Consider the following 44,154-nt stretch of genomic DNA (forward strand, 5'->3'; position numbering starts at 1 on the left):
CGGGCGTGGCTGGAGGCGGCCGTCCAGGCCGGGGAGTTCCTGTGCCTGCGGATGCGCTCGGCCGACGGGCGCTGGCTGCGGAGCTGGCAGGGCGACCCGACCGATCCCGAGGCCACCGGGCGGGCCCACCAGCCCGCCTTCGCCGCCGACCACGCCGCCCTGGTCGACGGGTTCACCCGCCTGGCCGAGGCGACCGGCCAGGCCCGGTGGATGGCGGTGGCCCGGGCCACCGCCGACGTCCTCCTCGCCCTGTTCCGCGACACCGAGGGGTCGGGGTTCTTCACCACCGGCGCCGACGCCGAGGCCCTGGTCGCCCGGCCCAAGGACCTCCAGGACGGGGCCACCCCCAGCGCCAACAGCAACGCGGCGTGGGCGCTTCTCCGGCTGGCCGCCCTCACCGGCGAGCGGGCGTACCGGGACGCCGCCGAGGAGGTCCTCGCCCTGCTCGGGCCGCTGGCCGGCGAGCACCCGCTGGCCTTCGCCCACCTCGCCGCCGGCGTCGACCTCCACGCCCGGGGCAGCACCGAGGTCGTGATCCCCGGCTCGTCGCTCGACCTGGTCGGGACGGTGCAGCAGCGCTGGCTGCCCGACGCCGTGCTGGCCTGGGGCGAGCCCTACCCCTCGCCCCTGTGGGAGGGCCGGACCGAGGGCCACGCCTACGTCTGCCAGGGCTACTCGTGCCGGCTGCCCACGACTGACCCGGCGGTGCTCACCGACCAGCTCACCGGCTCGACCCACTGAGACGATGGGCGTGACCGTCGCCGTGGTGCTGGCCGGCGGCGCCGGGACCCGGTACGCCGGGCCGACGCCGAAGCTCCTGGCCCGGTTGGCCGACGGGGCCACCGTCCTGGAGCGGGCCGTCGGGGCGGCGGTCGCGGCCGGCGTCGGCCCGGTCGTCGTGGTGACGGGGGCGGTGGTCGACCCCGACCTGCCGGCGGACGTGGAGCTGGTCGCCAACCCGGCATGGCGCGACGGCCAGGCCACGTCGCTCCGGACGGCGATCGCCTGGGCGCGCGACGCCGGGGCCGATGCCGTCGTGGTGGGGCTCGGGGACCAGCCCGGGCTGGCGCCCGAGGCGTGGCGGGCGGTCGCCGCCGCCGAGGCGACGCCGTTGGCGGTGGCGACCTACGACGGCCGCCGTGGGCACCCCGTCCGCCTGGGGTCCGAGGTGTGGGACGAGCTGCCCACCAGCGGCGACGTCGGCGCCCGGCACGTGCTGGCGGCCCACCCCGGGCGGGTGGTCGAGGTCCCGTGCCCGGGCGATCCCACCGACATCGACACCGTCGCCGACCTCACCGGGTGGGACGCCCCCTGACCTGGGCGGAGGTCGCCACCACGACGGCCCCGGCGCCGAGGGTGGCGCCCCGGGGCGCAGGCCCGACCCCAGCCCCCGGCGTCGTAGGCGGCGGCGCCGACGGCCGAGCCGAGGGCCCCGCCCCCGAAGTACAGGGTCATGTAGGCGGAGGTGATGCGGCTGCGGGCCTCGGGCGCCAGCTCGTAGATGATCGTCTGGTTCAGCACCTGCACGCCCTGGACCCCGACGTCGAGCACGACCACGCCGACGACGACGGCGGCGATCGAGTGGCGGCCGGCCCACAGCACCCCGAACGACGTCACCACGGCGACGGCGGCGGCGATCCGTCCCGGCCCGGCCAGGCCCCGGTCGGCCAGGCGGCCGGCGGCGGTCGCGCACAGGGCCCCGGCCGCGCCGACCAGCCCCAGCAGGCCGATGGCGCCGTCGCCCCACCCGAACGGGGCGGCGGCCAGGTGGAACGAGATCGTCGTCCAGAACACCGAGAAGGTGGCGAAGGCCAGGGCGCCCACGAGGGCGGACCGCCGGAGCCCGGGGAGGTCGCGCAGCAGGGTGACCGTCGAGGCCAGCACGGCGCCGTACCCGATGCGGGGCCGCCCCTCGTCCGGCGGCAGCAGCCGGGACAGGGCGACGGCCAGGGCCACCGCCGCCCCGGCGGCGACGACGAACACGGCGCGCCACCCGAGCAGCCCGGCGATGCCCCCGGCCACGGTCCGGGCCAGCAGGATCCCGAGGAGCAGCCCGGTCATGACGGTGCCGACGGCCCGGCCCCGCTGGCCGTCGGTGGCCAGGCCGGCGGTGAGGGCCACCATCAGCTGGGCCGCGGTGGCCCCGACCCCGACGACCAGGAGGGCGACGGCCAGCACGGGCAGCGACGGGGCGACGGACGCGCCCACCAGGGCGACCACCATGGCGACCAGCACGGCCGGGATCAGCCGGCGGCGGGCCACCAGGTCGCCGAGCGGGACGAGCAGGGCCAGGCCGGCGGCGTAGCCGACCTGGGCGGCGGTCACGACGAGGCCCGTCCGGCCCTCGCTGGTGCCCAGGTCCTCGCCGATCGTGTGCAGCAGGGGCTGGGCGTAGTACAGGTTGGCGACGGCCAGCCCCGTCGCCGCGGCGAGCACGAGCCCGAACCCCCGCGACAGCCCCCGCCCCTCGACCATGCGGCTCAGTCTGGCTTCGGCTCCTCGGTGATCATGCGGTAGCGGTCGGGGAGGCGGTACTGGGCGAAGTTGAAGACGGTGCGCTTGTAGTCCCAGCAGCGGTCCAGGTCGACCAGGGCGATGACGACCTCGTCGCCCTCGGTGATGGCGCGGGCCACGACCTCGCCCCCGGGGGAGATGATCTGGCTCTCGGCCAGCGACCACACCCCCTCCTCCACCCCGCCCTTGGCCACGCCGACGACCCACGTGCCGTTCTGGTACGCCCCCGCCGCCATGACCAGGGTGTTGTGGTGGCCGGCGAGGCGGTCCTGGCCGGGGTCGGGCAGGTAGTGGATCGGCGTGTTGTAGCCGATGAGCACCAGCTCGACGCCCTGCAGGCCCAGCACCCGGTAGGTCTCGGGCCAGCGCCGGTCGTTGCAGGTGGCCTGGCCGACCAGCCCGCCGAAGGCCTCGTGCACCTGGAACCCGGGTCCGGGCTCGAAGTACCGCCGCTCGAGGTGCTGGAAGGCCCGCCAGGGCTCCTCCTGGTCGTGCCCGGGCACGTGGACCTTGCGATAGCGGCTCACGACGGTGCCGTCCCGCTCGACGAGGATGGCGGTGTTGTAGCGGTGGCCGTCGGGGGTGATCTCGGCGTAGCCCAGCTGGAACCCGACGCCGAGCCGCTTGGCCTCGTCGAACAGGGGCTGGGTCGCGGGCCCGGGCAGGTGGGTCTCGAAGTAGCCGTCGAGCTCCACCACGTCGTCGATGGCCCACCGGGGGAAGAAGGTGGTCAGGGCCAGCTCGGGGAACACCACCAGCTCGGCGCCCCGGTCGTGGGCCGTCCGCAGCAGGGTGATGAGGCGCTCGACGACCTCGGCCCGGGTGTCGCCCCGGGCCACCGGCCCCATCTGGGCCGCGGCGACGACCACCTCGCGCGGGAACGTGCCGCTCAGCCAGCGACCGCTGGCGCTCATGGGACTCATGCTGTCGTTCCCTCGCTCATGGCACGGAGTCTGCCGTGACCAGCTCGAGCAGCACGTCGAGGAGGACGTTGGCCCCGGCCTCGAGGTCGCGGTCGTGGGTGAGCTCGGCCGGGTTGTGGCTGATGCCGTCCACGCTGGGGGTGAAGACCATGGCCGTCGGGCACACCCGGGCCAGCATCTGGGCGTCGTGGCCGGCCCCCGAGGGCATGCGCCGGACCGAGCGCCCGTGGCCGGTGGCGACCCGCTCGACCCGGTCGACCATGGCCGGGTCGAAGGCGACCGGCGCGAACCGGGCGAGGCTCCGGCGCTCGACGGTGACCCCCTCGGCCTCGGCCAGGGCGTCGAGGTGGGCCGCCAGCTCGGCCTCGGCCTCCTGCAGGGCCGCCTCGGACGTGTTGCGGAGGTCGACGGTGAACGTCGCCCGCGCCGGCACGACGTTGACCAGGTTCGGGTGCAGCTCGATGCGCCCGACGGTGGCGACCTGCGGAGGGCCCATCCGGCCGGCCAGGTCACGGACGAACACGGCGACCGAGCCGGCCACGAAGGCGGGGTCGTGGCGGTGGGCCATCGGGGTGGTGCCGGCGTGGTTGGACTGGCCGGTGACGGTGACCTCCTGCCACGAGATGCCCTGGACCCCGGTGACGGCGCCGATGTCGACGCCCTCGGCCTCGAGGACCGGGCCCTGCTCGATGTGCAGCTCGACGAAGGCGGCCGGCGGCCGGCCCGGCACGGGCAGGGACCCGACGTAGCCGATGCGCTCGAGCTCGTCGCCGACCACGGCGCCGTCGACGCCCACGGTGTCGAGCGCCTCCTCGAGCGCCAGCCCGCCCACGAACACCAGGCTCCCGAACATGTCGGGCGCGAACCGGGAGCCCTCCTCGTTGGTGAAGAAGGCCACGGCGACGGGCCGCCGCAGCGGGACGCCGCTGGCGATGATCGTCTCGACCGCCTCGAGCCCGGCCAGGACGCCGAGGTTGCCGTCGTAGATGCCGCCGGTGCGGACGGTGTCGATGTGCGACCCGGTGAGCACCGGGGGCTCGGTGCTGTCGGCCGGCCAGGTGCCGGTGACGTTGCCGATGCGGTCGACGTCGACCCGCAGGCCCAGGTCCCGCATCCACGACACCACCAGGTCGCGACCCTCCCGGTCGGCGTCGGTGAGGGCCAGCCGGGCGCACCCGCCGTCGCCGGTCGCCCCGACGGCGCCGAGGGTGTCGAGCCGATCCCGCAGGCGGGGCCACGAGATGCGCAGGGGCTCGGCCATCAGGGGTCGAGCCCGGCGATGTCGGCCGGCAGCATCGGCACGCGGGTGAGCGGGCGCCCGGTGGCCGACCGCACCGCCGCCACCACCGCCGGGGTGGAGCTGATCACGGGCGGCTCCCCCACCCCCTTGGCCCCGAAGGGGGCGTCGGGCTCGGGCTCCTCGACCCAGGCCACGCTGACCGCCGGCATGTCGAGGGCGGTCGGGATCAGGTAGTCGGTGAACGACGGGTTGCGGGGCTTGCCGTCGACCAGCACGACCTCCTCCATGGTGGCCAGGCCCACCCCCTGGGCGATGCCCCCCTCGATCTGCCCCAGGGCGGCGGTGGGGTTGAGGACCCGCCCCACGTCCTGGGCCGTGGCCACCTCGACCACCCGCACCAGGCCCAGCTCGGGGTCGACGTCGACGGTGGCGCGGTGGGCCGCGCAGGCGAACGAGACGTGGGCGTCGCCCTGCCCGTCGGCGTCGAGCGGGAAGGTCTGCCGGTGCTGGAAGCGCACCGACGCCTCGAAGGCCGGCGCCAGGCCGGCCACGGCGACGTCGACCTCGACGGGTCCGGCGGCGGCCACGACGCGACCGTCCCGCAGCCGGAGGTCGGCCTCGGCCGCGCCGGTGAGCCCGGCCACGTGGGCCACGACCTGCTCCCGCACGGCCCGGGCCGCCTTCTCGACCGCCCCGCCGGACATCCAGGTCTGACGGCTGGCCGAGGTCGATCCGGCGGTGGCGATGGTGGCCGTGTCGGCCGGGGCGAGGAGCACGTCGGTCACGCCCAGGACCTCTCGGGTGATCTGCTGGGCCAGGGTGACGAAGCCCTGCCCGACCTCGGCGGCGGCGCAGGTGACGGTGGCGATGCCGGCCTCGAGCCGGCAGGCGGCGTGGGAGTCGTCGTCGTAGCCCTCGGCGTACATCAGGTTCTTGAACCCGACGGCGAACCCGGTGGCCCGCACGACGTCGCCGGCCTCGGCCGTCCGCCCGGCGCCGCCGGGGCGGACCATGGGGTCGGCGTCGCCCGCCGGCGGGTGGAGGGGCGGAAGGGGCAGGGCGGCCGTGGCCCGGATGACCTCGGCCGTGGGCAGGGCGCCCTCGACGACCTGCCCGGTCAGGAGGGTGTCGCCGGTGCCCATGGCGTTGCGCAGCCGCAGCTCGACCCGGTCGACCCCGCAGGCGTCGGCCAGCTTGTCCATCTGGGCCTCGTGGGCGAAGCAGACCTGCACGGCACCGAAGCCCCGCATGGCGCCGCACGGCGGGTTGTTGGTGCGCACGCCGATGCCCTCGACCACGGCGTTGGGGGTCGTGTACGGGCCGGCGGCGAAGCAGGAGGCGTTGGCCACCACGTGGTAGCTCGACGACCGGTAGGCGCCACCGTCGAGGAGGATGCGCGCCTCGAAGCTGACGATGGTGCCGTCGGGCTCGGCGCTGTGGCGCATCCAGATCGTCGCCGGGTGGCGGTGCACGTGGCCGAGGAACGACTCCTCGCGGGAGTAGACGACCTTGACCGGCCGCTGCGTGACCTGGGCGAGGAGGGCGGCGTGGACCTGGAAGCTCACGTCCTCGCGCCCGCCGAAGGCGCCACCGACGCCGCCGAGGGTCATGCGCACCCGCTCCGGCGGCAGGCCCAGGCACTCGGCGATCTGGTCGCGGTCGTTGTGGAGCCACTGGGTCGACACGACCAGGTCGACGCCGCCGTCGTCGCCGGGGATGGCCAGCCCGGCCTCGGGGCCCATGAAGGCCTGGTCCTGCATCCCGACCTCGTAGGTGCCCTCGACCACGATCGGGCCCCGGACGTCGGCGTCGCCCTTGCGGACCCACATGTGGCGGAAGACGTTGCCGTCGGGGTGGAGGGGGTCCGCGGTGAGGGCGGCCTCGGCGTCGACCAGCGGGGGCAGGACCTCGTAGTCGACCGCGATGGCCTGGAGGGCCCGGCGGGCGGTCTCGGGGTGGTCGGCGGCGACGGCGGCGACCGGCTCCCCGGCGTAGCGCACCACCTCCCAGGCGAACACGGGCTGGTCGCGGTGCTCGAGGCCGTAGTACCGCGAGCCGGGGAGGTCCTCGGCGGTGACGACGGCGATCACCCCGGGCACCTCGAGGGCGGGGCTGGTGTCGATGCTGCGGATCCGGGCCGAGGCGTGGGGCGACCGCAGGGTCGCGCCCCAGACCATCCCGTCGGCCCACAGGTCGCCGCTGAAGGCGAACTCGCCCCGGACCTTGGGGCCGCCGTCGGGCCGGGGGGCGTCGGCGCCGACCCCACCGGGGGTCCGGGTGCCGACGCCGGTGGCGGCGGTGGTGTCGGTCATCGGACCGCCCCCGAGCGGCGGACCTCGACGGCGGCGTCGACCGCGGCCAGCACCCGGCCGTAGCCCGTGCAGCGGCACAGGTTCCCGCTGATGGCCTCCCGGACCTCGAGCTCGGTCGGGTCCGGCACCTCGTCGAGCAGGGCGTGGACGGACATGATCAGGCCCGGTGTGCAGAAGCCGCACTGCACGGCCCCCTCGTCGACGAACGCCTGCTGGACGTCGGTGAAGTCGCCCCGCTCGGGCTGGAGGCCCTCGACGGTGGTGATCTCGGTGTCGACGGCGGCGGCGGCGAGCACGAGGCAGGCGCACACCAGGTCGCCGTCGACGAGGACGGAGCACGAGCCGCACTCGCCCTGCTCGCAGCCCCCCTTGGCCCCCGGCAGCTCCAGCCGCTCGCGGAGGACGTGCAGCAGGCTCTCGCCCAGCCAGGCGTCCTCGACGGCGCGCTCGACGCCGTTGACCGTGAGCCGGTACGGCGCGCTCATGCGGCGTGGCTCCCAGCGGTCGGGAAGGCGTCGCGCAGGGCGCGGGCGGCCATGACCCCGACGGCGTGGCGGCGGTAGGCGGCCGTGCTGCGGTGGTCGTCGATCGGGGCCGAGGCCGCCGCCGCCATCTCGCCGAACCGGCGGGCGGCGCCGGGGTCGATCAGCCCCGGCCCGGCCGCGGCGTCCCAGTCGATCGCCCCCGCGGCGAAGGCGCTGGCGTCGGGCACGAACAGCGGCACCGGCCCCACCGACCCCAGCCCGAGCCCCACCCGGCGGCGGCCGGTGTCGACCACCAGCGCCACCGAGGCCACGGCGATCACCATGGCGTTCCGGACGCCGACCTTCTTGTACGCCTGGGGGCCGGCGGCGGCCGGGAGCCGGACGGCGGTGACCACCTCGTCGGGTCGCAGGGCGGTCCGCTTCACCCCGACGAACACCTCGGTGGCGGGCAGGCTGCGGGCGCCGTCGGCGCCGGCCACCTCGATCGTCGCCCCCGCCGCGACGAGCACCGGCAGGGTGTCCCCCGCCGGTGAGGCGGTCCCGATGTTGCCGCCGACCGTCCCCGCCGCCCGGATCTGCGGGGAGCCGACGGTGCGGGCCGCCTGGGCCAGGGCGGGGACCAGCGCGGCCACGTCGGGGGCGAGCAGGTCGCGGTAGGTCGTGGCCGCCCCCACGACGACCTCGTCGCCGTCGACCCGCACGCCCCGCAGGGCGTCGACCCGCCGCAGGGCCACGACCGATCGGGGTGCGGTCCACCCGGCGTTGACGGCCACCATGAGGTCGGTGCCCCCGGCGAGGAGCAGGGCGTCGGGCGCGGCGGCGCGGGCGGCGACGAGCTCGTCGACGGTGGTGGGGAGGACGACGTCGGCCATGGGTCGCCCAGGCTCCCCGCCCTTCAACAGATCGTCAACCCCCGGCCGTGACGGCTCTGTGAACTGCGCGTGCCCGGCCGGGCGCCCGGCCCGGCCCGTGACCGCGCCGCCGACAGGAACGCGTCACCTCGCGATCGTGTAGGAAGGTCACGCTCGAACGGGACGGGGGCCTCGATCGCCACCGAGTCGCCCGCCCGCGTCGTCGACCACACCACCTCCAGGAGCACGCTCGTGACCCGATCCACCGCTGGCTGGCGCCGGCTGCTGTCCCTCCTGCTCGTCACCGTCCTGGCCCTCGCCGCCGCGGCGTGCGGCGGCGACGACGACGACGACTCCACCGGGGGAGGTGGCGGATCGGGCGACGGCGGCGACGACGTCACCAAGGCGGCCTGGATCTACGTCGGCCCCATCAACGACGGCGGTTGGACCCAGGCCCACAACGAGGGCCGCGAGCAGGTCGAGGAGGAGCTCGGCGACGCCGTCGAGACCACCTACAAGGAGAGCATCCCCGAGGGCCCCGAGGCCGAGCAGGTCGTCCGGGACCTGGTCGCCGAGGGCAACGAGATCATCTTCGCCACCTCGTTCGGGTACGGCGACGTCCTCGCCGAGATGGCCGAAGAGTTCCCCGACGTGCGCTTCGAGCACGCCACCGGCATCACCACCGGTGAGAACCTGGCCACCTACTTCGGGGCCTCCGAGGACACGATCTACCTCACCGGGCTGGCCGCCGGCGCCGCCATCCCCGACGGCGGCACCGTCGGCTTCGTCGCCCCGTTCCCCATCCCCGAGGTGATCCGCCACATCAACGCCTTCCAGGTCGGCGTGGCCGAGGTCAACCCCGGGGCCACCACCAAGGTCGTGTGGACCAACACCTGGTTCGACCCCGAGGTCGAGCGCCAGGCCGCCGACAGCCTCATCGCCGACGGCGTCGACGCCATCGCCTCGGGCCAGGACTCCCCCGCCTCCGGCGAGGCGGCCAGCGAGGCCGACCTGCCGTTCGTGGGCTACGACTCCGACCAGAGCGAGAACCTGGGCGACATCTGGCTCACCGCCTCGCTCTACAACTGGGGCGGCTACTACACCGACCGGGTCCAGGCCGTCGCCGACGGCACCTGGGAGACCGGCGCCTACTACGGCGGCATCGAGGACGGCCTCGTCAGCCTGGCCCCGTTCGGGCCCCAGGTCAGCGACGAGACCAAGCAGCTGATCGAGCAGCGCCAGCAGGAGATCGTCGACGGCGAGTTCTACGAGTTCGACGGCCCCCTGGTCGACCAGGACGGCGAGGAGCGGGTGCCCGAGGGCGAGTCGATGTCGCTCGAGGAGATCCTGGCCATGGACTGGTTCATCGAGGGCGTCGAGGGCAACCCGGCGGGCTGACCGGCGGCGGCGGGACGGCCGGATCGTGGACGGGACCGAGATCGCCGGGGGCGCCGCGCCCCCGGCGGTCGCCGCGCCCGCGCTCAGCGCCCACGGGGTGACCAAGCGGTTCCCGGGCGGCGTCGTGGCCAACGAGCTGGTCGACCTGGAGGTGCGCCGGGGCGAGGTCCACGCCCTCCTGGGCGAGAACGGCGCCGGCAAGTCGACCCTCTCGAACATCTTCACCGGGCTCTACCGGGCCGACGCCGGCCACCTCGAGGTCGACGGCGTGGCCGTGGCCTTCTCCTCGCCGAGGGACGCCATCGCCGCCGGCATCGGCATGGTGCACCAGCACTTCCGGCTGGTCGACACCTTCACCGTGGCCGAGAACGTGGCCCTGGGCGAGCACGGCCGGTTCCAGCGGCGGGCGGCCTCCGCCCGCGTCGAGGAGCTGGGGGCCCGCTACGGGCTCGACGTCGACCCCTCGGCCCGCATCTGGCAGCTGTCGGTGGGCCAGCAGCAGCGGGTCGAGATCCTCAAGGCCCTCTCGCGGGAGGCCCGGACGCTGATCCTCGACGAGCCCACCGCGGTCCTGACCCCGCAGGAGGCCGAGGGGCTCTTCGCCGTGCTGCGGCGCATGACCGACGAGGGCCGCTCGGTCGTGTTCATCTCCCACAAGCTCGACGAGGTCCGGGCCGTGGCTGATCGGGTGACGGTGATGCGCGACGGCCGCAGCGAGGGCACCCGCGACGTGGCCGGGACCACCACCCGCGAGCTGGCCCGCCTGATGGTGGGCCGCGACGTGCTGCTCGGGGCCGACCACGTCCCCCGCGCCCCGGTGACCTCGGCCGAGGTCCGGCTGTCCCTGCGCGGCGTGTCGGCCACGGGTGACCGGGGCGAGGCGGCGCTGGTCGGCGTCGACGTCGACGTGCGCGCCGGCGAGATCGTCGGCGTGTGCGGGGTGGCCGGCAACGGCCAGCGGGAGCTGGCCGAGGTCATCGGCGGCACCCGGGCGACGACGGCGGGCACCATCACCATCGCCGGGACCCCGCTGCGCAAGGCCGACCCCCGCCGGGCGCACCGGGCCGGCCTGGCCCTCGTCCCCGAGGACCGCCTCCACACCGGGCTGGCGCCCTCGCTGCCCGTGGAGGACAACCTGGCCCTCCTCGCCTACCGCCGGCCCCCGTTGTCGACCGGGCCGTTCGTGCGCCGCTCCCGGATCCGGGCCCGGGCCCGGGACCTCATCCGCGACTACGACGTGCGCTGCCCCGGTCCCACCACGCCGACGCGGGTGCTCTCGGGGGGCAACGTCCAGAAGGTCCTGCTGGCCCGGGAGCTGTCCTCGGACCCGCAGGTGCTGGTGGCGGCGTCACCCACCCGGGGCCTCGACGTGGGCGCCATCGAGTCGGTGCGCGCCCTCCTGGTGCAGGCCGCCGAGCGGGGGGTGGGCGTCCTGCTCCTGAGCGAGGACCTCGACGAGATCCTGAGCCTGGCCGACCGGATCGCGGTGATCTACGAGGGACGCATCGTGGCCACCGTCGACCGGGCCGACGCCGACGTCGAGGAGCTGGGCCTGCTCATGGGCGGCGATCGCAGCCACCTCGAGGGGGCCGGGGCGTGAGGGGGCCGCTGGCCGGGGTTCACCTGGAGCGCCGCATCGACCGGCCCCGGTGGCTCACCGTGGCGGTGCCGCTGGCGTCGCTCGTCGTCGCCCTCGTGATCGGGGCGGTGGTCCTGGCCGCCGCCGGGAAGGACCCGTCCGCCACCTACGACCGCATCCTCCAGCGGGGCTTCCTCGCCGACGGCGCCCTCTCGGCCACCCTGGTGGCCGCCTCGCCCCTGCTCTTCACCGGGCTGGCGGCCGCGGTGGCGTTCCGCATGGGCATCTTCAACATCGGCGGCGAGGGCCAGCTGGTCGTCGGGGCCATCGGCGCCACCTGGGCGGGCCTGACCGTCGGGGACGGCCCGGTCGGCGTCACCGTCGTGGCCATGCTCGCGGCCGGCGCCCTGGCCGGGGCGGCGTGGGCCGGCATCGCCGCCGCCCTGAGAGCCTGGCTCCGCACCAACGAGATCATCACCACCCTGATGCTCAACTACGTCGCCCTCAACCTGGCGACCTACCTGATCTTCGGCTCCCGGTCGGCGTGGCGCGAGCTCGAGGGCAGCGGGCTGATGTTCCCGCAGGGCAAGTCGATCCCGGACCGGGCCGAGTGGCCGACCTTCGCCCTCGGCGACGTCGTGCTCCCCCTGGGCTTCCTCGTCGGCGCCGCCGTGGCCGTCACCTTGTTCGTGCTCCTCCGCTCGACCCGCTTCGGCTTCGAGGTCCGGGTCATCGGCGACGAACCCCGCGCCGCCCGCCTCGCCGGCATCCGGACCCGGCGGGTCACCTTCGCCCTCCTGGCCCTGTCGGGGGCGGTGGCCGGCCTGGGTGGGGCGAGCGACGTGGGCGACACCCGCCACGTCCTCGACCCCAAGGCGCTCGGGCAGGCCGGCTACGGCTACGCCGGGATCGTGGTCGCCGCCCTGGCCCGCCTCAACCCCCTCGCCGTGGTCCTGGTCGCCATCCTCATGGGGGGCCTGGCCAACGCCGGGCGGGCCCTCCAGGGCCCCGACTTCCCCGCCGGCCTGGTCGGGACCCTCCAGGGCCTGCTCCTGGTGTGCACGCTGGCCGGGGAGCTGTTCAGCCGCTACCGGCTCCGGCGCACCCCCGGCCTCCAGGTCGACGACGAGCCGCCGGCCGCGACCGAGGCCGCCACCCCGGCCGGGGCACCGTCGTGATCGCCGCCGTGCTCGGCCTCGTCGACCTCGTGGCCACCACCGACACCCCCGTCGGGGTGCCCGAGCTGACCTCGGGCCGAGGCGTCAACGACAACATCTTCGTGGTGATCGCCGTGTCGGCGGTGTTCTACGGGACCCCCCTGCTGCTGGCGGCCCTGGGCGAGATGCTCACCGAGCGCTCGGGGGTCCTCAACCTCGGGGTCGAGGGCATGATGCTGATGGGCGCGGCGGCGGCGGCGTGGACGTCGCTCAACGCCGGGGGGCCGGGGTGGCTGGCCCTCGTGCTCGCCCTCGTGGCGGCCATGGCCGCGGGCGGAGCCGCCGCCCTGCTCCACGCCGTGCTCGTGCTCACCTTCAAGGTGGAGCAGATCGTCAGCGGCCTGGCCATCACCATCCTGGCCGGCGCCGCCGGGCTGTCGTCGTTCCTGGCCAACACGTGGGACCTGGGCCGGGGTCCCGTCCCGCACCGGTTGGACCTGATCGACGTCGCCGGGCTGGGCGACCTGCCGGTCCTCGGTCCGATCCTGTTCCGCCAGAACGCCCTGACCTACGCGTCGTGGGCCCTCGTGGTCGGGCTGTGGTGGTACCTGTTCCGCTCCCGCCCGGGTCTCCACCTGCGCGCCGTGGGCGAGTCGCCGTCCACCGCCGACGCCATGGGCATCGGCGTGGTCCGGTCCCGGTACCTCCACACCGTCGCCGGCGGGACCCTCGCGGGGCTGGGTGGCGCCTTCTACCCCCTCGCCATCATCCCGCTGTGGAGCGACGGCGTGACCGGGGGGCGGGGGTGGATCGCCCTGGCCCTGGTCATCTTCGGGTTCTGGCGCCCCGAGCTGATCCTCGTCGGCGCCTACCTCTTCGGTGCCTTCGTGAGCCTGGGCTTCACCCTCCAGACCCGCGACGTCGAGGTCTCGGCCCAGCTGCTCGACTCGCTCCCCTACCTGATGACGATCGTCGTCCTCGTCGCCGTGTCGGCCGGCTGGGCCCGGCGCCGCCTCGGCGCCCCCGCCGCCCTGGGCCAGCCCTACGAGCGCGAAGCCCGCTGACCACGGGCTCGCCGTCGGGGCCGACCCGCCGTGATGGCGGCCGGGGCCGGGTCGCCTACGGTCCACGGCGATGAGCGAGGTCAACCCCACCGACGCCACGACCGATGCCGACCGGGAGGACCTCACCTGGGAGCTGTTCGGCGAGGCGACCCGCGAGCTGGCCACCGCGGTGGCCACCGACGGCTCGATCCCCGACATCGTCGTGGCCGTCGCCCGCGGCGGGCTGACCGTCGCCGGGGCCCTCGCCTACGCCCTCGGCGTCAAGAACTGCGGCGCCATCAACGTCGAGTTCTACACGGGCGTCGACGCCCGCCTCGACGTGCCCGTCGTCCTGCCCCCGTCGCTCAACCTGGTCGACGTGAGCGGCCTCGACGTCCTCGTGGTCGACGACGTGGCCGACACCGGGCACACGCTCCGGCTGGTGCGCGAGGTCCTGGCCCAGCACGTGGCCTCGGTGCGGACCGCGGTGCTGTACCACAAGCCCCAGAGCGTGATCGTGCCCGACCACGCCTGGAAGGTCACCGACCGCTGGATCAACTTCCCCTGGTCGGTCCTGCCCCCGGTCGCCGGGCTCCCGCCCCGCTGACCCGGCCCACGACGGGCCAGGCACGTCGTGGGGCCGGCGGTCCCGCTCGGCTCAGCCGCGGGTGACCCGGATGGACACCTGGGTCGCGCCGGCCGCCACCGCGGCCCGCCCCACCCGGTCGGCGGCGGCGAGGACGGAGTCGTCCGGACCGGAGACGACCGTGCCGAAGGGGCCGAACTCGACGGTCAGGTCCGCGCCCTCGGCGGCATCGAGGGCGGCCTGCACGTGGGGACCGGGCGCCCCCTCGGAGAAGGGCTCGACGGTGAACTCCAGGACCAGCATCGACCGCGATGGTACCGAGGGGTCGGCCGCGTTACGGGTGTGAGAACAGCGGGCCGGGGTCCTGGACCGACGGGCCGCCGCCTGCGCACCCTGGCCCGATGGCGACACTGGTGCTGCAGGGCGGCCGGGTCATCGACCCCGCCGCCGAGATCGACGCGACGACCGACGTGGTGGTGGCCGACGGGACGATCGTCTCCGTCGGGCCGGCCGACCCCGCCCTCCTCGACGACCCCGCGACCGAGGTCCGGGACTGCCGGGGCCTGCTGGTGGTCCCCGGCCTGATCGACCTCCACGTCCACGTGATGGCCGGCCTGGGCGACTTCTGCGTCGAGCCCGACCGGGTCGGGGTGGGCATGGGCGTCCCGACGATCGTCGACGGCGGCACGAGCGGCGTGGCCACCTTCGACATCAGCCGGCGGGCGATCATCGACCACCCCGACACCCGCTCCAACGTCCTGGCGTTCCTCGACCCCAACCAGCTCTACCTGGCGACCAAGGACTTCATCTGCCACAAGCTGGAGATCGCCGGCGACCTCCGGAACCTCGACACCGAGTCGCTGGCGGCCTCGATCGAGCGCAACGCCGACGTGGTCGTCGGGGCCAAGGTGCGGGCCTGCCACGTCGGTGATCCCGGGCACTCGCCGTTCCTGGCCGCGGCCCAGGAGGCCATGGGCCCGCGGCCGGTCATGGTCCACCTGGGCCGGTTCCCGTTCACACCGGTGATCACGCCCATCGCCCTGCTCGACCAGCTCCGGGGCGGCGACATCATCACCCACGCCTTCCGGGGGGCGGGGGGCATGCGGGGCCCCGACGGCAAGGCCGTGCCCCAGCTGCGCGACGCCGTCGACCGTGGGGTCGTGCTCGACATCGGCCACTCGGGCACCGACTTCCGCTTCCGCGAGGCCCGGCTCCTGATGGAGGAGGGCTACCTGCCCGACACGGCCTCGACCGACATCAACGTCTTCACCGTCGACGGCCCGGTGTTCTCGCTGGCCGAGACGCTGACCAAGATGCTCGCCCTCGACCTCGACCTGCACCACGTGATCGCCATGGGCACGTCGAACTCGGCCCGGGCCATCGGCCGGTCCCACGAGCTGGGCCGGCTGGAGCCCGGGCGGAGCGCCGAGGTGTCGATCCTCCGCCTGCGCGAGGACGGCCCGTTCCCGGTCTCCGACGGGGTCGAGACGGTCGAGTCGCCCCGGGCCCTCGAGCCCGTCGCCTGCCTCCGCGCCGGCGCCTGGCACGACGTCCCCCGGCTCCCGTCGTTCGCCACCGAGGGCGGCGACTGGTCCGACATGCCCGACGACATCGACTGGTGACACGGATGGTGCCAGGCACCATCCGTGGTCGACACGGATGGTGCCAGGCACCATCCGTGCGTCACCCCCGGCGGGCGTTGAGGTAGTTGTAGACGGTGAAGCGGCTGACGCCGAGGGAGTCGGCCACGTCCTCGACCGAGCGCCGGAAGGCGAAGGCGCCCCGCTCGTCCAGCAACGCCACGGCGCGCTGCTTGTCCTCCCGCGACAGCGTGGCCAGCGGCCCGCCGACCTCGGCCTCGACCTCCTCGATCAGGGGGGCGAGCCCGGCGCCCCGCTCCGGGAGGCGCAGCCCGCCGACCACCTCGCCCTCCCACTCCAGGGGGATGTCGTCGGCCCGCACCCGGGTCCGCCCGACGAGCGTCGCGCCCAGGGCGGCCGCCACCGGCTCGAGGGCGGTGAGCAGCGGGTGGCGGGCGGGCACGGCGCCACGGTAGGCCGCGTCGGGCCGGACCCTCAGCCGCCGAGGCGGTCAGGGGCGTACCGGGCCAGCACCGGCTGCTCGACGATGCTCACCAGGGCGGCGAAGACGATCGATGCGATCGTGACCACCACGACCGCGGCCCACAGCTGGGCGTACTGGGCGGTGATGGTCGAGTTGACCATCAGGGCCCCGAGCCCGGTGCCGGTCGACAGCCACCCGTTGAGGATCGAGCCCAGGATGGCGAGGGGGGCGCAGACCTTGGCCGAGGCCATCAGGCTCGGCAGGGCCGACGGGATCCGCAGCTTCACCAGCTGGCGGATGGTCCCGGCGTTGTAGGCGACGAGCAGCTCGACGGCCTCGGACCGCACCGCCCGCAGCCCGTTCGACACCAGGACCAACGCCGGGAAGAAGGTGATGATCGAGATGATGACGAGGCTGCCGAGGGTGCCCCGCCCGAAGACGTAGGCGAACAGGGGGACCATGGCCACGATCGGCACCGACCGCAGGGCCAGGGCGATGGGCAGGAAGGTCCGCTCCAGCGCCTTGGACAGGGTGAAGGCCACGGCGACGGCCACGGCGGCGGTGATCCCGGTGACGAAGCCCCACCCGGCCTCGGTCAGCGTCTTGATCGTGGCCTCCCGCAGCTCGGCCTGGCGATCGGGGCCCTGCACCGGGTCGGTGATCCAGTCCCACACCGCGCTGGGCTTCTTGCCGACGTAGGCGTTCACGTCGAAGGAGTCGAGGAACACGATCCAGAGGCCGAGCAGCAGCCCGGTCACGACGACGAAGGTGACCAGGGCCCGGAGGACACCGACGACGAGGCGCCCGCCACCCCTCCCCGGCAGGCCCCCGGGGGCGACGGTCGTGATCTGCGGTGCAGTCATCGGCGGGTCTCCAGTCCACGGGGCGCCCAAGGGCTCAGCAGCCGCCCGACGAGGGCGATGAGGGCGTAGCCGGCGCCGGCCACGAGGGTCGCCACCAGGGCGAGGCCCCAGACCCGGGCCGGATCGGCGTTGGCGCGGGCCGAGATCAGGGCCACGCCCAGACCGTTGTCGGCGCCACCGATGAACTCGCCGATGATGCCGCCGAGGACGGCGGCCGGCGCCGAGATGCGCAGGGCGGCGAAGTAGTCGGGCAGGGCCGCCCGGATCCGCACCTTGCGCAGGGCGGCGACCGGTCCGCCGCCGAAGGCCCGGACCATGTCGAGGCTGGTGCGGTCGCAGGCCCGCAGCCCGACCATGGCCCCGATCATGGTGGTGAGGAACACCGACAGGGCGGCGAGGGCCGATCGGGGGGCGTCGCCGGTCAGGCTGACCTGGAAGATGGGCCCCAGGGCGATGATCGGCAGCGAGCTGATGGCCACCGCCACGTGCAGCGCCGGCCGCTCCAGGTGCGGCACGGCGATGGCGACGATCCCGACCACGGTCGCGACGAGGTTGCCGTAGAGCCAGCCGGGCCACACCGCCCGCAGGGTCGCCCGGGTGTTGCGGGAGTACACGTCGATGTCGCCCAGCACGTTGCCGACCACGTCGGTCACCGGCGGGAACGCCTTCGAGTCCGACAGGAAGGTGCGGGCCGCCACCTCCCACACCACCAGCAGGGCGGCCATGGCCACCACCGACGGCAGCCACGACAGGTCACCGAGGCGGGCGCCCGACCGGAGCCGGGGGGCCGGCTCCGGTCGGGTCACGGTGGGGGTCGCCGTGCTCACGAGCCCCGGAGGTCGATCCCGTCGGCGTAGACCTCGTCGAGGATCTCGTTGGTGTACAGGTCGGCCGACACCTCGAGCCCCAGGTCGGCGAGGACCGAGAGGTTCCGCTCGATGTCCTCCTCCGACATGTAGAACAGGCCGTTCTCGTCGGTGGAGTCCGACTGCTGGAGCTCGATCTGGGCCTCCAGCTCGAGCTTCTGCGACTCGGGGTTGAGGTCGAGGTCGGCGCCGTACTCCTCGAGGGTCAGCTGGATGGCCAGCTCCTGGTTGGCGATGGCCTCCTGCCACCCCTTGGACTCGGCCCGCATGGCCGCGACCAGCTTGTCCCGGTCGCCCTCGAGGGTCTCCTCGGTGACGCCGTAGATCTGCTGGTACAGCGTGATCCCGTTGTCCTGGAGGTTGAGCGTGCCCACGTCGAGGCCCTTGGTCCGGAGGATGTTGGGCTCGTTGGTGATGAAGCTGAAGAAGCCGTCGACCTCGCCGTTCTCCAGCGGGGTGGGCTCGAAGTCGACGGGGACCTTGTTCACCTGGCCCGCGCCGGAGCCCTCCTCGAGCCCGTTCTTGCGCAGGAACGCCTGCCAGATCTGCTCGTTGGCCGTCTGCACGCCGATCGTCTTGCCGACCATGTCCTCGGGCGTCTCCAGCGGGTTGTCCGCCAGGTAGAGGATGCAGAACGGGTTCTCCTGGAAGTTGGCCCCGATGATCTTGATGGGCGCCCCGTCGTTGAGGACCGCGTTGGCCCACGTCTCCGAGCCGAGGAACGAGTAGAGGACCTGGCCCTGGATCAGGGGGGCGATGGCGTCGCCCGGCCCGGCGATGAGGTTCACCGAGCTGAACCCCTCGTCGGCGAAGTAGCCCTCCGAGTCGGCGATGTAGAGACCGGCGAACTCGATGTTCTTGATCCACGACAGCTGGACGCCGAGCTCGCCGAAGTCGCCACCGCCGCCGCTGCCCGAGCCTCCCGTGCTCGTGTCGTCACCGCTGTCGTCGTCGTCGCCGCACGCCGACAGCAACGTCGGCCCCAGTCCCAACAGGACCGCTCCCGCCCCGACGTTGCCGATGAACCGCCTGCGACTGATCCCCGTGCTCATCACACCTCCGCGCCCCGGACGCTGGGACCGGCGCCGTGCCGGCCACCTGCGGGGCGACGGCACCGTCGCAACGAGCCGTTTCCCGGCCGTTGCCGCGATGAGAACGGCCCGTGAACGGTTCAACAGGTTGTTGACGCGTCGGGCGCCCGTCCCCAGATTGGCGCCGTGACCACCCTCCTCCGCAACGGCATCGTCCTCCCCATGACCGGCGGGCGGACGCTCCTCGACCCGGGGTCGGTCCTGGTCGAGGGGACCGACATCGTCGCCGTCGGTCCCGTGGCCGAGGTCGACACCGACCCCCGCGCCGCCGGCGCCGAGGTCGTCGACCTCACCGGCCACGCCGTCCTGCCCGGGCTCCACAACTGCCACCTGCACTCCGGGCTGCTCCGCGGCACGGCCGAGTCGCTGTCGCTCTGGGACTGGCTCAAGACCTACGTCGACCCGGCCCACCGGGCCCTCACCCCCGAGATCGCCCGGGTGGCGTCGCTCCACTGCTACGCCGAGGGGCTGCTGGCGGGGACGACGTCGGTGATGGACATGTGGCGGTTCATGGAGGGCTCGGCCGAGGTCGCCGACCGGCTCGGGCTCCGGGCCACGCTCGTCCCCTACGTGGCCGACGAGGAGGGCTACGACTACTTCGAGACGATCGAGACCAACCGGCGGCTCCTGGAGACCCACGCGGTCGCGGCCGATGGTCGGGTGCGCTCGTGGGTCGGGCTCGAGCACCTCCTCTACTGCACCCCGACGGCGTTCCGGGCCGCGGCCGACCTGGCCGAGGAGTTCGGCACCGGCATCCACACCCACTCGTCGGAGTCGCTGTGGGAGGTGCAGGAGAGCCTGACCCGGTTCGGGCGTCGGCCCGTCGAGGAGCTCCACAACCGGGGCGTCCTCGGCGAGCGGACGGTCGTGGCGCACTGCGTGTGGCTCGACGACCGGGAGATCCAGGTGCTGGCCGCGACGGGCACGTCGGTGGCCCACTGCCCGTGCTCGAACATGAAGCTGTCGTCGGGGCCGGCCCGGGTGGGTGCCATGCGCGCCGCCGGCATCGCCGTGGGCCTGGGGAGCGACGGCGAGAAGGAGAACAACAACCTCGACCTCCTCGAGGAGATGAAGTTCGCCTCCCTGCTCCAGAAGGTGACCACCCTCGACCCCACCACCGGCGACCCGTGGGACGTCTTGACCATGGCCACGATCGAGGGGGCCCGGGCCCTCGGCCTCGACGCCGTCACCGGGTCCCTCGAGGTCGGCAAGCGGGCCGACATCGCCACCGTCGACCTGCGCGGGCTGCACACCACCCCGATCCTCCACGGTGCCGACCAGAACGTCCCCGCCCACCTCGTGTTCTCGGCCTCGGGTCGTGACGTCCGCGACGTCTGGGTCGACGGACGCCGACTCGTGGCCGGCGGCCAGCCGACCACCTTCGACGTGGCGTCGGTGCGGGCCGAGGCCCAGGCCGCCGCCGAGGAGCTCTTCGCCAGGCGAGCGGCTCTGACCAAGAGCTGACCCGCGACGAGAGCTGACCCGCGCACGGGGGGTCAGACCCACTCCGACCGGTCTCGGTTGGGTCAGGTCGGTCCGTCGGGTCGGAGTGCGTCGGACCCCACCTGTGGACGACTGCCGGGCCTCAGAGCCTCTCGGGCGGCTTCGGTGCGGGCTCGGAGGGCGGCCTTGGCGGCCGGGTCGAGCCAGCAGGCCTCGACGCCGTCGAGGGCGATGTCGACCATCTGGTCCCACCCCCACCCGAACGCGGTGGCCACGTTGCGGTACTCGAGCCCGAGGTCGAGGTCGGTGAGCGACGGGTCGTCTGTGTTGAGCGTGGCCAGCAGCCCGCGGGACCGCATCTCGGGGTAGACGTGGTCGGCCAGGGTCGGGAAGGCGTTGGCGATGCGGATGTTCGAGCTGGGGCACACGGTCAGGGCGATCTGCTCGTCGACGAACCGCTGGGTCACGTCGTGGTCGGCCAGGATCGACAGGCCGTGGTCGATGCGCTCGGCCCCCAGGAGGTCGACGCAGGCGGCGATGGCGGCGGGACCCGAGTCCTCCCCCTGGTGGGCGGTCCGTCGCAGCCCCGCCGCCCCGGCCCGCCCGAAGGCCTCGGCGTACCAGCCCGGCTCCTGGCCGATCTCGGTCGAGTCGTAGCCCACCCCGATCACCCGCTCGGCGCCGGGGGCCCCGGCCCGACGCAGCTCGACGAGGGCGTCGACCTGCTCCTCGGCGGCCCGGGCGCCGAAGTCGCGGTCGAAGTCGAGGATCAGGCGCACGACGACGCCGGTCTCGGCCTCCGCGGCGGCCAGGCCCTCGTCCAGCCCCGCCACCACGTCGCCCAGCCGTTGCCCGGCGGCCAGGTGGCGGGCCGGGGTGAAGAAGCTCTCCCGGTAGGCCAGGCCGTGGGCGGCGCCGTCGACGGCCGACTCGTAGCCGAGCCGGGCCCAGTCGTCGCGGGTGGCCAGGACCGACTGGACCAGCCAGAACACCTCCAGGAACCCGGTCAGGGAGTCGTAGCGGTAGAGCTCGGTCGGGTCGGCGACCGGGAGGGCGACGCCGTTCGCCCGGGCCAGCTCGGCCACCGTCGTCGCCCGCATCGTCCCCTCGACGTGGCAGTGGAGCTCCACCTTGGGGAGCCGCTCCAGGGCCTCGTCGAGGTTCGGCGACCCGCTCACGCCGGGGCCTGCATGGCCTCGGCCACCGCGGTGTGGCGGCGGAGGACGTCCTCGACCCCGGGGGGGACCAGCTGGCCGTCCTCCACGACCGCCCGCCCGGCCACCACCGTGTGGCGCGCCGCCACCGGACCGCAGCGCAGCCAGGCCTCGACCGGGTCGGTGATGGCCCCGGCGAAGGCGATGCCCTCCAGCGGCCAGCAGACCAGGTCACCGGCGGCCCCGACGGTCAGCTCGCCCAGCTCGCCGGCCCGACCGAGGCACGCCGCCGACCCGCGGGTGGCGATCTCGAGGGCGTCGCGGGCGCCGGTCGACTCGGGGCCGCCGCGCATCCTCCCGAGGAGCAGGGCGTTGCGCGCCTCCATCCAGAGCGACGCCGAGTCGGTCGACGCCGACCCGTCGCAGCCCAGGCCCACGGGCACGCCGGCGGCCCGGAAGTCCGACACGGGGGCGATGCCGCCGCCGCCGATCATCATGTTCGAGCTCGGGCAGTGGGCGACGCCCGTCCCCCACCGCCCCATGCGGGCGATCTCGTCGGCGTTCGGGTAGATGCAGTGGGCGACCCACGAGCGGTCGGTCCCCCACCCCACCTCCTCGAACTGCTCGATCGTCCGCCGCCCGAAGGTCTCCATGGCGAAGGTGTCCTCGTCGGGGTCCTCGGCCAGGTGGGTGTGGAGGCGCACGTCGAGGCGCTCGGCCAGCTCGGCCGTCTGCTGCATCAGCGACGGCGTCACCGAGAACGGCGAGCACGGCGCCAGGGCGATCCGCACCATCGCTCCCCACGACGGGTCGTGGTGCAGACCGACCAGCCGTTCGCTGTCGGCCAGGATCTCGTCGTCGGACTGGACGACCGAGTCCGGGGGCAGGCCGCCGTCCTTCTGGGACAGGCTCATCGACCCCCGGGTGGGGTGGAACCGCATCCCCAGCTCGACGGCGGCCCGGATCTCGGCCGAGATGAGGTCGCCGCCGCCCTTGGGGTGGACGTAGAGGTGGTCGGTCGAGGTCGTGCACCCCCCGAGGGCCAGCTCGGCCAGGCCGACCCACGCCGAGAGGTACGCCGCCTCCTCGTCGAGCCGGCTCCACAGCGGGTACAGGGTGGTGAGCCAGCCGAACAGGGTCGCCTTGGTGGCGGGCCGGTGCGAGCGGGTGAGGTTCTGGTAGATGTGGTGGTGGGTGTTGATGAGGCCCGGCGTGACCAGGCACCCGTCGGCCCGCAGGGTCCGGGCGGCCGCCGGCTCCGTGCCCGGGCCCCCGACCCCGCTGACGAGACCGTCGGTGATCGCCACCCACCCGCCGGCGATCTCCCGGCGCTCGTCGTCGACGGTGGCGACCAGGTCGGCTCCGGCCACCAGCAGGTCGGCCGGGCGGTCGGACAGGTCGGCGTCAGGTGGGGGCGTCATGGGGGGGCATGGTGTGGGCCCCCGCCCGCGCCGTCAACCACCCGGTCGGCCGTTCACGCGCCGTTGACAGATCTGCAACAGGTGGCCGGAGGGCCCTCCGTACAGTCGCCCCATGCCCGAGACGCTCCCCGCGCCCGCCACCGCCACCATCGGCGAGGAGGCCCCCAAGACCGCCTTCTCCGCCCCGGGCGCGGTGCCCCGCGGAGGGCTGGGCATCGTCCTGGAGGGCCTCACCAAGCAGTTCTCGATCAAGCGGTCCACCGTCACCGCCCTCGACGACGTCAGCCTGGCCACCCCCGACGGGGCCTTCGTCGCCCTCCTCGGGCCGTCGGGCTGCGGCAAGTCCACCATCCTGCGGATCCTGGCCGACCTCGAGCAGCCGACCTCCGGCCGGGCCCTCGTGCACGGCCAGGCCCCGTCGGTCGCCCGGCGGGGCAACCACCTGGGCATCGCATTCCAGGACCCGGCCCTGCTGCCGTGGCGCTCGGTCCGGGCCAACATCAAGCTCCCGCTCGAGGTCAGCGGGGTCAAGGTCCCGCCCGGCACCGTCGACGAGCTGATCAGCCTGGTCGGCCTCGAGGGGTTCGAGGACGCCCGCCCGGCCCAGCTGTCCGGGGGCATGCGCCAGCGGGTCGCCATCGCCCGGGCCCTGATCGTCGAGCCCGAGATCCTCCTCCTCGACGAGCCCTTCGGGGCCCTCGACGAGATGACCCGCCAGCACCTCAACCTCGAGCTCCAGCGCATCTGGACCGAGCGGGCGACCACCACCCTCCTCGTGACCCACTCCATCTCCGAGGCGGTGTTCCTGGCCGACGTGGTCGCGGTGATGAGCGCCCGCCCCGGCCGCATCGTGGCCGAGGTCCCGATCGATCTGCCCCGCCCGCGGACGCCCGAGATGATGCGGACCCCGGCCTTCCACGAGATCGAGGACACCCTGGCCCGGCTGCTCTTCACCGAGTCCCGACCGCAGGCCGACGCCGTCTGATCCCCGCCCGGCTCCGGCGGCCGTGCTGATCGAGGGCGATGCCGTCGTCACCATAAACCCGGCCCGCCGGGTCCTGGCGCCCGGGTGGGTGCAGGTCGAGCGGTCGGACATCGTCGCCGTCGGTGCGGGACCGCCACCGGCCACCGCCGGACCCGTCGCCCACCGGGCCGGTGTGGTGCTGCCCGGGTTGGTCAGCGCCCACCAGCACCTCCTCGACGTCGTGGCCCGGGGCACCTGGCGGGGTGACGACTTCCCCACCTGGCTCCTCGACCGGTTCGGTGCCGCCGTCGCCGCCCTCGGTCCCGAGGACTGCGCCACCGCCACGGCCGCGGCCCTCGCCGGCACGGTGGCCGGCGGCGTCACGACCGTCGTCGACTGCTGGGGCCTCGACGTCGGGGCCCGCAGCCGAGCCGGCGTCGACGAGGCGGCTGACGCGTGCCTGGAGGTGCACCGCGCCTCGGGCGCCCGGGTGCTGTTCGCCCGGATGTTCGCCGAGACGGCGCCGCCCGCGTGGCACCGACGGTCCGGCTTCCCGGTCGCCGCCGTCCTCGCCCCGGCCGACGCTGCCCTCGACCAGGTGGCCGGGCTGGCCGCCCGCCACCACGGATCGGCCGACGGACGCATCCGGGTGGCCCCGTCGCCCGAGCTGCCCGAGGCCGTGTCCCCCGCGGCCTTCCGCGCCGCCCGCGACCTGGCGGCCGAGCTGGGCACGCCGCTCCCCCTCCACCTGTGCGCCTCCCCCGCCAGCCGGGCGGCGTGCGGCCCCGGCGAGCTGGACGCCATGGGCGTGCTCGACGCCGGCCTGCTCGCCGCCCACTGCACCGCGGTCGACGACGCCGACATCGCCGCCCTGGCCGGAGCCGGGGTCGCGGTGGCCCACTGCCCGACGTCGAACCTGGCCCTCCGGGGGGCGGTGACGCCGGTGGCCGCCTTCCGCCGGGCCGGAGCCCCGGTCGGCCTCGGGCTCGACAACGGCTCGCTGAACCCCCGGCTCGACCTGCTGGGTGAGGCCCGCGCCGCCATCGCCGCGTCGATCGCCCGCGGCGACCCCCTGGCGCCGTCCGACGTCCTGGCCATGGCCACCATCGAGGGGGCACGCGCCGTCGGGCTGGCCGACGTCACCGGCTCGATCGAGGTCGGCAAGCGGGCCGACCTCGTCCTGCTCGACACCGGCGGCGACCACTGGTGGCCGCACGCCGACATCGTCGACGCCGTGGTCGAGCAGTCCCGTCCGACCGACGTCCGGCTGGTGATGGTCGACGGTGCGGTCGTCGCCGTCGACGGGGTGGCCGTCCACGTCCCCGTCGACCGGCCGGCCCTCGTGGCCCTGGCCGCCCGCGTGCGGGCGACGCTGCCCTAGGTCGCCCCCCTTCGCGGCACCCAGGTGCCGTCGGGGGCGGGCCCGAAGATCGGGATCGAGCCGAGGGCGACGACCATCTCGGCGTCGGGACCCAGCGCGTCCCGCCACGCCCCCGCCTCGGTCAGGAGGCAGCCGATCCCCACGACCTCGGCGCCGGCCGCCCGCAGCAGGCGGAGGCAGGCGGCGATCGACCCACCGGTGGCGATGACGTCGTCCACCAGCACGACGCGCCGCCCGGTCACGGCGCCGATGCGGGCCCGGTCGAGGAGCAGGCTCTGGGCGCCGGCCGTGGTGATCGACGACAGCGGCTCGGCCAGGGCGTCACCGAGGTGGATCTTGGGCGTCTTCTGGAGGATCACGTAGTCGTCGAGGCCGAGGGCGCGGGAGACCTCGATGGCGACGGGGATGCCCAGGGTCGCGGCGCTGGCGACCACCTCGGGGCGCAGAGGGCCGAGGCGGGCAGCCAGGTCGGCCCCGGCGACGGCGGTGAAGGCGACGCCGCGGTCGATCGTCATGAGCAGGGCGATGGCCACCTCGTCGGCCACCGGGACGATGTCGAGGTCGAGCGTCTGGGAGCCGATCGCCACCCGGTGGACCTGGCCGGAGGGTCGGCCGACGGTGGTCGTCACCCGACCTCCACCGGCGTGCCCGCCTCGGCCTCGGCCGCGGCGAGGCCCGGGAACACGTCCCCGGCCTCCGTCCCCATGGCGACCTCGGCCATCTCGGCCAGGATCCGGCGCCAGCCCACGCTCAGGCGGTCGCCCCGGGTGTGGCACTCGGTCCGGTCGAGGTGGATCCGCATGGCCCGGTACCGCTCGAGGATGCGGAGGTCCTCCTCCAGGATCACCTGCTCGGCGGCGATGGTCGAGGCGATCCGCCCGGCGTCGCCGCCCAGGTCGTCGCGGGCCATCAGCTTGTAGATGCGGGTCCGCTCGGCGGTCTCGGGCTGGCAGGCGAACAGGATCGAGAACGAGGCCCCGGTCACCGGGAAGTCGAGCCGGAGGACGACCGTGAGCCCGGCCGCCCCCTCCTTCATCAGGCGCTGGGGCTGGACCTCGGGGTGCTCCCCGGTGGCGACGAGGGGGTCGTCGAAGTTGCGGTACCACGTGTCGAAGGTCGTCCGGACGGTCCAGCCGTCGCGCTCGACGGGCTCGTTCACGACCAGGGCGGCCTCCTCGACGCCGAAGGTCTCGGCGTGGACGAAGGGGAAGTGCGACGCGTCGAGGAAGTTGTCGACCAGCTGGGCGGCGCTGACCGGGGTGGTGCGGGGCTCGTTCCAGAAGCAGTCGACGCCGTCGGCGCCCCACTCGGGGATCTCCGGGCGGGCCGCCAGCGGCTCCTCGGGCGCCAGCCACACCAGGCCCTGGGCCTCGACCACCCCCCACGCCGGCACCAGCCTCGCCCGGGGCGGCAGGGTGGCCCCGGGCCCGAGGGCCGGGATCGAGGTGCACGACCCGGTGCCGTCGAAGGTCCACCCGTGGTAGCCGCATCGCAGGCCCAGCTCGTCGTCCACCGTGCCGAGGCTCACGGGGGCGAGACGGTGGGGGCACCGGTCCTCGAACGCCGCCAGCTCACCGTCGAGCCGGGCCAGCACCCACGGCTGGCCCAGGAGCCAGACCTGCTGGGGGCCGTCGCCCACCTCGTGGGCCATGGCCACCGGGTGCCACGCCCGTCGCAGGAACGACGAGGTGTTGTCGACGATGCTCATGGGGCCAGTCTGGGAGAGGCCTCGGCGCCGCTCAACGATCGGGCGCCGCTGTTCACGCAGCGTTGACAGATCGGCGCCTCGCCGGCCGCCGGGCGTCGGTACCGTCCCGCCATGCGCGACCTCGCGGCCCTGCCCAAGGCCCACCTGCACATCCACCTCGAGGGAGCCATGCGCCCCGAGACCCTCACCGAGCTGGCGGCGGTGGCGGGCATCCCGGTGCCTCCGATCCGGGGCTTCGGCTCCTTCACCGCCTTCGCCGGCATGTACCTGGCGGCGTGCGAGGTGCTGCGCACCGAGGCCGACCTGCGCCGCCTCGTCGACGAGGTCGTGGCCGACGCGGCGGCGGCCGGGGCGGTGTGGATCGAGCCCGGCGTCTACGTCCCGCACCACCGCGACCGCCTGGGTCCGCCCGAGCAGGTGCTCGAGGTCATCCTCGACGAGCTCAGCCAGGCCGGGGCCCGCCACGGCATCGGCACCGGGCTGATGGTCTCCGCCGACCGCACCCTCGACCCCGCCGACGCCGTGGCCCAGGCCGAGCTGGCCGCCCGGTACGAGGGCCAGGGCGTGGTGTCGTTCGGGCTGGCCAACGACGAGGTCGGCCACCCGCCGGAGCCCTTCGCCCCCGCCTTCGCCATCGCCCGCGACGCCGGCCTCATCAGCGCTCCCCACGCCGGCGAGCTGGACGGGCCCGAGAGCGTCCGGGGCGCCCTGACCGCCCTCGGCGCCGACCGCGTCCAGCACGGCATCCGGGCCGTGGAGGACCCGGGGCTCGTCGCCCTCCTGGTCGACCGGGGCACCTGCCTCGACGTGTGCCCGTCGTCCAACCTGCTGCTCGCCGTCGTCCCGTCGCTTGCCGACCACCCGCTCCCCGCCCTGCTGGCCGCGGGCGTGCGGTGCTCGCTCAACGCCGACGACCCGCTGCTCTTCGGCCCCGGCCTGCTGGAGGAGTACGAGCTGGTGCGGGCCGAGATGGGCCTGGGCGACGAGGACCTGGCCGCCATGGCCCGGTCGTCGCTGGAGGCCAGCGGCGCCCCCGACGCCTGTCGGACCAAGGCCGTCGCCGGCGTGGACGCCTGGCTCGCCGCCTGACCACGGATGGTGCCAGGCACCATCCGTGGTCAGCTCGGGGTGAAGAGACGCTGGACGGCGGCCCGGAAGGGGGCGGGGTCGCAGGCGAGGGCGACGCGCCAGGGGGCGAAGTCACCCAACGTCGACTCGGGGACGGGTCGGCGGTCGGCGACGGTGGCGCCCCAGGCTGCACCCCCACCGGTGTCGACGGCGAGGGGCCAGGTCGCCACCTCGGTGATCACGGGCTGCTCGGCGGCGGCCATCACGGCCAGCAGGTCGTGGCACGGGAACATGCCGGGCGGCGTCTGGCGCACCGACTCGTAGAAGGCCAGGTAGCCGTCCATGGGCCGGGCCAGGAACCGGGCCGGGACGGCGTCGGAGGCGTGGGCGGCGGCCAGCTCGACGTCGGCCTCCAGCAGGGCGGCCATGGTCACGTCCAGGCCGACCAGCAGCGGCGGCTGCTCGGTCGCCCACGGCGCGGCGACGACGGCCGCCGCCGCCTGCGGGTCGTGGGCCACGTTGGCCTCGGCCGCCGGCAGGGCGTTGCCCCCGGCCCGGACGGAGCCACCCATCACCGTCAGCGAGCGGAACCCGTCGACCAGCTCCGGGCGCTCGGCCAGGACGGACGCCAGGGTCGTGAGCGGGCCCGTCGTCACAAGGTCGAGGGCGCCGGGGTCGGCGGCGACGAGGCGGGCCAGCAGGTCGGCCGCGGGCTCGTCGCTCGGTGTCACCGACCCCGTCGCCCACTCGTGGGCGTACCCGCCCAGGCCGTCGGCCCCGTGGACGTGGGCCGCCCGGTCCGACAGCGGCGACGGGCCCGCCGGATCGGTCGCCCCGAGCACCACCGGGATGTCGGGCCGACCGGCGGCGTGCAGGATGCGGCACAGGTTGGCGGCCGCCGCGTCGCGCTCGGTGTTGCCCCACGTCGCCACCAGGGCGACCACCTCGACGTCGGGCGCGGTGAGCGCCCACCAGATGCCGGTGCAGTCGTCGACGCCGCCGTCGTTGTCGATGACGAGCCGACGGGTCACGCGCCGACCAGGTCGGCGAGGATCCGCCGCAGCTCGACGGTGACCCGGTCGGCCCGGGTGTGCACCTCGGCCGTGAGGTCGAGGGGCAGGGCCAGCTCGACGAAGGCCGACTGGAGCGCCAGGTCCTCGGCCACCACCCCCTCCTCGAACGCCACCGCCGCCGCCAGTCGGCCTGGGTCGTGGTCGATGTCGTCGCGGGCCACCGACGTGTGGATCGTGCAGGTCTCGTCGTCGACGGGCTGGACGAAGAAGGTGATCACGTTGCTCCCACCGGCCTCCTCGTAGTCGATCCGCAGCGAGCAGGCGAACGGCGCCGTGTAGCGGTAGGTGACGTGCCGGGTCTGGAGGAGCGGCCGCCGGCCGGCCACGACCTCGGGATCCTCCCGGTTGGGGAAGCGGTGCGACGAACGGACGACCATGGCCGCGTCACCCTCGCGCTCGACCACCGGCGGGTCCACCACCGGGTCCTCGTCGGTCCCGATCGTCGCCGCGTGCACGTACGGGAAGTGGGCCATGTCGAGGAAGTTGTCGACCAGCAGGCCGGCGCCGGCCCGGCACGTGATGGTCGGCAGGTCGCCGGCCAGGAACGCGGCGCGGTCGTCGTCGGCGAGGGGATCGGGCGGGAGCGGGGTGCGGGGCGCGTCGGGCGCCACCCACACCAGGCCCAGGTGGGTCGCCACCGCGGCCGGCGTCGTGGCCGCCGATCGGGGCGGGAGCCGGGCGTCGGGACCGAGCGCCGGGATCGTGGTGCAGGTGCCTCCACCGTCGAAGCACCACCCGTGGTAGCCGCACCGGAGGACGTCGGTCTCACCGGTGCGGTCGACCGACCCCGCCGACAGGGGGGCCAGGCGGTGCGGGCACCGGTCGGCCAGCACCACGACCTCGCCGTCCAAGCGGGCCACGACCCACGCCTCCCCCAGCAGCCGGACGGCCACCGGCTCGTCGCCCAGGTCGGCCAGCCGCAGCACCGGGTGCCACGCGGCGCGCAGGGCCGGGTCGGTGTTGCCCAGGGCCGGGACCCGTCGACGGTCCGGCGCCGACGGGGCGCCCACGGGTGCCGCCTCGACGGCGGTCACGGAGCGGGGTCCAGCTCGGCCTCCAGGGCGTCGAGCTCGGCGGTGAACCGCTCGCGCATGGCCGCCTTCTCGGCGTCGGGGAGCCAGGTGCCGTCGACGCCGTTGAGCACCAGCTCGCGCACCAGCCCGACCGAGTGGCCGTTCTGCCCGCAGAAGTCGACGTACTCCTTGCCGATGTCGGTGTGGAACATCGTCGGGTCGTCGGAGTTGAGCATCACCTTGAGCCCGGCCTCGATCATGGCGTTGATGGGGTGGGTGGTGAGGTCGGGCCACCCGTAGACACGGGCGGTCGAGGTCGGGCAGACGGTGAAGACGATCTGGGCGTCGCGGCAGCGGGCCACCACCTCGGGGTCGTCGAGGATGTGGTAGCCGTGGTCGAGGCGCTCGCAACCGAGCTCGTCGAGGCAGGTCGTGATGTTCACCGGCGGCCCGTCCTCGCAGGCGTGGCTGGTCCGTCGCAGCCCGGCCGCCCCGGCCCGCTGGAACACGGCGGCGAACTTCTCCGGCGGATCCGGCGCCTCGGCCGCGTCCATGCCCAGGCCGATGACCTCCGGCCGGTCGAGGGCGATGAGCTCCTCCAGCCACGCCATGGTGTCCTCGGCGCTGTCTTGGCGGTACACGTCGGCGATCAGCCGGCAGCCCACGCCGAGCTCGGCCTCGGCCCGGCGGATGCCGTCGATGAACCCGTCCACGACGGTCGCCAGCGGCACGCCCCGGGTGATGTGGAGCGTCGGGTTGAAGAACATCTCCCGGTAGCGGAGGTTCCCCGATCGCACGCCGTCCTCCAGCGTCTCGAACGCGACCCGGGCGAAGTCCTCCCGGTCGATCACCGTCGAGTTCACGAACCGGAACGTCTCCAGGAACTCGTAGATCGTGTCGTAGTCGTAGATCGTGCTGATGTCGTCGGTCGGCAGGTCGATGCCGTGCTTGGCGGCCAGGTCGGCCACCGTCTCGGGCCGGAGCGTGCCCTCGACGTGGCAGTGCAGCTCGACCTTGGGCACGCGGCGCAGGTACTCGGTCATGTCCATGGTCGGCCTCCGGCGGCGGTCAGGTGGGGAGCGGGGCGGTGGGGGCGTCGATCGAGCGGGGGGCGGCCAGGACCGTCGCCACCGCCTCCGGACCGCCCTCGGCGTGGGCCGCGACCAGCTCACGCAGCCAGCGCCGGTACTCGAGCGACACCCGGTCGGTGCGGACCGAGATCTCGAAGGCGGGGTCGAGGTGCAGCTCGGGCGGGTCCTGGTTCGTCACCAGCGGCTCGTCCTCGGCCAGGACGAGGTCCTGGAACGCCAGGTGCGGCGTGTCGTCCTCGTCGTGGCGGTCGGTGCGGGCCACCACCCAGAACGAGCGGGTCGTGGCGTCGTCGACGGGCGAGGCGGTCATCCAGAGGTGGCGGCGCACGGGCGTGCCGTCGGGCTCGGGATCGAGGGTGAACCCGATGTCCACGGTGAGCGGCATCGGCACCCGGTAGGCCGAGTACCCGTAGAGGGCGACGTCGTCGGCCTGCATGTCGGGCGGGTCGTAGTCGAAGCGCATCTCGCCGGCCCGGCGCCGGATCGAGGGGATCGGCGGGACGGGCTGGTCCCGGCGGCCCAGGCTGCCGTCGTGGACCCAGGCGAAGTGGGCCAGGTCGACGAAGTTCTCGACCCGGCGCGGCGCCCCGACGGGCCAGGTGTAGGGCGCCCCGGCCACGACCTTCATGGCGGCGTCGTCCCACGCCGGGCAGGCCGGGATCGTCGTGCCGGCGGACCCGTCGAGGCGCACCCACACCATCCCGTAGGCGACCTCGACGTCGTAGGCCGGCAGGCACGCCTTGGGCGGGATGGGACCGTCGGGCATCGACGGGATCTCGACGCACCGGCCGCCGGCGTCCCAGCGCCACCCGTGGTAGCCGCAGCGGATCGTCCCCTCGTCGACCCAGCCCACCGACAGCCGGGCCGAGCGGTGGAGGCAGCGGTCGGCCACGGCCGCCAGCCCGGCGGGGCCGAGGTCGGCCACGGCCAGCTGCCGGCCGAGCAGGGTGACCGCCAGCGGCTGGGGGGCGGCGGCGCGGAGCTCCTCGAGCGTGGCGACCGGGTGCCAGAACAGGGTGAAGAGCCGGCTCAGGTCCGACTCGGCTCCGCCGCTCATGCGATCGACGCGTAGCGGCTGTCGGAGTGCAGGGGGCCGGTGGGCACGCCGTTGCTCCGGGGCGTCCAGGCCCAGATGCGCCACAGCATGCGCTCGCCGGTGAACGGGCCCCGACCGTGCAGCATGCGGTAGTTGTCGATGCAGAGCGCCTCGCCCGGCTCGAGGGTGAAGCGGGGGGCGGCGGCGTCGGCCTCGGCCACCCGCTCGGTCCAGCGGTCGATGAGGGCCCGGTCGGCCTCGGGGTCGGCCGCCTCCGGGTCGGGGGCCATGTAGGGGGTGCGGCGGACGGCGGTGCGGCCCGACGGCAGGGTCAAGACGATGGGGCTGCACGCGGGCCGCATGTCCGGCTCGGTGAGGTCGACGGGGACCTCGTGCACGAAGCGGTGGAGCTCCGGGTCCTCGGCGGCCACCTGGTCGAGCAGGGCGTGCCCGTCGACCAGGACCGATGCGCCCCCGCTGGTGCCCTGCTGGGCGCAGAGGAGGAAGAGCCCGTCGGGGTGGTGGTCGCCGTAGGCGAACCCGTCCACGTGCACCGGCATCGACGCCTCGGGCGGGATCAGGCCCCGGTCGCCCTCGCCGCCCTCCCGGACGGCGGCGGCGTCGGGGCGGGCCAGGAGGTCGCCCAGCACGTCCCCGGCGACCGCCCCGGCGGCGGCGGCGTCGATGCCCCGCCGGGTCAGGACGGCGGCTCCGTCGGCGGCCATGAGGGCCGCGGCCACGCTCGGGTCGTCGGTCCGTCGCGGGATCAGTCCGGCCATGGCGACGACTCTGCGCCACCCCGCCTCCGGGGGCAACGGTCGCGCCGCCCTCTTCACACAGCGTTGACAAACTGTTGATCGAGACCAGGCGCCGGCCTACCGCCCGAAGGCGTCGATCATGGCGTCGACGTCGCCCAGCGGGTAGAGGATCGGGCACGTGCACCCGTCGTCGATGTACTGCTGGACGCCCGCCCGGGCCTCGTCGGGGGTGCCCGAGGCGGTCAGGAGGTGCACCACGTCGTCGGGCACCAGTTTCGACGCCGCCTCGACCTGCTCGTGGGTCGCCGGCCAGGTCAGGACCTCGCCCACCCGGTCGAGCAGGTCCTGGGACACGCCCGACGCCTTCATGATGTGGGGTTGCTGGCCCAGGTACTGGGTGACCATGAGCCGGGCCATGTCGAGGGCGGTCTGGCGGTCCTCGTGCACCGAGCACACGATGAGCTGGGGCCGGTCGATGTCGTCGACCGACCGACCGGCCCGGTCGGCCCCGGCGGCCAGGGCGTCCATGGCCCGGCGGTTGTAGTCGGGCGACACCAGGTAGTTGAGGACGACCCCGTCGGCGATCTCGCCGGTGAGCTCCATCATCTTCATGCCCGTGGCCCCGACGTAGATCGGCACGTCCTTGGGCCGCCGGTCCTGGTACACGTAGTCGAGCTCGACCCCGTCGAGGTGCACGTGCTCGCCGTGCATGGTGACGGTCTCGTCGTGCAGGAGGGCCCGCACCGCGGTCACGACCTCCCGCATCACCCTGAGGGGCTTGGCCCGGGTGATGCCGACCTTGGCCGCCAGCGGGTCCCACCAGGCGCCCAGGCCGAGGATCACCCGCCCGGGGGCGAGGTCGTCGAGGGTCGAGAAGGTGGCCGCCAGCCGGGCCGGGTTGCGGCTCCAGACGTCGGCCACGCCCGAGCCCAGCCGGATCGTCTCGGTCACCGCCCCGAAGGCGGCCAGCGGGACGGTCGCCTCCCGGACCAGCCGGCTCTCGGCCTGCCACACCGCCTCGAAGCCGGCGGCCTCGGCCCGCTGGGCGTAGCGCATCCCGTCCCGGATCGGGTGGGCGTCCTGCAGGTACAAGGCGACTCGGTCCATCACTGCTCTCCGTCGTCGGCGAACTCGGTGGCAGATCTCGGACGAACGTCCCCCATCTGCCACCGAGAACGGATCGTGGGTGGGGTCATGGCATGGCCGCCAGGGCGGCGTGGAGGCGGGTGGCCGCCTCGCGGGCGTGGGCCCGGACCTCGGCGGCGTCGACCCGGGTGGGCCCGTCGGGGCCGAGGACGACCTCGCCGTCGACGACGACCTCCACCGGCCGGACGCCCGGCGTGTAGGCCAGGTGCCACGGGTCCATGGGCTCGTAGGACCAGGTGACCCGGTCGTCGGCGGCCTCGGGCACCAGCTCGTAGCCGGCCTCGAGCCAGGCCCAGGCGTCCTCGGGCGAGGCGGTCAGGTCGTCGGCCCGCAGGGCGACGAAGGCCAGGCGGGCCTCGTCGAGCATGTCGGCCCCGATGCCGTCGGTGCCGAGGGCGACGCGCTGGCCGGCGGCCGCCCACCGGGCCGGCCGGCCGTAGCCCACGCTGTTGTTCTGGTTCGACCGGGGGTTGTGCAGGATCGTGCCGGGCAGGCGCCGGTCGAGGTGGACGGCGTGGGCCAGCAGCCAGTCGTCCCGGGCCCGGTCGGCCAGCCGCTCGGCCGCGCCGAGGTCCTCGGGGCCCTCGGCCACGTGGATGTGCACGCCCACGCCGAGGTCGGCCGCCAGCCCGCACACGGCGTCGAGGGTCTCGTCCGACAGGGTGAAGGCGGCGTGGGCGCCGACGAGCCCGCGCCCCCCGGCCCGGATGAACCGCTCGTTCTCGGCCAGCCCGGCGGCGGCCCCGTCGAGGCCGTTGCGATCGGTGACCTCGTAGCAGCACACGACCCGCACGCCGACCTCGGCGCAGGCCTCGGCGATCACGTCGAGGCTGCCCTCGATGGCCGAGGGCGAGCTGTGGTGGTCGACGATGGCCGTCGTCCCGCACTCCAGCGCCTCGAGGGCGCCGAGCCGGGCCGACGCCCGGATGGTGTCGAGGTCGAGGGCCCGGTCGAGCCGCCACCAGACCAGCTCGAGCACCTCGAGGAAGCTCGTCGGGGTGCGGGGCGGCGGGGGCATGCCGCGCGCCAGGGCCGAGTACAGGTGGTGGTGGGAGCAGACGAGGCCGCCGGTGACGGCCCCGTCGCTGGTCGCGATGGCCACTCAGCCGCGCCGCATCGGGAGGGACGACCGCCACGAGCCGTCGTGGGCGTGGAGGGCGGCCGCCACCGCCCCGGCGGTGGGGACCAGGCCGATCTCGCCCACGCCCTTGATGCCGTAGGGCGCGTCGGGCTGGGGCTCCTCGACGAGGATGACCTCGACCGGCGGCATGTCCTTGGCCCGCAGGATCCCGAGCCCCCGCAGGGTCGTGGTGGTCGGCCGGCAGTCGTCGTCGGTGGGGAAGTCCTCGGTGAGGGCGTAGCCCAGGCCCATGTGCACCGCGCCCTCGATCTGACCCTCGACCAGCAGCGGGTTGACCGCCTTGCCCACGTCGTGGGCGGCGACCACCTTCTCGATGGCCCCGGTGCCGGGGTCCAGGACCACGACCTGGGCGGCGTAGCCGAAGGTCGAGTGGATGACCGGGTTCTCCAGCCCCTCCTCCAGCTTGTTGGTCCAGTCGACGACGTAGCTGCCCTCGTGGTCGACCCCCGGAGCGCAGTCGGCGGCGAGGGCGGCGCGGCAGGCGGCGGCCACCGCGCCGGCGCCCATCAGGGTGCCCCGGCTGCCGGTGGTCTGGCCCTTGCCCAGCTCGCGGCTGGTGTCGACCACGACCCGCACCCGCTCGGGCTCGATCCCCAGCTCGGTGCAGGCGACCTGGAGGGCGACGGTGTGGACGCCCTGGCCCATCTCGGTCCAGCAGTGGCGCACCTCGACGGTGCCGTCGTCCTCGAACCGGACGACGGCCTTGGCCACCTCGTGGAAGCCGTTGCCCAGACCGGAGTTCTTGAGCCCCAGACCGACCCCGACCGGCTTGCCGGCGGCGGCGGCGGCCTCGACGTGCGGCCGGACCGCGTCGAGGCAGGTGCGGGCGCCCTTGCACCCGTCGTCCATGATCTGGCCCGGCCCCCACACCGCACCGGGCGTGATGACGTTGCGGTCGCGGATCTCCCAGCCGGTGAGGCCGGTGGCCTCGGCCAACCGGTCGAGCAGGCCCTCCATGGCGAACTGGGCCTGGTTGGCACCGAAGCCGCGGAACGCCCCGCACACCGGGTTGTTGGTCCGGACGGCGATGGCCTCCACGTCGATGGCGGGCACGTGGTACGGACCGCTGGCGTGGCCGGCGGCCCGCTCGAGCACCTTCATCCCGACGCTGGCGTAGGGGCCGGAGTCGCCCACCATGCGGAACCGCAGGGCGGTGAGGTGGCCGTCGGCGTCGCACGCCCCCTCGGCCTCGATGTGGATGGGGTGGCGCTTGGGGTGCTGGAGGAGGGACTCCTCCCGGCTGAGGGTGCACTTGACGGGCCGGCCGAGGAGGTGGGCGGCCAGGGCGGTGTGGCCCTGGTTCGACATGTCCTCCTTGCCGCCGAACGCGCCGCCGTTCGACACCAGCTCGACGGTGACCTCGTCGGTGCCGATGGCGAGCAGCGAGGCGATCTGGTCCCGGTCGTCCCAGACGCCCTGGCCGCCGGAGTACACGTGGAGCGGCCCCCCGTCGGGGCTCGGCACCGCGAGGGTCGACTCCGGCTCGAGGAAGGCGTGCTCGACGCGCTGGGTGGTGAACGTCTCGCGGACGACGTGGGCGCTGTCGGCGAAGGCGGCCTCCACGTCGCCGCGGGCGTAGGCCGAGCGGGACAAGACGTTGCCCTCGAGGCCCCACACCGCGGGCTCGTCGCTCTCCAGGGCGGCGAAGGCGGTGGCGAAGGGGGTGAGCGGACGGTAGGTGACCTCGACCAGCTCGGCGGCCCGGCGCGCCGTCGGTCGGTCGACGGCGACGACCACGGCGAGGACGTCGCCGAGGTACGAGGTGCGCCCGCCCTCGGGGATCATCACCGGCCAGTCCTTGTGGATCAGCCCGACCCGCAGCTCACCGGGGATGTCGGCCGCGGTCAGCACCGCCTCGACGCCCTCGACGGCGGCGGCCTTGCTCGTGTCGATCCGCTCGACGTCGGCCCGGGCGTGCTGGGCCAGGTGGACGGCGGCGTGGAGGAGACCGTCGACCTGGATGTCGTCGATGAACCCCTTGTCACCCAGGGCCAGGTCCTCGCCCTGGTAGCGGACACCGCGCTCCCCCACCCCGGTGGGCAGGGCGACGGGCGTCTCGGTGCCGGCCGCCAGGGCCTCGACGGCGTCGAGGATCTTGGTGTAGCCGGTGCACCGGCAGAGGTGGCCGCCCAGGTGGCGGGCGGCGGTGTCGCGGTCGAGGCCTGAACCCTTCTTGTCGAGCAGCGCCTTGACCCGCACCACGATGCCGGGCGTGCAGAACCCGCACTGCAGGGCGCCGGTCGCGGCGAAGGCCTCGGCGAAGCGGGCCCGCTCGGCCTCGGGCAGGCCCTCGAGCGTCGTGACCTCCTTGCCCTCGGCCCGCTCCAGGCCGATCTGGCAGGCCACCACCGCCTTCCCGTCGAGCAGGACGGTGCAGCAGCCGCACTGCCCCGACGGCGAGCAGCCGTCCTTGGGCGACAGCACGCCGAGCTCGTCGCGCAGGGCGGCGAGCAGGTGGGGCTGGCCGTCGCCGACGACGACGGGCTCGCCGTTGACCGTGAAGGCGTGGGCCGTGCCGGGGGAGATCGGGGGCGCGGGAGCGTCGGTCATCGGGACCACGTTCACGCGCCTTCAACAATCTGTCAACGCACTCCCGGTTTCCGGCATGTGAAGATGCCCCGGTGACGAGCGAGATCCTCCGCAACCCGGGCCGCGGGCCCCTGCCCGCCGATGCCCGGGACGGGGGTCCGTCGCCCCAGGACTTCCACCGGCGCCTGCCGGGCTACGCGCCCACCCCGCTGGTCGACGCCGCCCCCCTCGCCGCCGACCTCGGCGTCGGCCGGCTGTGGGTCAAGGACGAGTCGTGGCGCCTGGGCCTCCCGGCGTTCAAGATGCTGGGGGCCTCGTGGGCGTCGTACCGGCTGCTCGTGTCCCGCCTCGGGGCCGAGCCGTCGTGGGCCACCCTCGACGAGCTGGCCGCCGCCCTGGTCCCGCTCGGGCCGCTCACCCTCGTCGCCGCCACCGACGGGAACCACGGCCGGGCCGTGGCCCGCACCGCCCGGCTCCTGGGGCTCGGGGCCCACGTCCTCGTCCCGGCGGGCACGGCCGACGCCCGGATCGAGGCCATCGCGTCCGAGGGGGCGAGGGTCGACGTGGTCGACGGCACCTACGACGACGCCATCGCGGCGTCGGCCGCCCTGGCGTCCGACGACCACCTGGTGGTGTCGGACACCTCATGGCCCGGCTACGCCGAGGTCCCCCGCTGGGTCATCGACGGCTACGCCACGATCTTCGCCGAGGTCGACGAGCAGCTCGCCGCGACCGGTGCGCCCCCTCCCGATGTCGTCGTGGCCCAGATGGGCGTCGGCGCCCTGGCCGCGGCGACCGTCGGCCACGTGCGATCCACCGGCGGCGACCGGCCCACGATCGTCGTCGTCGAGCCCCTCTCCGCCGCCTGCGGCCTGCGCTCGGCCGAGGCCGGCCACCCGGTCGAGGTGCCCGGCCCCCACCGGTCGATCATGGCCGGCCTCAACTGCGGCATGGTCTCCGAGCTGGCGTGGCCGACCGTCGCCGCCGGCACCGACTGGTTCGTCGCCGTGTCCGACGCCGCTGCCGAGCAGGCCATGCGAGACCTGGCCACCGTGGGGGTGACCGCGGGCGAGACCGGCGGGGCCGGGTTGGCGGGCCTCCGCCAGCTCGTGGCGTCGGGCGAGGCGGACATCGGGCCCGACAGCTCGGTCCTCGTGCTCAACACCGAGGGCCCGACCGATCCGGGGGCCTACGAGCGGATCACCGGCATCGCCGTCGAGGGCTGCTGAGCAGCCGTGACCGTCGCCGACACCGGACGCGGCGCGTTGACCCCGCCGACTCCGGTCGTCGACGCCCACGTCCACGTCCTCCGACCCCACCCGCCACCCTGGCGGCGGGCGTCGCCGACACCGGACGCGGCGCGTTGACCCCGCCGACTCCGGTCGTCGACGCCCACGTCCATCTGTTGCCGGGGCGGCTGGGCGAGAAGGTGCGGGACTTCTTCCTCCAGGGCTTCACGGCCGACGAGCTGTACCCGCTCGACCACCGGGCCATCCTCGACCGCCTGGCCGGCGAGGGCGTCGAGGAGGTCTGGCACCTGCCGTACGTCCACAAGCCCGGCATCGCCGGCGGCGTGAACGAGGCCTCGGCCGCCACCGCCGCGGCGGCCGTCGGCGGTCCGGTGCGGGTCGTGCCGGGCGCCAGCGTCCACCCCGCCGACGACGACCCGCTCGCCCTGGTGCGGACCGCGGTCGAGGACCTCGGGGCGCGGGTGCTCAAGCTGCACTGCTCGGTCGGAGACCACGACGCCGACGACCCGCGCCTCGACGCCGTCTGGGCCTACGCCGCCGAGGTCCGGCTCCCGGTGGTGGTGCACGTGGGTCACGCCGTCAGCGGCCAGACCGACGGCGCGGAGCTGGCCCCCGTCGGCCGGGTCGCCACCCGCCACCCGGACGCGGTCGTCGTCCTCGCCCACTGCGCCCACCCGGCGACGGAGGCGGCCGTGGCCCTGATGGACGCCCACCCCCAGGTGCACGCCGACCTCACCCCGGTGGTGCGCAGCCCCGTGGTGCTGACGGGCGCGGTGGCCGAGCGGCTCGCCGACCGGCTCCTCCTCGGCTCGGACGCGCCGAACACGCCGATCACCTCGGCCCGGTGCCGGGCCGCCGTGGCCGCGCTGGACCTGAGCCCGGCCGCCGAGGCCGCCATCACCGGCGGCACCGCCCGCCGCCTGCAGGCCCAGATCCGCGCCTGACGGGGCGACGCCCGGCCGCCGTCGACCGGCGGCGCGGGGTCAGGTGATGGAGGCGTCGTAGATGGCCTGGATGGTGGCGTCGAGGGTGGCGTCGAAGTCCGCCTGGGACTGCTGGGCCGACAGGCCCTCGGTGAGGGCCCGGCTGAAGCTGGCGATGACCCCGGGGTTGCGGGCCAGACGGGCGTTGGCGTCCTCGCGGCTGTAACCGCCCGACAGGGCCACCACCCGGACCACGTTCGGGTGCTCCACCAGCGCCTGGTAGAAGCCATCGGTCTCCGGCAGCGTGAGCTTGAGCATGACCAGCTGGTCGTCGCCCAGGGCGTCGAGCTGGGCCCGGATGGCCGCCTCCAGGAGGACCTCGGCCTCGGCCTTCTGCGGGCTGTGGATGTCGACCTCGGGCTCGATGATCGGGACCAGGCCGGCCGCCACGATCTGGCGACCGATCTCGAACTGCTGGTCGACCACGGCGTTGACGCCGGTCTCGTCGGCCGTCTTGATGACCGAGCGCATCTTGGTGCCGAACATGCCCTTGGCCACGGCCCGGCCGAGCAGGTCGTCGAGGCCGTCGATCGGCTTCATGACCTGGACGCCGTCGGACTCGTCGGCCAGGCCCTTGTCGACCTTGAGGAAGGGCACGACCTGCTTGGTGCCCCACAGGTACTCGCCCGTGTCGACGCCCTCGACCTGGCGGTCCATCGTCATCTCGAACAGGATCGCCCCGAGGACCCGGTCGCCGCCGAAGCTCGGGCTGGTGACGATGCGGGACCGCATCTCGTGGATGCGGTCGAACATCTCGGCCTCGCCGTCGTAGGCGTCTTCCTCGACGCCGTACAGCTTGAGGGCCTTGGGCGTGCTGCCGCCGCTCTGGTCGAGGGCGGCGATGAAGCCCTTGCCCTGACGGACCTTCTCGAGCTGCTCGCTGTTCATGCTGCGGGTTCGTCCTCACGTGGCTGTCGGTGGGTCCCACATCTTGGCCGACCGTGACCCGGGCCACGAACCCCGTCATGGCTCGGCCGGGGCGACCTCGACGCGGGCCAGGGTCCGCTCCACGGCGGCGGCCACCCGGCTGGCCTGGCGGACCGGGAGCACGGCGTCGGCCACGACCTCGGTGCGGCTGGCGGTGGCCCCGCCGGCGCGGAAGAACCGGCGGCGCACCCGGCCGGTGACGACCACCGCGGCGCCGGCGGGCAGGGCCGCGGCCCGGCGGGGGGCGTCGGGCCAGGCCACGGGGACCGACTCGGCCGGGCCGTCGGGGGGACGGGTGGTGACCTCGAAGGTCACCAGGGTGTCGCCGGACGGCAGGGTCCGGGTCGACGGAGGGCTGGACAGGCAGCCCTGCAGGATCACGACGTTCACGACGTCACCTCACACGCAGAGGATGGGCTGGGGTGAGGGGGAAGCACCGGGGTCGCGGTGAGGACCTCCGTGCCCACCACCGTACGCCGGGGGTACGACAGTCAGGGGCGGAGCGGCGCGGCGCGCCTCAGCTCAGGGCGTCGAGGCGGCGGCGGACGTCGGCGAAGTCGGCGTCCACCCCGGAGATCCACCCGAACAGCTCGCGCGCCCGGCTCACGTCGCCGGCCCGCTCGCGGAGGTCGGCCAGGGCGTAGGCCGTGCGGAGGTGGTGCTCGCGCGCCTTCTTGCCGCGGGGCGCCGACTCGAGCAGCCGGATGGCGTCGGACAGCCGACCCCGGTCGGCCAGCGAGCCGGCGGCGACGATCCGTCCCTCGGCGACCAGCTCGGCGCTGGGCGACGCCTCGCGGAGCTCCTCCCAGAGCTCCTCGGCGTCGGTGTGACGGCCCAGCGCCCGGTAGCAGTCGGCGAGGACGGGGTTCTGGTCGACGGACCCGGTGAGGTCGCGGAAGGCCTCGAGCTCGGCCGCGGCCGGTCGCCACCGCCCGAGCTGGTAGAGGGTCAGCCCGAGCAGCTCGCGCACCGTCGCCGCCCCGGGCGCCTCGGCGGCGATGGGCTTCAGGATGCGCCGGGCGTCGTCGAGCTGCTCGTTGGCGAAGGCCCGGGCCGCCTCCCCGACGCGGTCGGTGTACCGCTTGGTCTTGGCCGGGCTGAGGGCGCGGGCCAGCTCCGAGCGCACGAGCTCGGTGTCGATCGGGGTCGACCGCTCCCGCTTGCGCTTCGCCGGGGTCTGGGCCGGTGGGGCGTCGTCGCGGACCCACACCTCGCGCCCGAACGGCGGTGGCGGGGAGGACGGACGCTCGTCGCGTGCCGGTCGGTCGGACCGCCCCTGGGGGCGGTCCCCCGCTCGCCCACCGGGACGACGGTCCCCGTCCCGGGACCACTCCTCCCGCCGCACCGGCCGTCCGTCCGGACCGAGCCGTCGGGGTTGGTCACGACCCGAGCCCGAACCGCCCCGGACGTCGTCGCCCATGCGCCCCGCGCCCCGCCGGGCCACACCGCCCCACCCCCGCTTGGCCCCCGCCTTGCGGGCGGCCTCGGCTGCGCTCTCGGGGCGATCCCGGGGGTCACGGCTGCCGGGGCGCCCACTCGGACGTCCCCCCGGGCGCGACCCTCCCGGCCGCCCCCCGGGGCGACCCGAGCCACGCGCCCCACCGGGGCGGGGCCCGCCCTCCCGCGGCCCGCGGGATCCGCCGGCACCGGTCCGGGGTCGCCCGGAGGCGCCGGCCCCGCTCGGTCGGCCGCCGGGACCCGAACGGCGCGCCCTGCTCCCCCGCCGGTCGTCGTCTCGGTCGTCGTCGGCAGGGGCCACCGAGGCACACTACCGACCGCACCCGCCGAACCGGAAAGGCGCCCGGACGCGAAGAGACCCCCGCCCGAAGGCGGGGGTCTCTCCAAGAAATCCGGCGGCGACCTACTCTCCCAGGGGATCTCTCCCCAAGTACCATCGGCGCTGGAAGGCTTAACTTCCGTGTTCGGAATGGGAACGGGTGTGACCCTTCCGCCATCGCCACCGAAACCTTTGGGTGTTGTCAAAGGCGCAGACACCCACCAGAGACCTGGCGGTGCCGCTGCTCTTCGAGCACTCCATAGCGAGCACAAACATCTTCGTCGATCCAAGCCCTCGGCCGATTAGTACCGGTCGGCTGAACATGTTGCCATGCGTACACCTCCGGCCTATCAACGTGTTGATCTATCACGGGCCTTACCTGGTTGACCCAGTGGGAAACCTCATCTTGGAACGAGCTTCGCACTTAGATGCCTTCAGCGCTTATCCCTTCCGTAGGTCGCTAACCAGCCGTGCCCTTGGCAGGACAACTGGCACACGAGAGCTACGTCCGTCCCGGTCCTCTCGTACTAGGGACAGCCTTCCTCAAGTTTCCTCCGGCTGCAGAGGATAGGGACCGAACTGTCTCACGACGTTCTAAACCCAGCTCGCGTACCGCTTTAATGGGCGAACAGCCCAACCCTTGGGACCTGCTTCAGCCCCAGGATGCGATGAGCCGACATCGAGGTGCCAAACCTTCCCGTCGATATGGACTCTTGGGGAAGATGAGCCTGTTATCCCCGGGGTACCTTTTATCCGTTGAGCGACGGCGCTTCCACACGCAACCGCCGGATCACTATGCCCTACTTTCGTACCTGCTTGACGTGTCAGTCTCGCAGTCAAGCTCCCTTGTGCCATTGCACTCAACGCCTGATGGCCGACCAGGCTGAGGGAACCTTTGGGCGCCTCCGTTACTCTTTAGGAGGCGACCGCCCCAGTCAAACTACCCATCTGGCGCTGTCCCCCATCCCGATCAAGGGACGCGGGTTAGAGCTCAGTCATACGCAGGGTGGTATTTCAACGGTGACTCCACACACACTGGCGTGCATGCTTCCTCGTCTCCCACCTATCCTACACAACGCATGACCAAACCCAACACCAAACTATAGTAAAGGTCCACGGGGTCTTTCCGTCCTTCTGCAGCTAACGAGCATCTTTACTCGTACTTCAATTTCGCCGGGTCTGTGGTTGAGACAGTAGGAAAGTCGTTACGCCATTCGTGCGGGTCGGAACTTACCCGACAAGGAATTTCGCTACCTTAGGACCGTTATAGTTACGGCCGCCGTTTACCGGGGCTTAGGTTCAGAGCTTCGCCTTGCGGC

General features: G+C 74.2%; 39 protein-coding genes, 2 rRNA genes and 1 pseudogene (2 of these 42 only partly in view). 14 read left to right on the plus strand and 28 right to left on the minus strand.

Annotation, left to right across the window (positions count from 1 at the left end):
* Window positions 1-741, plus strand: the 3' portion of a protein-coding gene (locus HC251_RS12245) for a thioredoxin domain-containing protein (RefSeq protein WP_219945563.1). It extends 1,326 nt beyond the left edge of the window; only the last 741 of its 2,067 coding nucleotides appear in the window; its start codon lies off the left edge, out of view; the stop codon is at window positions 739-741.
* A gap of 10 nt (window positions 742-751) precedes the next feature.
* Complete coding sequence (locus HC251_RS25615; protein WP_255566703.1) at window positions 752-1,315, plus strand: NTP transferase domain-containing protein; 564 nt, start codon at window positions 752-754, stop codon at window positions 1,313-1,315.
* A 119-nt stretch (window positions 1,316-1,434) separates the two neighbouring features.
* On the opposite strand, the pseudogene HC251_RS12250 reads toward HC251_RS25615, so the two are convergent.
* The 6 genes and pseudogenes from HC251_RS12250 to HC251_RS12275 all read right to left on the minus strand — a co-directional run.
* Window positions 1,435-2,475 (minus strand): annotated as a pseudogene (locus HC251_RS12250) (MFS transporter); the annotation flags it as partial.
* Between the two features lie 5 nt (window positions 2,476-2,480).
* Window positions 2,481-3,428 (minus strand): N-carbamoyl-D-amino-acid hydrolase, encoded by a 948-nt coding sequence (locus HC251_RS12255; RefSeq protein WP_219945565.1) that lies wholly within the window; start codon window positions 3,426-3,428, stop codon window positions 2,481-2,483.
* Between the two features lie 25 nt (window positions 3,429-3,453).
* Window positions 3,454-4,698: a Zn-dependent hydrolase gene (locus HC251_RS12260; RefSeq protein WP_219945566.1), complete on the minus strand. Its 1,245-nt coding sequence runs from the start codon at window positions 4,696-4,698 to the stop codon at window positions 3,454-3,456.
* Window positions 4,698-6,989: a xanthine dehydrogenase subunit D gene (gene pucD, locus HC251_RS12265; protein WP_219945567.1), complete on the minus strand. Its 2,292-nt coding sequence runs from the start codon at window positions 6,987-6,989 to the stop codon at window positions 4,698-4,700. The genes HC251_RS12260 and pucD overlap by 1 nt, the downstream gene beginning before the upstream one ends.
* A complete protein-coding gene (locus tag HC251_RS12270; protein WP_219945568.1) occupies window positions 6,986-7,474 on the minus strand; it encodes a (2Fe-2S)-binding protein in 489 nt (162 codons plus the stop codon). Before HC251_RS12270 ends, pucD begins: the two co-directional genes overlap by 4 nt.
* The gene (locus tag HC251_RS12275) at window positions 7,471-8,346 is read right to left on the minus strand and encodes a xanthine dehydrogenase family protein subunit M (protein ID WP_219945569.1); all 876 of its coding nucleotides are present in this window, start codon (window positions 8,344-8,346) and stop codon (window positions 7,471-7,473) included. Before HC251_RS12275 ends, HC251_RS12270 begins: the two co-directional genes overlap by 4 nt.
* Before the next feature lie 231 nt (window positions 8,347-8,577).
* Between HC251_RS12275 and HC251_RS12280 the strand changes: the two genes are divergently transcribed.
* The 5 genes from HC251_RS12280 to HC251_RS12300 all read left to right on the plus strand — a co-directional run bounded on the left by HC251_RS12280 (window position 8,578) and on the right by HC251_RS12300 (window position 14,109).
* A complete protein-coding gene (locus HC251_RS12280; RefSeq protein WP_219945570.1) occupies window positions 8,578-9,723 on the plus strand; it encodes a BMP family ABC transporter substrate-binding protein in 1,146 nt (381 codons plus the stop codon).
* Between the two features lie 25 nt (window positions 9,724-9,748).
* Window positions 9,749-11,323 carry an ABC transporter ATP-binding protein gene (locus HC251_RS12285; protein WP_255566704.1) on the plus strand — a complete coding sequence of 525 codons (1,575 nt, stop codon included), beginning with the start codon at window positions 9,749-9,751 and terminating at the stop codon, window positions 11,321-11,323.
* On the plus strand, window positions 11,320-12,480 hold the full coding sequence (locus tag HC251_RS12290; protein ID WP_219945571.1) for an ABC transporter permease: 1,161 nt from the start codon (window positions 11,320-11,322) through the stop codon (window positions 12,478-12,480). Before HC251_RS12285 ends, HC251_RS12290 begins: the two co-directional genes overlap by 4 nt.
* Entirely contained in the window at window positions 12,477-13,523 is a 1,047-nt protein-coding gene (locus HC251_RS12295) for an ABC transporter permease (RefSeq protein WP_219945572.1), read from the plus strand. Before HC251_RS12290 ends, HC251_RS12295 begins: the two co-directional genes overlap by 4 nt.
* A gap of 70 nt (window positions 13,524-13,593) precedes the next feature.
* Entirely contained in the window at window positions 13,594-14,109 is a 516-nt protein-coding gene (locus HC251_RS12300) for a phosphoribosyltransferase (RefSeq protein WP_219945573.1), read from the plus strand.
* 51 nt (window positions 14,110-14,160) lie between these two features.
* On the opposite strand, the gene HC251_RS12305 is transcribed toward HC251_RS12300, so the two are convergent.
* Window positions 14,161-14,391, minus strand: a complete 231-nt coding sequence (locus HC251_RS12305) for a thiamine-binding protein (RefSeq protein ID WP_219945574.1) — start codon at window positions 14,389-14,391, stop codon at window positions 14,161-14,163.
* 98 nt (window positions 14,392-14,489) lie between these two features.
* Here HC251_RS12305 and HC251_RS12310 point away from each other — a divergent pair, with 98 nt between their 5' ends.
* Window positions 14,490-15,710 carry an amidohydrolase family protein gene (locus HC251_RS12310; protein WP_219945575.1) on the plus strand — a complete coding sequence of 407 codons (1,221 nt, stop codon included), beginning with the start codon at window positions 14,490-14,492 and terminating at the stop codon, window positions 15,708-15,710.
* A 61-nt stretch (window positions 15,711-15,771) separates the two neighbouring features.
* Here the strand turns inward: HC251_RS12310 and HC251_RS12315 are convergent, their stop codons facing one another.
* From HC251_RS12315 to HC251_RS12330, 4 genes are read right to left on the minus strand one after another with little or no spacing between them, the layout of a single operon-like run.
* The gene (locus tag HC251_RS12315; RefSeq protein ID WP_255566389.1) at window positions 15,772-16,131 is read right to left on the minus strand and encodes a helix-turn-helix domain-containing protein; all 360 of its coding nucleotides are present in this window, start codon (window positions 16,129-16,131) and stop codon (window positions 15,772-15,774) included.
* A 32-nt stretch (window positions 16,132-16,163) separates the two neighbouring features.
* Window positions 16,164-17,015 carry an ABC transporter permease gene (locus HC251_RS12320; RefSeq protein WP_219940914.1) on the minus strand — a complete coding sequence of 284 codons (852 nt, stop codon included), beginning with the start codon at window positions 17,013-17,015 and terminating at the stop codon, window positions 16,164-16,166.
* On the minus strand, window positions 17,012-17,842 hold the full coding sequence (locus HC251_RS12325; protein ID WP_219940915.1) for an ABC transporter permease: 831 nt from the start codon (window positions 17,840-17,842) through the stop codon (window positions 17,012-17,014). Before HC251_RS12325 ends, HC251_RS12320 begins: the two co-directional genes overlap by 4 nt.
* Window positions 17,839-18,933 (minus strand): ABC transporter substrate-binding protein, encoded by a 1,095-nt coding sequence (locus tag HC251_RS12330; protein WP_219940916.1) that lies wholly within the window; start codon window positions 18,931-18,933, stop codon window positions 17,839-17,841. Before HC251_RS12330 ends, HC251_RS12325 begins: the two co-directional genes overlap by 4 nt.
* Window positions 18,934-19,098: 165 nt before the next feature.
* On the opposite strand from HC251_RS12330, the gene HC251_RS12335 reads away from it, so the two are divergent.
* Window positions 19,099-20,436: an amidohydrolase family protein gene (locus HC251_RS12335; protein WP_219940917.1), complete on the plus strand. Its 1,338-nt coding sequence runs from the start codon at window positions 19,099-19,101 to the stop codon at window positions 20,434-20,436.
* A 62-nt stretch (window positions 20,437-20,498) separates the two neighbouring features.
* Here HC251_RS12335 and add (HC251_RS12340) read toward each other — a convergent pair whose 3' ends face one another.
* Together add (HC251_RS12340) and HC251_RS12345 are read right to left on the minus strand one after the other, a co-directional pair.
* Window positions 20,499-21,593, minus strand: a complete 1,095-nt coding sequence (add, locus tag HC251_RS12340) for an adenosine deaminase (RefSeq protein WP_219940918.1) — start codon at window positions 21,591-21,593, stop codon at window positions 20,499-20,501.
* A complete protein-coding gene (locus tag HC251_RS12345) occupies window positions 21,590-22,990 on the minus strand; it encodes an 8-oxoguanine deaminase (protein ID WP_219940919.1) in 1,401 nt (466 codons plus the stop codon). Before HC251_RS12345 ends, add (HC251_RS12340) begins: the two co-directional genes overlap by 4 nt.
* A gap of 112 nt (window positions 22,991-23,102) precedes the next feature.
* Between HC251_RS12345 and HC251_RS12350 the strand changes: the two genes are divergently transcribed.
* Together HC251_RS12350 and HC251_RS12355 are read left to right on the plus strand one after the other, a co-directional pair.
* Complete coding sequence (locus HC251_RS12350) at window positions 23,103-23,975, plus strand: ABC transporter ATP-binding protein (RefSeq protein WP_219940920.1); 873 nt, start codon at window positions 23,103-23,105, stop codon at window positions 23,973-23,975.
* Window positions 23,976-23,997: 22 nt separating this feature from the next.
* A complete protein-coding gene (locus HC251_RS12355) occupies window positions 23,998-25,335 on the plus strand; it encodes an amidohydrolase family protein (RefSeq protein ID WP_219940921.1) in 1,338 nt (445 codons plus the stop codon).
* On the opposite strand, the gene HC251_RS12360 is transcribed toward HC251_RS12355, so the two are convergent.
* A complete protein-coding gene (locus tag HC251_RS12360; protein WP_219940922.1) occupies window positions 25,332-25,964 on the minus strand; it encodes a phosphoribosyltransferase family protein in 633 nt (210 codons plus the stop codon). The two genes, HC251_RS12355 and HC251_RS12360, sit on opposite strands and share 4 nt — an antisense overlap.
* Window positions 25,961-27,043, minus strand: a complete 1,083-nt coding sequence (locus tag HC251_RS12365) for an aromatic ring-hydroxylating dioxygenase subunit alpha (RefSeq protein WP_219940923.1) — start codon at window positions 27,041-27,043, stop codon at window positions 25,961-25,963. Before HC251_RS12365 ends, HC251_RS12360 begins: the two co-directional genes overlap by 4 nt.
* A gap of 111 nt (window positions 27,044-27,154) precedes the next feature.
* On the opposite strand from HC251_RS12365, the gene add (HC251_RS12370) reads away from it, so the two are divergent.
* Window positions 27,155-28,132 carry an adenosine deaminase gene (gene add, locus HC251_RS12370; RefSeq protein WP_219940924.1) on the plus strand — a complete coding sequence of 326 codons (978 nt, stop codon included), beginning with the start codon at window positions 27,155-27,157 and terminating at the stop codon, window positions 28,130-28,132.
* Window positions 28,133-28,161: 29 nt separating this feature from the next.
* On the opposite strand, the gene HC251_RS12375 is transcribed toward add (HC251_RS12370), so the two are convergent.
* From HC251_RS12375 to HC251_RS12410, 8 genes are all read right to left on the minus strand, one after another.
* Window positions 28,162-29,142: a nucleoside hydrolase gene (locus HC251_RS12375; protein ID WP_219940925.1), complete on the minus strand. Its 981-nt coding sequence runs from the start codon at window positions 29,140-29,142 to the stop codon at window positions 28,162-28,164.
* Window positions 29,139-30,218, minus strand: coding sequence for an aromatic ring-hydroxylating dioxygenase subunit alpha (locus tag HC251_RS12380; protein ID WP_219940926.1), 1,080 nt, complete (start codon window positions 30,216-30,218; stop codon window positions 29,139-29,141). The genes HC251_RS12375 and HC251_RS12380 overlap by 4 nt, the downstream gene beginning before the upstream one ends.
* Entirely contained in the window at window positions 30,215-31,246 is a 1,032-nt protein-coding gene (add, locus tag HC251_RS12385) for an adenosine deaminase (protein WP_219940927.1), read from the minus strand. Before add (HC251_RS12385) ends, HC251_RS12380 begins: the two co-directional genes overlap by 4 nt.
* Before the next feature lie 19 nt (window positions 31,247-31,265).
* A complete protein-coding gene (locus HC251_RS12390) occupies window positions 31,266-32,345 on the minus strand; it encodes an aromatic ring-hydroxylating dioxygenase subunit alpha (RefSeq protein ID WP_219940928.1) in 1,080 nt (359 codons plus the stop codon).
* On the minus strand, window positions 32,342-33,103 hold the full coding sequence (locus HC251_RS12395; protein WP_219940929.1) for a TauD/TfdA family dioxygenase: 762 nt from the start codon (window positions 33,101-33,103) through the stop codon (window positions 32,342-32,344). The genes HC251_RS12390 and HC251_RS12395 overlap by 4 nt, the downstream gene beginning before the upstream one ends.
* Before the next feature lie 96 nt (window positions 33,104-33,199).
* Window positions 33,200-34,189 carry an LLM class flavin-dependent oxidoreductase gene (locus HC251_RS12400; RefSeq protein ID WP_219940930.1) on the minus strand — a complete coding sequence of 330 codons (990 nt, stop codon included), beginning with the start codon at window positions 34,187-34,189 and terminating at the stop codon, window positions 33,200-33,202.
* 85 nt (window positions 34,190-34,274) lie between these two features.
* Window positions 34,275-35,330 carry an amidohydrolase family protein gene (locus HC251_RS12405; protein WP_219940931.1) on the minus strand — a complete coding sequence of 352 codons (1,056 nt, stop codon included), beginning with the start codon at window positions 35,328-35,330 and terminating at the stop codon, window positions 34,275-34,277.
* On the minus strand, window positions 35,331-37,919 hold the full coding sequence (locus HC251_RS12410) for a molybdopterin cofactor-binding domain-containing protein (RefSeq protein WP_219940932.1): 2,589 nt from the start codon (window positions 37,917-37,919) through the stop codon (window positions 35,331-35,333). It abuts the gene before it with no gap.
* Between the two features lie 71 nt (window positions 37,920-37,990).
* On the opposite strand from HC251_RS12410, the gene HC251_RS12415 reads away from it, so the two are divergent.
* Both HC251_RS12415 and HC251_RS12420 read left to right on the plus strand, forming a co-directional pair.
* Window positions 37,991-39,127 (plus strand): diaminopropionate ammonia-lyase, encoded by a 1,137-nt coding sequence (locus tag HC251_RS12415; protein ID WP_219940933.1) that lies wholly within the window; start codon window positions 37,991-37,993, stop codon window positions 39,125-39,127.
* A gap of 134 nt (window positions 39,128-39,261) precedes the next feature.
* A complete protein-coding gene (locus tag HC251_RS12420; RefSeq protein WP_219940934.1) occupies window positions 39,262-40,092 on the plus strand; it encodes an amidohydrolase family protein in 831 nt (276 codons plus the stop codon).
* A 39-nt stretch (window positions 40,093-40,131) separates the two neighbouring features.
* Here HC251_RS12420 and HC251_RS12425 read toward each other — a convergent pair whose 3' ends face one another.
* From HC251_RS12425 to HC251_RS12445, 5 genes are all read right to left on the minus strand, one after another.
* Complete coding sequence (locus HC251_RS12425; protein ID WP_219940935.1) at window positions 40,132-41,019, minus strand: fructose bisphosphate aldolase; 888 nt, start codon at window positions 41,017-41,019, stop codon at window positions 40,132-40,134.
* 75 nt (window positions 41,020-41,094) lie between these two features.
* Window positions 41,095-41,448: a single-stranded DNA-binding protein gene (locus tag HC251_RS12430; protein ID WP_219940936.1), complete on the minus strand. Its 354-nt coding sequence runs from the start codon at window positions 41,446-41,448 to the stop codon at window positions 41,095-41,097.
* Between the two features lie 127 nt (window positions 41,449-41,575).
* On the minus strand, window positions 41,576-42,268 hold the full coding sequence (locus HC251_RS12435; RefSeq protein ID WP_219940937.1) for a lipopolysaccharide assembly protein LapB: 693 nt from the start codon (window positions 42,266-42,268) through the stop codon (window positions 41,576-41,578).
* Window positions 42,269-42,906: 638 nt separating this feature from the next.
* Window positions 42,907-43,023, minus strand: a 5S ribosomal RNA gene (rrf, locus tag HC251_RS12440).
* A gap of 94 nt (window positions 43,024-43,117) precedes the next feature.
* Window positions 43,118-44,154: ribosomal RNA gene (locus HC251_RS12445) — 23S ribosomal RNA — on the minus strand (it continues 2,042 nt past the right edge of the window).

The sequence above is a fragment of the Iamia sp. SCSIO 61187 genome (assembly GCF_019443745.1).
In the GTDB taxonomy this organism is placed as follows: domain Bacteria; phylum Actinomycetota; class Acidimicrobiia; order Acidimicrobiales; family Iamiaceae; genus Iamia.

Bases quoted from the DNA above. Each gene is read 5' to 3' on its own strand.
- HC251_RS12255 (WP_219945565.1), bottom strand. From the start codon at position 3,428: ATGAGCGCCAGCGGTCGCTGGCTGAGCGGCACGTTCCCGCGCGAGGTG.
- HC251_RS12260 (WP_219945566.1), bottom strand. From the start codon at position 4,698: ATGGCCGAGCCCCTGCGCATCTCGTGGCCCCGCCTGCGGGATCGGCTC.
- pucD (WP_219945567.1), bottom strand. From the start codon at position 6,989: ATGACCGACACCACCGCCGCCACCGGCGTCGGCACCCGGACCCCCGGT.
- HC251_RS12270 (WP_219945568.1), bottom strand. From the start codon at position 7,474: ATGAGCGCGCCGTACCGGCTCACGGTCAACGGCGTCGAGCGCGCCGTC.
- HC251_RS12275 (WP_219945569.1), bottom strand. From the start codon at position 8,346: ATGGCCGACGTCGTCCTCCCCACCACCGTCGACGAGCTCGTCGCCGCC.
- HC251_RS12300 (WP_219945573.1), top strand. From the start codon at position 13,594: ATGAGCGAGGTCAACCCCACCGACGCCACGACCGATGCCGACCGGGAG.
- HC251_RS12305 (WP_219945574.1), bottom strand. From the start codon at position 14,391: ATGCTGGTCCTGGAGTTCACCGTCGAGCCCTTCTCCGAGGGGGCGCCC.
- HC251_RS12310 (WP_219945575.1), top strand. From the start codon at position 14,490: ATGGCGACACTGGTGCTGCAGGGCGGCCGGGTCATCGACCCCGCCGCC.
- HC251_RS12320 (WP_219940914.1), bottom strand. From the start codon at position 17,015: ATGACTGCACCGCAGATCACGACCGTCGCCCCCGGGGGCCTGCCGGGG.
- HC251_RS12330 (WP_219940916.1), bottom strand. From the start codon at position 18,933: ATGAGCACGGGGATCAGTCGCAGGCGGTTCATCGGCAACGTCGGGGCG.
- HC251_RS12345 (WP_219940919.1), bottom strand. From the start codon at position 22,990: ATGACGCCCCCACCTGACGCCGACCTGTCCGACCGCCCGGCCGACCTG.
- HC251_RS12350 (WP_219940920.1), top strand. From the start codon at position 23,103: ATGCCCGAGACGCTCCCCGCGCCCGCCACCGCCACCATCGGCGAGGAG.
- HC251_RS12365 (WP_219940923.1), bottom strand. From the start codon at position 27,043: ATGAGCATCGTCGACAACACCTCGTCGTTCCTGCGACGGGCGTGGCAC.
- add (WP_219940924.1), top strand. From the start codon at position 27,155: ATGCGCGACCTCGCGGCCCTGCCCAAGGCCCACCTGCACATCCACCTC.
- add (WP_219940927.1), bottom strand. From the start codon at position 31,246: ATGGACATGACCGAGTACCTGCGCCGCGTGCCCAAGGTCGAGCTGCAC.
- HC251_RS12390 (WP_219940928.1), bottom strand. From the start codon at position 32,345: ATGAGCGGCGGAGCCGAGTCGGACCTGAGCCGGCTCTTCACCCTGTTC.
- HC251_RS12395 (WP_219940929.1), bottom strand. From the start codon at position 33,103: ATGGCCGGACTGATCCCGCGACGGACCGACGACCCGAGCGTGGCCGCG.
- HC251_RS12400 (WP_219940930.1), bottom strand. From the start codon at position 34,189: ATGGACCGAGTCGCCTTGTACCTGCAGGACGCCCACCCGATCCGGGAC.
- HC251_RS12410 (WP_219940932.1), bottom strand. From the start codon at position 37,919: ATGACCGACGCTCCCGCGCCCCCGATCTCCCCCGGCACGGCCCACGCC.
- HC251_RS12425 (WP_219940935.1), bottom strand. From the start codon at position 41,019: ATGAACAGCGAGCAGCTCGAGAAGGTCCGTCAGGGCAAGGGCTTCATC.